At 70.1% G+C, this 56,526-nt stretch carries 52 protein-coding genes, 1 tRNA gene and 2 pseudogenes (2 of these 55 running past the window's edge); 27 read left to right on the top strand and 28 right to left on the bottom strand.

Annotated elements, in window-relative coordinates; all coding sequences use genetic code 11:
• The 3 genes in view from RKD05_RS02650 to RKD05_RS02640 are tightly spaced (at most 3 nt apart) and all read right to left on the bottom strand, a layout consistent with a single transcriptional unit that may run on beyond the window.
• On the bottom strand, positions 1–693 hold the 5' portion of the coding sequence (locus RKD05_RS02650; protein ID WP_022877332.1) for an ABC transporter ATP-binding protein. 315 nt of this gene lie to the left of the window's left edge; 693 of the gene's 1,008 nt are visible here — the first part of the coding sequence; its start codon is at positions 691–693; the stop codon falls past the left edge of the window.
• A complete protein-coding gene (locus RKD05_RS02645) occupies positions 686–1,669 on the bottom strand; it encodes a branched-chain amino acid ABC transporter permease (RefSeq protein WP_022877333.1) in 984 nt (327 codons plus the stop codon). Before RKD05_RS02645 ends, RKD05_RS02650 begins: the two co-directional genes overlap by 8 nt.
• A gap of 3 nt (positions 1,670–1,672) precedes the next feature.
• On the bottom strand, positions 1,673–3,004 hold the full coding sequence (locus RKD05_RS02640; RefSeq protein WP_424707863.1) for a branched-chain amino acid ABC transporter permease: 1,332 nt from the start codon (positions 3,002–3,004) through the stop codon (positions 1,673–1,675).
• A gap of 300 nt (positions 3,005–3,304) precedes the next feature.
• On the opposite strand from RKD05_RS02640, the gene guaB reads away from it, so the two are divergent.
• On the top strand, positions 3,305–4,807 hold the full coding sequence (gene guaB, locus RKD05_RS02635) for an IMP dehydrogenase (RefSeq protein ID WP_424707862.1): 1,503 nt from the start codon (positions 3,305–3,307) through the stop codon (positions 4,805–4,807).
• A 74-nt stretch (positions 4,808–4,881) separates the two neighbouring features.
• Positions 4,882–5,577: a TMEM175 family protein gene (locus RKD05_RS02630; RefSeq protein WP_424707861.1), complete on the top strand. Its 696-nt coding sequence runs from the start codon at positions 4,882–4,884 to the stop codon at positions 5,575–5,577.
• Positions 5,578–5,586: 9 nt separating this feature from the next.
• Here the strand turns inward: RKD05_RS02630 and RKD05_RS02625 are convergent, their stop codons facing one another.
• Positions 5,587–7,017 carry an MFS transporter gene (locus tag RKD05_RS02625; RefSeq protein ID WP_424707860.1) on the bottom strand — a complete coding sequence of 477 codons (1,431 nt, stop codon included), beginning with the start codon at positions 7,015–7,017 and terminating at the stop codon, positions 5,587–5,589.
• 72 nt (positions 7,018–7,089) lie between these two features.
• Between RKD05_RS02625 and RKD05_RS02620 the strand changes: the two genes are divergently transcribed.
• The 7 genes from RKD05_RS02620 (at position 7,090) to RKD05_RS02590 (ending at position 14,768) form a co-directional block, all read left to right on the top strand.
• A complete protein-coding gene (locus tag RKD05_RS02620) occupies positions 7,090–7,704 on the top strand; it encodes a TetR/AcrR family transcriptional regulator (protein WP_424707859.1) in 615 nt (204 codons plus the stop codon).
• Between the two features lie 58 nt (positions 7,705–7,762).
• Positions 7,763–8,878, top strand: a complete 1,116-nt coding sequence (locus tag RKD05_RS02615; RefSeq protein ID WP_063256488.1) for a GuaB3 family IMP dehydrogenase-related protein — start codon at positions 7,763–7,765, stop codon at positions 8,876–8,878.
• Between the two features lie 12 nt (positions 8,879–8,890).
• Positions 8,891–9,760: an SURF1 family protein gene (locus RKD05_RS02610; protein WP_424707858.1), complete on the top strand. Its 870-nt coding sequence runs from the start codon at positions 8,891–8,893 to the stop codon at positions 9,758–9,760.
• A 10-nt stretch (positions 9,761–9,770) separates the two neighbouring features.
• Positions 9,771–10,292, top strand: a complete 522-nt coding sequence (locus RKD05_RS02605; RefSeq protein WP_424707857.1) for a DUF3817 domain-containing protein — start codon at positions 9,771–9,773, stop codon at positions 10,290–10,292.
• A complete protein-coding gene (guaA, locus tag RKD05_RS02600) occupies positions 10,289–11,869 on the top strand; it encodes a glutamine-hydrolyzing GMP synthase (RefSeq protein ID WP_424707856.1) in 1,581 nt (526 codons plus the stop codon). Before RKD05_RS02605 ends, guaA begins: the two co-directional genes overlap by 4 nt.
• 276 nt (positions 11,870–12,145) lie before the next feature.
• A complete protein-coding gene (locus tag RKD05_RS02595) occupies positions 12,146–13,360 on the top strand; it encodes an MFS transporter (RefSeq protein WP_424707855.1) in 1,215 nt (404 codons plus the stop codon).
• A gap of 55 nt (positions 13,361–13,415) precedes the next feature.
• Positions 13,416–14,768, top strand: a complete 1,353-nt coding sequence (locus RKD05_RS02590) for a glycosyltransferase (RefSeq protein WP_424707854.1) — start codon at positions 13,416–13,418, stop codon at positions 14,766–14,768.
• A gap of 118 nt (positions 14,769–14,886) precedes the next feature.
• Here the strand turns inward: RKD05_RS02590 and ligD are convergent, their stop codons facing one another.
• Both ligD and RKD05_RS02580 read right to left on the bottom strand, forming a co-directional pair.
• Positions 14,887–16,110, bottom strand: a complete 1,224-nt coding sequence (gene ligD, locus RKD05_RS02585; RefSeq protein WP_424707853.1) for a non-homologous end-joining DNA ligase — start codon at positions 16,108–16,110, stop codon at positions 14,887–14,889.
• A gap of 369 nt (positions 16,111–16,479) precedes the next feature.
• Complete coding sequence (locus tag RKD05_RS02580) at positions 16,480–17,367, bottom strand: Bax inhibitor-1/YccA family protein (protein ID WP_424707852.1); 888 nt, start codon at positions 17,365–17,367, stop codon at positions 16,480–16,482.
• A 134-nt stretch (positions 17,368–17,501) separates the two neighbouring features.
• Between RKD05_RS02580 and RKD05_RS02575 the strand changes: the two genes are divergently transcribed.
• Genes RKD05_RS02575 through RKD05_RS02560 form a run of 4 tightly spaced genes read left to right on the top strand, consistent with a single transcriptional unit; the run spans position 17,502 to position 21,562 of the window.
• Positions 17,502–18,491, top strand: a complete 990-nt coding sequence (locus RKD05_RS02575) for a glycerophosphodiester phosphodiesterase family protein (RefSeq protein WP_424707851.1) — start codon at positions 17,502–17,504, stop codon at positions 18,489–18,491.
• Positions 18,492–18,537: 46 nt separating this feature from the next.
• Positions 18,538–19,467: an NAD(P)/FAD-dependent oxidoreductase gene (locus RKD05_RS02570; RefSeq protein WP_424707850.1), complete on the top strand. Its 930-nt coding sequence runs from the start codon at positions 18,538–18,540 to the stop codon at positions 19,465–19,467.
• A 53-nt stretch (positions 19,468–19,520) separates the two neighbouring features.
• Positions 19,521–20,486 (top strand): ABC transporter ATP-binding protein, encoded by a 966-nt coding sequence (locus RKD05_RS02565; protein WP_424707849.1) that lies wholly within the window; start codon positions 19,521–19,523, stop codon positions 20,484–20,486.
• Entirely contained in the window at positions 20,483–21,562 is a 1,080-nt protein-coding gene (locus RKD05_RS02560; RefSeq protein ID WP_424707848.1) for an ABC transporter permease, read from the top strand. Before RKD05_RS02565 ends, RKD05_RS02560 begins: the two co-directional genes overlap by 4 nt.
• Positions 21,563–21,692: 130 nt before the next feature.
• Here the strand turns inward: RKD05_RS02560 and RKD05_RS02555 are convergent, their stop codons facing one another.
• Positions 21,693–21,893 carry a hypothetical protein gene (locus RKD05_RS02555; RefSeq protein WP_424707847.1) on the bottom strand — a complete coding sequence of 67 codons (201 nt, stop codon included), beginning with the start codon at positions 21,891–21,893 and terminating at the stop codon, positions 21,693–21,695.
• Between the two features lie 58 nt (positions 21,894–21,951).
• A complete protein-coding gene (locus tag RKD05_RS02550; protein WP_424707845.1) occupies positions 21,952–22,944 on the bottom strand; it encodes a GTP-binding protein in 993 nt (330 codons plus the stop codon).
• Positions 22,945–23,022: 78 nt separating this feature from the next.
• Between RKD05_RS02550 and ykgO the strand changes: the two genes are divergently transcribed.
• From ykgO to RKD05_RS02535, 3 genes are all read left to right on the top strand, one after another.
• Positions 23,023–23,145, top strand: coding sequence for a type B 50S ribosomal protein L36 (gene ykgO / locus RKD05_RS02545; protein ID WP_424707844.1), 123 nt, complete (start codon positions 23,023–23,025; stop codon positions 23,143–23,145).
• Between the two features lie 71 nt (positions 23,146–23,216).
• Entirely contained in the window at positions 23,217–23,525 is a 309-nt protein-coding gene (locus RKD05_RS02540; protein WP_424707843.1) for an ArsR/SmtB family transcription factor, read from the top strand.
• A complete protein-coding gene (locus tag RKD05_RS02535) occupies positions 23,522–23,818 on the top strand; it encodes a hypothetical protein (protein ID WP_424707841.1) in 297 nt (98 codons plus the stop codon). The genes RKD05_RS02540 and RKD05_RS02535 overlap by 4 nt, the downstream gene beginning before the upstream one ends.
• 88 nt (positions 23,819–23,906) lie before the next feature.
• On the opposite strand, the gene RKD05_RS02530 is transcribed toward RKD05_RS02535, so the two are convergent.
• The 8 genes from RKD05_RS02530 to RKD05_RS02495 form a co-directional block, all read right to left on the bottom strand.
• Positions 23,907–30,323, bottom strand: coding sequence for a DUF3320 domain-containing protein (locus RKD05_RS02530; protein ID WP_424707840.1), 6,417 nt, complete (start codon positions 30,321–30,323; stop codon positions 23,907–23,909).
• 163 nt (positions 30,324–30,486) lie between these two features.
• A complete protein-coding gene (locus RKD05_RS02525; protein ID WP_424707839.1) occupies positions 30,487–31,842 on the bottom strand; it encodes a hypothetical protein in 1,356 nt (451 codons plus the stop codon).
• 29 nt (positions 31,843–31,871) lie between these two features.
• Positions 31,872–32,447, bottom strand: a complete 576-nt coding sequence (locus RKD05_RS02520; RefSeq protein ID WP_424707838.1) for a hypothetical protein — start codon at positions 32,445–32,447, stop codon at positions 31,872–31,874.
• A gap of 221 nt (positions 32,448–32,668) precedes the next feature.
• On the bottom strand, positions 32,669–33,184 hold the full coding sequence (locus tag RKD05_RS02515; protein WP_424707837.1) for a DUF1697 domain-containing protein: 516 nt from the start codon (positions 33,182–33,184) through the stop codon (positions 32,669–32,671).
• Positions 33,185–33,218: 34 nt separating this feature from the next.
• Entirely contained in the window at positions 33,219–34,187 is a 969-nt protein-coding gene (locus RKD05_RS02510; protein ID WP_424707836.1) for an SDR family NAD(P)-dependent oxidoreductase, read from the bottom strand.
• Positions 34,188–34,212: 25 nt separating this feature from the next.
• Positions 34,213–35,511 carry an FtsX-like permease family protein gene (locus tag RKD05_RS02505; RefSeq protein ID WP_424707835.1) on the bottom strand — a complete coding sequence of 433 codons (1,299 nt, stop codon included), beginning with the start codon at positions 35,509–35,511 and terminating at the stop codon, positions 34,213–34,215.
• Positions 35,511–36,179 carry an ABC transporter ATP-binding protein gene (locus RKD05_RS02500; protein ID WP_424707834.1) on the bottom strand — a complete coding sequence of 223 codons (669 nt, stop codon included), beginning with the start codon at positions 36,177–36,179 and terminating at the stop codon, positions 35,511–35,513. Before RKD05_RS02500 ends, RKD05_RS02505 begins: the two co-directional genes overlap by 1 nt.
• Positions 36,180–36,253: 74 nt before the next feature.
• The gene (locus RKD05_RS02495) at positions 36,254–36,706 is read right to left on the bottom strand and encodes a nuclear transport factor 2 family protein (protein WP_424707833.1); all 453 of its coding nucleotides are present in this window, start codon (positions 36,704–36,706) and stop codon (positions 36,254–36,256) included.
• Between the two features lie 102 nt (positions 36,707–36,808).
• Here RKD05_RS02495 and RKD05_RS02490 point away from each other — a divergent pair, with 102 nt between their 5' ends.
• Together RKD05_RS02490 and RKD05_RS02485 are read left to right on the top strand one after the other, a co-directional pair.
• A complete protein-coding gene (locus RKD05_RS02490) occupies positions 36,809–37,168 on the top strand; it encodes a nuclear transport factor 2 family protein (RefSeq protein ID WP_424707832.1) in 360 nt (119 codons plus the stop codon).
• Positions 37,169–37,246: 78 nt separating this feature from the next.
• Complete coding sequence (locus RKD05_RS02485; protein ID WP_424707831.1) at positions 37,247–37,762, top strand: MarR family winged helix-turn-helix transcriptional regulator; 516 nt, start codon at positions 37,247–37,249, stop codon at positions 37,760–37,762.
• Positions 37,763–37,776: 14 nt separating this feature from the next.
• Here RKD05_RS02485 and RKD05_RS02480 read toward each other — a convergent pair whose 3' ends face one another.
• Together RKD05_RS02480 and RKD05_RS02475 are read right to left on the bottom strand one after the other, a co-directional pair.
• The gene (locus RKD05_RS02480) at positions 37,777–38,214 is read right to left on the bottom strand and encodes a hypothetical protein (protein WP_424707830.1); all 438 of its coding nucleotides are present in this window, start codon (positions 38,212–38,214) and stop codon (positions 37,777–37,779) included.
• Positions 38,211–38,681 (bottom strand): helix-turn-helix domain-containing protein, encoded by a 471-nt coding sequence (locus RKD05_RS02475; protein ID WP_424707829.1) that lies wholly within the window; start codon positions 38,679–38,681, stop codon positions 38,211–38,213. The genes RKD05_RS02480 and RKD05_RS02475 overlap by 4 nt, the downstream gene beginning before the upstream one ends.
• Before the next feature lie 106 nt (positions 38,682–38,787).
• Between RKD05_RS02475 and RKD05_RS02470 the strand changes: the two are divergent.
• Together RKD05_RS02470 and RKD05_RS02465 are read left to right on the top strand one after the other, a co-directional pair.
• Positions 38,788–39,201, top strand: a pseudogene (locus RKD05_RS02470) (Fic family protein); the annotation flags it as partial.
• A gap of 238 nt (positions 39,202–39,439) precedes the next feature.
• Complete coding sequence (locus RKD05_RS02465; RefSeq protein WP_424707828.1) at positions 39,440–39,850, top strand: winged helix-turn-helix transcriptional regulator; 411 nt, start codon at positions 39,440–39,442, stop codon at positions 39,848–39,850.
• A gap of 43 nt (positions 39,851–39,893) precedes the next feature.
• On the opposite strand, the gene RKD05_RS02460 is transcribed toward RKD05_RS02465, so the two are convergent.
• From RKD05_RS02460 to RKD05_RS02445, 4 genes are all read right to left on the bottom strand, one after another.
• Positions 39,894–40,724: an alpha/beta hydrolase gene (locus tag RKD05_RS02460; protein WP_424707827.1), complete on the bottom strand. Its 831-nt coding sequence runs from the start codon at positions 40,722–40,724 to the stop codon at positions 39,894–39,896.
• A gap of 38 nt (positions 40,725–40,762) precedes the next feature.
• Positions 40,763–41,557 carry an SDR family NAD(P)-dependent oxidoreductase gene (locus RKD05_RS02455; RefSeq protein ID WP_424707826.1) on the bottom strand — a complete coding sequence of 265 codons (795 nt, stop codon included), beginning with the start codon at positions 41,555–41,557 and terminating at the stop codon, positions 40,763–40,765.
• A gap of 18 nt (positions 41,558–41,575) precedes the next feature.
• Positions 41,576–42,439: a helix-turn-helix domain-containing protein gene (locus RKD05_RS02450; protein ID WP_424707825.1), complete on the bottom strand. Its 864-nt coding sequence runs from the start codon at positions 42,437–42,439 to the stop codon at positions 41,576–41,578.
• Between the two features lie 44 nt (positions 42,440–42,483).
• Positions 42,484–42,559, bottom strand: a tRNA-Met gene (locus tag RKD05_RS02445).
• A gap of 163 nt (positions 42,560–42,722) precedes the next feature.
• Between RKD05_RS02445 and RKD05_RS02440 the strand changes: the two genes are divergently transcribed.
• Entirely contained in the window at positions 42,723–42,944 is a 222-nt protein-coding gene (locus RKD05_RS02440) for a hypothetical protein (RefSeq protein ID WP_424707824.1), read from the top strand.
• 15 nt (positions 42,945–42,959) lie between these two features.
• On the opposite strand, the gene RKD05_RS02435 is transcribed toward RKD05_RS02440, so the two are convergent.
• The 4 genes from RKD05_RS02435 to RKD05_RS02420 are packed head-to-tail and all read right to left on the bottom strand — an operon-like array spanning position 42,960 to position 46,250.
• Positions 42,960–44,129, bottom strand: coding sequence for a Mur ligase family protein (locus RKD05_RS02435; RefSeq protein ID WP_424707822.1), 1,170 nt, complete (start codon positions 44,127–44,129; stop codon positions 42,960–42,962).
• Positions 44,130–44,162: 33 nt separating this feature from the next.
• On the bottom strand, positions 44,163–44,891 hold the full coding sequence (locus tag RKD05_RS02430) for a GntR family transcriptional regulator (RefSeq protein WP_424707821.1): 729 nt from the start codon (positions 44,889–44,891) through the stop codon (positions 44,163–44,165).
• Complete coding sequence (locus tag RKD05_RS02425; protein WP_424707820.1) at positions 44,872–45,777, bottom strand: DMT family transporter; 906 nt, start codon at positions 45,775–45,777, stop codon at positions 44,872–44,874. Before RKD05_RS02425 ends, RKD05_RS02430 begins: the two co-directional genes overlap by 20 nt.
• Positions 45,778–45,809: 32 nt before the next feature.
• Entirely contained in the window at positions 45,810–46,250 is a 441-nt protein-coding gene (locus tag RKD05_RS02420; protein WP_424707819.1) for a MarR family winged helix-turn-helix transcriptional regulator, read from the bottom strand.
• Between the two features lie 55 nt (positions 46,251–46,305).
• On the opposite strand from RKD05_RS02420, the gene RKD05_RS02415 reads away from it, so the two are divergent.
• The gene (locus tag RKD05_RS02415) at positions 46,306–46,674 is read left to right on the top strand and encodes a VOC family protein (protein WP_063256520.1); all 369 of its coding nucleotides are present in this window, start codon (positions 46,306–46,308) and stop codon (positions 46,672–46,674) included.
• A gap of 119 nt (positions 46,675–46,793) precedes the next feature.
• A complete protein-coding gene (locus RKD05_RS02410) occupies positions 46,794–47,744 on the top strand; it encodes a hypothetical protein (protein ID WP_424707817.1) in 951 nt (316 codons plus the stop codon).
• 89 nt (positions 47,745–47,833) lie between these two features.
• Here the strand turns inward: RKD05_RS02410 and RKD05_RS02405 are convergent, their stop codons facing one another.
• Complete coding sequence (locus tag RKD05_RS02405; protein WP_424707816.1) at positions 47,834–48,241, bottom strand: YccF domain-containing protein; 408 nt, start codon at positions 48,239–48,241, stop codon at positions 47,834–47,836.
• Between the two features lie 59 nt (positions 48,242–48,300).
• On the opposite strand from RKD05_RS02405, the gene RKD05_RS02400 reads away from it, so the two are divergent.
• Both RKD05_RS02400 and RKD05_RS02395 read left to right on the top strand, forming a co-directional pair.
• Complete coding sequence (locus RKD05_RS02400) at positions 48,301–50,736, top strand: ATP-dependent helicase (RefSeq protein ID WP_424707815.1); 2,436 nt, start codon at positions 48,301–48,303, stop codon at positions 50,734–50,736.
• Between the two features lie 50 nt (positions 50,737–50,786).
• Entirely contained in the window at positions 50,787–51,839 is a 1,053-nt protein-coding gene (locus RKD05_RS02395; protein ID WP_424707814.1) for an SseB family protein, read from the top strand.
• Between the two features lie 289 nt (positions 51,840–52,128).
• Here the strand turns inward: RKD05_RS02395 and RKD05_RS02390 are convergent.
• A pseudogene (locus RKD05_RS02390) lies at positions 52,129–52,755 on the bottom strand (DUF1684 domain-containing protein).
• 358 nt (positions 52,756–53,113) lie between these two features.
• Here RKD05_RS02390 and RKD05_RS02385 point away from each other — a divergent pair.
• Positions 53,114–55,696: a carboxypeptidase regulatory-like domain-containing protein gene (locus RKD05_RS02385; protein WP_424707813.1), complete on the top strand. Its 2,583-nt coding sequence runs from the start codon at positions 53,114–53,116 to the stop codon at positions 55,694–55,696.
• A gap of 119 nt (positions 55,697–55,815) precedes the next feature.
• Positions 55,816–56,526 carry the beginning of an O-antigen ligase family protein gene (locus RKD05_RS02380; RefSeq protein ID WP_424707812.1) on the top strand. 1,041 nt of this gene lie beyond the right edge of the window, so 711 of the gene's 1,752 nt are visible here — the first part of the coding sequence; it begins with the start codon at positions 55,816–55,818; its stop codon lies beyond the right edge, outside the window.

The following is a 56,526-nucleotide window of genomic DNA, read 5'->3' as shown; positions in this document are numbered from 1 at the left end:
TCCGAGGAGCGACTGCGTGAGCGCGGGGTTCACGCCGGCCATCGGCTCGTCGAGCATGATCATCTTCGGGTCGCTCATGAGCGCGCGCGCCATCTCGAGGAGCTTCTTCTGGCCGCCCGAGAGCGAACCGGCGAGATCCTCGCGCTTCTCGTAGAGCTTGAAGCGCTGCAGGAGTTCCTCCGCCTTCGCGGTGATCTCCTGCTCGCGGGCCTTCCACAGCGGGCGGATGAGCGCGACCGCCATGTTCTCGCCCGGCTGGCTGTTCGCTCCGAGCAGCATGTTCTCCATCACCGTCATGCGCGAGAGCGCCTTGGTGAGCTGGAACGTGCGGACCATGCCGAGTCGCGCGACCTTGGATGCCGCGGTGTCGCCGAGCGTCCGACCGTCGAACGACCACCGCGCGACGCGGTCGGCCGGCGGGCCGCCGATGAGGCGACGGGCCGACGTGGGCTTGTCGAACCCGGTGATGAGGTTGAAGAACGTCGTCTTCCCCGCACCGTTCGGGCCGATGAGGGCCGTGATGCCGCCGCGCTGCACCTCGAGGTGCTCGACGTCGACGGCGGTCATGCCACCGAAACGGCGGACGATGTTGTCCACGACGAGGATGGGGTCGGGCTTGGCGGCACCCGGTTCCTGCGGGACCCCGGAGAACGCGGCGCGCGTCCGGATGGTCGCCTCGGTCGGCTCAGACATTGAAGCTCAGCTCCTTCTTGTTACCGAGGATGCCCTGCGGTCGGAAGATCACCAGCAGCATGAGCGCGATACCGATGAGGATCCAGGAGAACTGCTCGGTCTGCTGTCCCGACCAGACGCCCTCGGGGACGATCAGGCGCGTGATGCCCTGGATGAAGATGCGGACGACGAAGAACAGGATGGCTCCGAGAACGGGCCCGAAGATCGTCGCGGCTCCACCGAGGAGCAGTGCCGTCCAGATGAAGAACGTCATCGATCGTCCGAGGGCGTCGGGCTGGACCGAGCTCGGGATGACGTAGATCACGCCGGCGATGCCACCGATGAGGCCACCGAGGATCAGCGCCTGCATCTTGAACGAGAACGCGCTCTTGCCGAGGCTGCGGACGGCATCCTCGTCCTCGCGGATGCCCTTGAGGACGCGGCCCCACGGGCTGCGGATCAGCAGCCACACCAGGAGCAGCAGGACGGCCACGACCGCCCAGGCGACGGCCCGGACCCACCAGCCGCTGACGCCGGTGTTGTCGTAGGTCCACCACAGGATGGTGGTCTGCCCGTCGCCGAAGAACGAGAGTCCGTTGAACGGGTCGCGGTACCGGTCGCCCGGGATGCCGTTGCTGCCGTTCGTGATCGGTCCGAGCACGCTCGAGCGCCCGACCATGCGGATGATCTCGGCGGCCGAGATGGTCACGATGGCGAGGTAGTCGCCGCGGAGCTTCAGCGTCGGAACACCGAGGATGAAGCTGTAGATCAGCACCACCACGAGGGCGATGATCAGCGCGGGGACGAAGCCCAGCCCGGCCTGGACCGACACGGCGAAGCCGTACGCGCCGAGGAGCATGAAGCCCGCCTGGCCCATGTTGAGCAGGCCCGTGTACCCGAAGTGGATGTTGAGGCCGATCGCGGCGATGGCGAGTGCGGCGGTCGTGGGCGCGATGGCCGTCGAGGCCATCTCGCGGAGAAGATCGAGGAAGATCATGGGTCAGCCCACCCGTTCCTTGCGTCCGAAGAGTCCCTGCGGTCTCACCAGCAGCAGCAGGATGAGAAGGACGAGTGCCGTGGCGTACTTGAAGTCGCCCGGCAGCCAGATGTTCGTGAGTTCCACCGTCATGCCGATGATGAGCGCACCGAAGAGCGCGCCGAACGCGGTGCCGAGGCCACCGAGCGTGACGGCCGAGAAGAGGAGCAGCAGCAGCTGCATGCCCGTCATCCAGTTGACGCCGTTCAGGACCAGGCCGAGCAGGATGCCGGAGAGGCCGGCGAGGGCTGCGGCGGTGGTCCAGATGAGCCGGACGACGCCGTCGACGTTGATGCCCGAGGCGGCAGCGAGGGCCGGGTTGTCGCTCACGGCGCGGGTGGCGCGGCCGACGCGGGTCTTCAGCAGGAACAGGCCCACGCCGATGAGGACGACGACCGAGATACCCATCGACACGAGCGAGTCCACGCTCAGGCTCACCGGGCCCAGGCGCACCGGCACGGGGTTGGCCGTGATGATGCGGACCGTGGAGGCGCCGATGAAGAACTGGAAGGTGTACTGCAGGGCGAGCGACATGCCGATCGTGACGATCATCAGCTGCGTGAGGCTGAGCCGTCGCTTGCGCAGGGGTCTCCAGATCCCGACGTCCTGGAAGTAGCCGAACGCCGCGCAGATGGCGACGACGATGATGCCCGCGACGAAGATGTTGAGGCCCAGGACGTTCGCGAACAGGTACGCGAGGAGGCCGCCGAGGGTGACGAGCTCGCCGTGCGCGAAGTTGGAGATCCCGGTCGTGCCGTAGATGAGCGAGAGGCCGACCGCGGCGAGGGCGAGCAGAAGGCCGAGACGGAGGCCGGAAGCGGCCTGCTGGGCGAGACGACCCCAGTCGAAGCCGCCGGCGCTGGCCGTGTCGGTGCCGGCGGCCGCGTCGCCGCTGCCGCCCGCGCTGCCGTTCAGACCGATGAGGACAGCGGTCTGAGAGCCGAGGTTGAGCGTGCGCACCGAGGGGTCGGTGGAGCGCAGGGTGACGCCGTCGGGGAGCGTCTCGGGGTCGACGGAGACCGAGTAGTCGCCCGGCTCGCTGAAGCCGATGGACCACTTGCCGCTGTCGTCGGTCGTGGCCGAGGCGGTTCCGCCCGGACCGGTCGCTGTCACAGTGACGCCGCCGCCGGCGGCCGCCAGGGTGCCGTTGAGGCATCCCGTGGTCGGGCTCGGCGTGCAGACTTCGGTCTGGGTGGTCACCGGCGCAGTGGTCGCGGCGAACGCCGGACCGGCCGACAGAGTGGCGCCCAACAGCATGGCGAGCGCTGCGGCGCAGAACGCCCAGATCAAGGCCATGCGAGGTAGGGTCCGCGATCGTGTCGCGGTGGGAGAGGAATGACCCACGGAGTCTCCAGTTCGGCAGCGCTGACGATGTCGTTCTCGTCAGCTTCGACGGTCGACGCTACGAGCGTAATGTGTCGTTCGTGTTTCGGCTCGTCGCCGTTACCGAACGGCATCGTGGCGATCCTTCTGTCGAAACGCATTCTCGGGAATGATCCGGCCCCTCTCGGCGCTTAGAATTCCAGGCGGAGCGCTTCGCGCGCACCGGCCGACGTCGTCCCCTTTCGAGCAGGCGCCGCGCGCGCAGGAGGATCCATGGAGCAGCACGACCCCTTCGGTTTCGTCGGATTGACGTACGACGACGTCCTCCTTCTGCCCGGGCACACCGACGTCATCCCCAGCGAGGCCGACACGTCGTCGCGACTCACCCGCCGGATCACCGTCGCCACCCCGCTGCTCTCGTCGGCGATGGACACCGTGACCGAGGCCCGCATGGCGATCGCGATCGCCCGCCAGGGCGGGATCGGCATCGTGCACCGCAACCTCTCGATCGAGGACCAGGCCGCGATCGTCGACCAGGTCAAGCGCAGCGAGTCCGGCATGGTGTCGAACCCCATCACCACGACTCCGGATGCCACGGTGGCCGAGGTCGACGCGATGTGCGCGCAGTACCGCATCTCGGGTCTGCCGGTCATCGACGAGGACGGCGTCCTCGTGGGCATCATCACCAACCGCGACATGCGCTTCGTGTCGGGCTTCGAGCGCCAGACGACCAAGGTCAAGGACGTGATGACGAGCGAGGGTCTCATCACCGGGCCGGTCGGCATCCACGCGAACGACGTCATCGCGACCTTCGCCAAGCACCGCGTCGAGAAGCTGCCCCTCGTGGACGAGGACGGCAAGCTCGCGGGGCTCATCACCATCAAGGACTTCGACAAGAGCGAGAAGTACCCGCTCGCCACCAAGGACGAGCAGGGCCGTCTGCGCGTCGGCGCCGCGATCGGCTTCTTCGGCGATGCGTGGCAGCGTGCCGAGGCGCTCCGCGACGCGGGCGTCGACGTCCTCGTCGTCGACACGGCCAACGGTCAGTCCGCGGGCGTCATCGACATCGTGCGCCGCCTCAAGGCCGATCCGACCTTCGATCACGTCGACGTGATCGGCGGCAACGTCGCGACCCGCGAGGGCGCGCAGGCGCTCATCGACGCGGGCGTGGATGCCGTGAAGGTCGGCGTGGGTCCGGGCTCGATCTGCACGACCCGCGTCGTCGCCGGTGTCGGCGTGCCGCAGATCACCGCGATCTACGAGGCGTCGCTGGCCGCCATCCCGGCCGGTGTCCCGGTGATCGCCGACGGCGGTCTCCAGTACTCGGGCGACATCGCCAAGGCGCTGGTCGCCGGTGCCGACACCGTGATGCTCGGTTCGCTCCTCGCCGGCACCGACGAGTCGCCGGGCGAGATCGTCTTCCAGGGCGGTAAGCAGTTCAAGCAGTATCGCGGCATGGGTTCGCTCGGCGCTCTGCAGACCCGCGGCAAGAAGACCTCGTACTCGAAGGACCGCTACTTCCAGGCCGACGTCCCGAGCGACGACAAGCTCATCCCCGAGGGCATCGAGGGCCAGGTCCCCTACCGCGGGCCCGTGTCCGCGGTGGCCTACCAGCTCATCGGCGGCCTGCGTCAGTCGATGTTCTACGTCGGCGCGCGCACGGTCGAGGAGCTGAAGGCCAAGGGCAAGTTCGTCCGCATCACCTCGGCGGGCCTGAAGGAGTCGCACCCGCACGACGTGCAGATCGTCGTCGAGGCGCCGAACTACAAGAAGTAATCCTGATTTCGAAGGGCCGGGCGAGCGATCGCCCGGCCCTTCGGCGTTCCCGGGTGCGCGGCTACGCTGTGCGCATGATCCGACGCGAGCGGCATCCCTCGGTCACGGTCTCGGCTCGACGCACCGAGGCGTACACGGATGGCGTCTTCGCGATCGCGGCGACGCTGCTCGTCCTGGACCTCACGTCGCAGTCGCTCGGCGAGGTGGGATCGGATGCCGATCTCGCCCGCGCCCTGCGCGACATGCTGCATCCGGTCTTCTCGTTCGTGATCAGCTTCCTGGTGCTCTGCATCATGTGGATGACGCACGTGCGACAGTTCGAGTGGATCGTCCGGATCGACAACGCCGGCATGTGGATCAACAACCTGCGCCTCCTGCTGGTCGTCCTCGTTCCCTTCACGACCTCGCTGGACACCGACTACTCCGCCTACCTGCTCGGGCGCGTCCTGCTGCCGGTGAACTTCTTCCTGGCGATCCTCGTGGGCTGGCTCCAGTGGACCTGGGCCCTCCGATCGGGTGCGATCCCTGACCTCTCGCGCGACGACGCGAGACGCCTGGGACGCGCGGCCCTCAGCGCCGTCATCATCAGCGGGCTCGCGGTCGCCGTGAGCCCCCTGGTGGGTTCGGCGGGTTTTCTGCTGTTCTTCCTCGACGGGCCGTTGACGCGGCTGCTCCGAGGGGCGGACGCGCCGACCGATCCCGTCGCTGCGCGCGCGACGCCCCTGGGGGGACCCGGGGCGTCGGACGGGGCGGACCCGCGAGAGGGCTGAGCGACGGGTTCAGTGGGCCAGGGAGGGTTCCGCCGGCACCGCCTCCGCCTCGACGGCGGGGCGCGGTGACCGGCCGGCGGGCAGGAGGAGGGCGAGGCCCGCGGCGACCAGCAGCACGGCCGAGCCGACGAAGATCGCGGGGCGGGCGGCATCCACGTAGAGATCCGGGACCAGCTGGCCGCCGGCGCCGACGAAGATCGCCGTCATCACCGCGGTTCCCAGGGCCAGCCCGATCTCGCGCACCGTCGAGTTCACGCCCGACGCCTTCGCGTGGTCGACGACATCGAGCGTCGCGAGCAGGGCGGTCGCGGACGGGGCGAACACGAGGCCCATGCCGACACCCGCGAACACGAACGGGGGAACCAGCGTCGCGTACTCGACGTCGGCCGACATCGTGAGGGCGATCCAGCCGAGGGCGATGGCCTGCAGCAGGAGCCCCGCGATCATCAGCGGACGCGTGCCGACCCGCGGCGCGAAGATCCCCGCGAGGGGAGCGACGACCATGGGGGCGAGCGTCCACGGAGTGGTCTGCAGCGCCGCTTCGAACGGGCTCGACCCCTGGACCACCTGCAGGAACTGGATGAGGAGGAACACTGCGCCGAAGGTGCCGAAGCTGAAGGCGAATCCGACGACGTTCGTGACCGAGAACGATCGATCGCGGAAGAGCCGCAGCGGGACGAGCGGCGACCGGGTCCGCAACTGCCACCCCAGGAATGCGATCACGAGCAGCGAGCCGAGCACGAGCTCCGTGACGACGGATGCCGAGCCCCATCCGTCGTCGTTCCCCCGGACGATGGCGTGCACGAGCGCCAGCACCCCTCCGCCGGCGAGCAGCGCCCCCACGACGTCGATGCGCGCCCGGTCGCCGAACGTGTTGGGCAGGGCCCAGAGGGCGAGCGGGATCGCGACGACCGCGACGGGGACGTTGAGCCAGAAGATCGCCTGCCAGTTCCAGCCTTCCATCACGGCGCCGCCGACCAGCGGGCCGACGGCGACGCCGAGACCCGAGATCCCTCCCCAGATGCCGATGGCCAGCGGCCGACGCGCGGGCGCGACCGCGCCGCTGATCAGGGCCAGCGAGAGCGGCATGACACCGGCGGCCCCGAGGCCCTGGACCGCCCGGGCGGCGATGAGCTGGGCGGGATCGACGCTGAGCGCCGCCAGCACGGAGCCGATGCCGAACGCGACGATCCCGACGACGAAAGCCGTCCGTCGTCCGAAACGGTCGCCTAGGGCGGATGCCACGAGGATCAGGCTCGCGAAGGTGAGGGTGTAGGCGTTCACGAACCACTGCAGCTCCTCGATGCTCGCGCCCAGCTCGCGGTGCAGAGCGGGGAGGGCGTTCGTCATGACGAGGTTGTCGAGGGTGGCCATGAACATCGGCAGTGAGGCGGCGATCACGACCCAGGCGAAGGGGCGCGAGCGGGGTGACGGGTTCACGAGGGCTCCTTGTTGTAATCGACTGATAACAAATCTGAGAGCACTGTAGTAATCCGCTGATAACCTGTCAACATGCCGTCACCGACAGAGCCCGCGACCGCTCGCCGTATGAGTTCGGAGGAGCGTCGCGAGCAGATCCTCGCCGCCGCGCTCGCCGTCTTCGGGGCGAAGGGGTACGTGGGCACGACGACGGACGACGTGGCGCGCGCGGCGGGGGTCTCGCAGCCCTACGTGGTCCGCCTGTTCGGGACGAAGGAGAACCTGTTCGTCGCGGCGCTCGACGACGCGCTGAGTCGACTGCTCCAGGCGTTCGGCGAGGCCGCGGCCGGCGCGGCCCCCGACGAACTGGCGCCGCGCGTCGGCCATGCCTACATCGAGTTGTTGCAGGTGCGCGGCCTGCACCAGACGCTGTCGCACGCGTTCCTGCTCGGCGCGCACCCGGTCATCGGGCCGCGCGCACGCGACGGCTTCGCGCGGGTGTGGGAGTTCCTGCGCGAGGCCGGGTTCGACGTCGCGAGCGCCCAGGCGTTCCTCGCGCAGGGCATGATGATCAACTCGTTGTTCGGGCTGCGCCTAGCCGACGACTACGACTCGGATCCGCGCGTCCACGAGCTGTTCGACGCGTGCTTCCCGACCGACAAGGTGCGGGTTCTGTCGATGGCCCCGCGCGCGGATGAACCGTGGTGAGGAACCCGGTGAGGACGCGGACCGGGAAAATCCGGGCGGGTAGGCTGGGGGAGTGACCATGGAGATCGACCTCGGACGCGCGAAGCGTGCCCGCCGCGCCTACACCTTCGACGACATCGCCGTCGTTCCGTCGCGCCGCACGCGTAACCCGGAAGACGTGTCGACGGCGTGGACCATCGACGCGTTCCCGTTCGAGATTCCGGTGCTGGGTGCGCCGATGGACTCGGTCGTGAGCCCCCGCACGGCGATCGAACTGGGCCGCCTCGGCGGTCTCGGCGTCCTCGACCTCGAGGGTCTGTGGACGCGTTACGACGACCCCGAGCCGCTGCTCGCCGAGATCGCGGGTCTGCCCGACTCCGAGGCCACGCGGCGCATGCAGCAGCTGTACTCCGAGCCGATCAAGCCCGAGCTCGTGCGCGACCGCCTCGCGGAGGTGCGCGCCGCCGGTGTCACCGTCGCCGGAGCCCTCACCCCCCAGCGCACGCACGACCTGTACGAGACCGTGGTCGCCGCGGGCGTCGACCTGTTCGTCATCCGCGGGACGACCGTCTCGGCCGAGCACGTCTCCAGCGTCGCCCAGCCGCTGAACCTCAAGAAGTTCATCTACGACCTCGACGTCCCCGTGATCGTCGGCGGTGCCGCAACGTACACCGCGGCGCTCCACCTCATGCGCACGGGCGCGGCCGGTGTCCTCGTCGGCTTCGGCGGTGGCGCTGCGTCGACGACCCGCGTCACCCTCGGGCTGCACGCGCCGATGGCCACCGCGGTGGCCGACGTCGCCGGCGCGCGCCGCGACTACCTCGACGAGTCCGGCGGACGCTACGTGCACGTCATCGCCGACGGCGGCGTGGGCACGTCGGGCGACATCGTGAAGGCTCTCGCCATGGGCGCGGACGCCGTCATGCTCGGCGTCGCGCTCGCCCGTGCCACCGACGCCCCGGGCCGCGGCTTCCACTGGGGCCCCGAGGCGCACCACGCCAAGCTGCCCCGCGGCCACCGCGTGGCCGTGGACCGCGTCGGCCCGCTCGAGCAGATCCTCTACGGCCCGGCCCCCGTGGCCGACGGCACCGCCAACCTCATCGGTGCGCTGAAGAAGTCGATGGCCACGACCGGGTACTCCGACCTCAAGGAGTTCCAGCGCGTCGAGGTCGTCGTGGCGCCGTACGGACACTGACCCGGTGACCGCGTGACCTCTCCCACCGCGATCGAGCAGGAGCCCCGGCAGGTCTTCCCGCCGACCCTGCGCGAGGTCATGCTGCGCCCGCGGTGGCTCGCGCTGCTGGCGTTCTCGCTCGTGGTGGCGGGAGCGCTCGCGTGGCTCGGGCAGTGGCAGCTGGGGCGCGCCATCGACACGGCGCCCGTCGAGCCCGGGCAGACCGAGATCGTCCAGCCGCTCGCCGAAGTCGTGCAGCCGGGCCAGTACCTGACGGACCCTCTCGTGGGTCAGCGCGTCGAGGCGACCGGTCACTGGATCGCGTCCGATTTCCTGGTCGTCGCGTCGCGCTACAACGACGACGTGGAGGGGTACTGGGTCACGGGTCAGCTGCGTCTCGACGGCACGGCGACGCCGACGTCCATCGCCGTCGCCCTCGGCTGGACGAAGGATGCGGCTGCGGCGCGGAACGCCGTGCAGGAACTCGACGCGCAGGTCGCCGCGAACCCCGGGGCGAGCGTCGACGTGACGGGGCGCGTGATCGCCGACGAGGGGCCGTCCCGCCCGCCGGCCGGCGTCGACCCGGAGACGATGACCCGCATGTCGCCCGCCGCCCTCCTCGGCCGCTGGCACGACATCGACGGGGTGGCGGTGTACCGGCCGTACCTCGCCTCGCAGACCGCCATCGGGCCGCTCGACGCGATCGACTCGCCGGCGCCCGACGAGCGGTCCGGGGTCAACTGGCTCAACATCTTCTACGCCGTCGAATGGGCGATCTTCGCGGGCTTCGCGCTGTACCTCTGGTACCGCCTCGCGCGCGACGCCTGGGAGAAGGAAGTGGAAGATCTCGAGGACGAACAGTCCGAGGCGCTCGCGGCGGGTTCCGCGGAATCCCGCGACTAGACTGGCATCCATGCCCCGCGCCCCGAAACTCGCCACCTTCCCGGCGATCCGCGGAGCCCTGAAGTTCTACCAGATCTGCTCGATCATCACCGGTATCGGCCTGCTGCTGCTGGTCTCCGAGATGATCGTGAAGTACACGCCCATCCACAAGGAGCTGTTCCTGGGCGGATCCGGGGGATTCCTGTGGTTCGCGGATGCCATCCCCGGTCCCGGATGCCAGTGGTTCTCGCTGTTCGTGCCCGGCGGCAGCGGATGCGAGATCGTGTCCACCGGTGACGGCCTCAACCTGTCGCTCGCGATCCTGGTGATCCACGGCTGGTTCTACGTCGTGTACCTGTTCTCGTGCTTCCGCGTGTGGAGCCTCATGCGCTGGCCGTTCCGCCGCTTCATCTTCCTCGCGCTCGGCGGCGTCGTGCCCTTCCTCTCCTTCATTCTCGAGGTGCGCACCGCCCGCAGCGTGCGCACCTACCTCGCCGAGCGCGAAGCCGCCGAGGCATCCGCTCCCGTCCCCGCCCCGGAAGGACCCCGGTGACCGAACAGACCGAAACGTCGCAGCGTCCCGTCCTCGTCGTCGACTTCGGCGCCCAGTACGCCCAGCTGATCGCGCGCCGCGTGCGCGAGGCCGGCGTGTACAGCGAGATCGTCCCGCACACCGCGACTGCTGACGAGATCGCTGCCAAGAACCCGGTGGGCATCATCCTCTCCGGCGGCCCGTCGTCGGTGTACGAAGAGGGCGCGCCGCGCCTCGACGAGGGTGTCTTCGACCTCGGCGTCCCGACGCTCGGCATCTGCTACGGCTTCCAGGTGATGGCCCAGGCCCTCGGCGGCGAGGTCGCGAACACGGGCCTGCGCGAATACGGCGCGACGGATGCCACGGTCGTCACCGAAGGCACCCTGCTCGAGGGCCAGCCCGTCGAACAGAACGTGTGGATGAGCCACGGCGACCAGGTGTCGCGCGCGCCCGAGGGCTTCGAGGTGCTCGCACGCACCGCGCATACGCCCGTCGCCGCGTTCGCGAACGACGCCCGTCGCATGTACGGGGTGCAGTGGCATCCCGAGGTCAAGCACACCGACCACGGCCAGCGCGTGATCGAGAACTTCCTGCACGGCGCCGCCGGCCTCCCCGCCGACTGGAACAGCGGCAACGTCATCGCCGAGCAGGTCGCCCGCATCCGCGAGCAGGTCGGCACCGGCCGCGTCCTGTCCGCGCTGTCGGGTGGCGTCGACTCCGCCGTCTCCACGGCGCTCGTGCACGAGGCCGTCGGCGACCAGCTCGTCGCGGTGTTCGTCGACCACGGGCTCCTCCGCAAGGGCGAGCGCGAGCAGGTCGAGAACGACTACGTCGCCTCCACGGGTGTGCGGCTCATCACGGTCGACGCGCGCGAGACGTTCCTGAACGCCCTCGCCGGTGTCAGCGACCCGGAAGAGAAGCGCAAGATCATCGGCCGCGAGTTCATCCGCGCGTTCGAGAAGGTGCAGGCCGACCTCGTCGCCGAGGCCAAGGCCGACGGCGAGCCCATTCGCTTCCTCGTCCAGGGCACGCTGTACCCCGACGTCGTCGAATCCGGCGGCGGCGCGGGAACCGCGAACATCAAGTCGCACCACAACGTCGGCGGACTGCCCGAAGACCTCCAGTTCGAACTCGTCGAGCCCCTGCGCACACTCTTCAAGGACGAGGTCCGCGCGATCGGCCGCGAACTCGGCCTCCCCGAAGCGATCGTCGGCCGCCAGCCCTTTCCGGGGCCCGGTCTTGGCATCCGCATCGTGGGCGAGGTCACCGCTGACCGCCTCGAGATCCTGCGTGAGGCCGACGCCATCGCCCGCGCGGAACTGACGAAGGCCGGCCTGGATGCCGAGATCTGGCAGTGCCCCGTCGTGCTGCTCGCCGACGTGCGCTCGGTGGGCGTGCAGGGCGACGGCCGCACCTACGGTCACCCGATCGTGCTGCGTCCCGTCTCCAGCGAAGACGCGATGACCGCCGACTGGACGCGCCTGCCGTACGACGTGCTGTCGAGAATCTCCAACCGCATCACCAACGAAGTGCGCGAAGTGAACCGCGTGGTGCTCGACGTGACGTCGAAGCCGCCGGGGACGATCGAATGGGAGTAGGCGTTCCGCCTGCTCCCGCGCCGACATCGTCGGCCGACTACGGGGCATCGTCCTCGGATCGAGAACAGGGCCCCTACCCCGATCGACCCGAGGACGATGCCCCTTCGTCGTCCGTCGGTGTCGGCGCTCTGTCGGTCCGCTGAAGGTATGGGGGCGCACCTGCGGTGCGCCCGGCGGCAGCGTGAGCGGCGAGGGGTGGGCGGGTAGGCTGGCGGCGTCGACGATCAGCCCTCGGGAATGTCCCGGGTTCGTCGGCCAGAACGGCACAGGTCTCGAGTGACCCGTATCGACTTCTCCGGCTACCGCGACGTGATGCGCGCCCCCGGAGCCCCGTGGTTCACACTCGCCGGATGGGTCGCGCGCTTCCCGCGCGGAACGCTCAATCTCGGCATCGTCCTCCTCGTCCAGACCGCCACCGGGAGCTTCGCGCTCGCCGGCGGCGTCGGCGCCGCGTTCGTCGTGGGCATGGCCTTCGCGGGACCGCTGTGGTCGCGGCTCATGGACCGCCGCGGACAGCGGCCCGTGCTGCTGGTCGCCGCGCTCACGCTGACGCTCGCGATCGCCGTGCTCGTGGCCGCGGTGCTCGCCGGAATGCCCGTGGCGACGTGGTTCGTGCTGGCCGTGGTCGCGGGCGCCGTGTCGGTCGACGTCGGCCCGGCCGTCCGCGCGCGGTGGAGCGCCCTCGTCCCGCCCGAGCGGCGGCACAGCGCCTACGCCGTCGAATCGATCGCCGACGAGAGCGTCTTCGTCATCGCCCCGCCCGTCCTCACGCTGATCGCCGCGGCGGCCGCCCCGCAGGTCGGGATCGCCGTCATCGTGGTCGTGGGCGCGGTCGGGCTCCTCTGGCTCGGCCTGCTGCGCGGGTCGCAACCGCCCCGCGTCGAAATCACCGGCCCGCGTCCGCGCCTCCTGCCCCCGCTCGGCATCCTGCCGGTGACGGTCGCGTGGATCGGGGTGGGCGGAATGTTCGGGTCGTTCGACGTCACGAGCATCGCCTGGGCCGACCGGTTCGGGTCGCCATGGCTGGCCGGCCTGATGATGGCATCCCTCGCCCTCGGGAACACCGCGGGTGCGCTCGTCTACGGAGCGCTGCGGCACCGCGCCTCGCTGCGCGCCCGCTGGCTCGGCAGCAGCGTGCTGCTCGCCGTCGCGGGGCTCGCGCTGCCGTTCGTCGCCGACAGCCTCGTCGCCCTGGTGGTCGCCGCAGTGGTCGGCGCGCTCATCGGACCTGTGCTCGTCGCGGGCTTCGCCCTCGTCGAGTCGCGGGCGGATCGCGACCGTGTCACGGAACTCCTGGCGTACCCGTCGCTGGGCGTGGGAGCCGGCATCCCGCTCGGGTCGACTCTCGCGGGAGTGGGCCTGGATGCCGCGGGCCCGGTGCTCGGGTTCGCGGTGATGGCGGTGAGCTGCGTGGCGATCCTCGTGCTCGGCGTGATCGGCGAGGCTCTGCTGTCGGCCCGGCCGCGGGTGGCATCCCTCCGCTCGTCCTGAACGACGGCGTGGGGGAGGATGGGGGCATGAGTTTCGCTGCCGCCGAGGTCCGTTCATGACGGGCTTCCCCGACGCGTGGTACCTGATCCTCTCGAGTCGGCTCATCCCCGACCTCGACGGCGGGTACACGATCTCGACTCTCGCGCGGGCGCGTCAGATGGCGGATGCCGGTGCCCCGGCGTTGCTCCTCACCGTCGACCCGGGCGCGGCGGAGGCGCACGCCGAGCATCGCGCGGAGTTCGTTCGGCGCGGGGCGGCACGGGCATCCGAGGTGTTCCGGAACCTCTTCGACGAGGCGGTCGGACCCGACGGCGGGGCCGCGGAGTGGCTGCGGGCGGCCGCGCGGGCGGGCGAGGCGGACCCGACGCTGGAGTACCGGAGCGTCGCGGCGGGAACCGTGGACCTGCCGAACGTCATCGACCCGCACTGGCACCTCGCGACGGCACCGATCGTCGTGCGGGACGCGGCGGGCGACGCCCTCGGCGTGATCGACGGCTTCGGGGCGCTGTACCGCGCGTGGCTCGCGCACGTCGTCGCGGGGCTCCGCGCCGAGGTCGACCGTCCGGTCGTGCTGATCTGCGAGTCGCGGCAGCTCGGTGAACTCCTCGTCGACTGGGACGACCGCGACGTGCGGATCCTGCACACCGTCCACACCATCCACCTCGAGCCTCCGTTCACGGCCGACGCGCCCATCAACGCGCTGTGGGAGCGGTGGCTCGCGGTGGCGCCGCGCTTCGACGCCGTGCTCTGGCCGACGCCCTGGCAGCACGACGACGTCCGGGCGCGCTTCGGTGACGACCGGGTCGACGTCGTCGCGCCGCACGGCATCCCGATGCCCGACGCGGTCACGTACGCAGCGGACGGACCCGTCGTGGTGCTCGGGCGGCTGGCGCCGGGGAAGCGGCTGGACCACGCGATCCGGGCCTTCGCACGGGTGGTCGAGGAGGTGCCCGATGCCCGGCTGGAGCTGTGGGGAGCGGGCCCCGGACGCGAGGCGCTCGAGACGCTCGTCGCCGAGCTCGGGATCGGCGACGCGGTGTCGCTGCCGGGGCTGACCCTGGATCCGGGCGCGGTGCTCGATGCGGCGTCGGTGTACCTCACGACCTCGGCCTTCGAAGGGCAGGGACTCGCGCTCGCCGAGGCTCTCGCGCACGGCGTTCCCGTCGTGGCCTACGACATCCGGTACGGCCCGCGCGACATGCTCGCCGAGGGGGGTGGCATCCTGGTGCCCGACGGCGACGAGTCCGCGCTCGCCGAAGCCCTGGTGCGGGTGCTGCGTGACGCGGCCTTGCGGCAGCGGCTCGCCGCCGAGGCGCACGCGGCCGCGGTAGCGCTGGCCCCCGCGCGGGCGATGGAGACGCTCGCCGCCGCGGCCGCCGAGGCGCTGGCGCGCCCGACGCGGCGGTAGCGCGGCAGGTAGGGGCCGCGACCCCGTGCTCTTCCCGTTCAGTGTCCAAGACACGCGGACAGTCGCGAGCGCGCTCCGCGTGTCTTGGACACTGAACCGGGGGTCGGGACGAGGCACGTCAGCCGCGGCCGGCCCAGGGGTCGTAGTCGGCGATCAACGGCTCCTGCGGCGGGCGGGTGGCATCCGGAACGTGCTGCAGGTTCACCCGCACGCGGTACCAGAGCGAGCTCGATCCGCGCATGCCGTCGACGAGCACGTCGGCGGGATGCAGAGCCGCCGTCGCCTCGGGATACCGACGCTTCCACTCCTCCAGGGCGTCGAGGGCCTCGGGCTTCGTCTTCGTGCGCGCGACCTCGATGAGGGGCATCGTCGAGGCGCGGCGGCCCGAGCCGTCGGATCCGCGCGGCGGCTTCTCCGCCGGTCCCATCTGCTCGGCGAGCGTGAGCAGGCCCTCGAGCGAACCGGCGGCGGTGTCGATGCCCGCGTGCGGGTCGCCGATCGCGGCGAAGCGTTCCGGCACCGTGAGTACGGTGAACTCCTCGGGACGGCGCTCGCGCACCTCGTCCCAGGTCAGCGGCGTCGAGACCCGTGCGTCCGGCAGTGGACGGATGGAGTACGCGGATGCCACGGTCCGGTCCTTCGCGTTCTGGTTGAAGTCGACGAACACGCTTTCGCCGCGCTCCTCCTTCCACCAGCGCGCGGTCGCGAGGCCGGGCGCACGGTTCTCGACCTCGCGGGCGAGGGTTTCCGCGGCCCGGCGCACGTCGGGGTACTCCCACTCCGGCCGGATCCGCACGAGGATGTGCAGTCCTCGCGACCCCGAGGTCTTGGGCCAGCCGACCAGCCCGTGGTCGGCGAGCACGTCCCGCGCCGTGAACGCGACGTCGACGATCTGCGTCCAGTCCACGCCGGGCATGGGGTCGAGGTCGATGCGCAACTCGTCGGGATGGTCGAGGTCTTCGGCGCGCACCGGATGCGGGTTGAGGTCGAGGCATCCGAGATTCACGATCCACGCGAGTCCCGCCGCATCGCGCAGGACCGTCTCCTCGGCCGACGTGCCCGAGGCGTAGTGCAGGGTGGCGGTGTCGATGAAGTCGGGGTGGTTCTCGGGCACGCGCTTCTGGAAGAACGGCTCCTGGCCCAGACCCTTCGCGAAGCGCTTGAGCACCATGGGGCGCCCGCCCGCGCCGCGCAGCGCGCCGTCGGCGACGGAGAGGTAGTAGCGCACGAGGTCGAGCTTCGTGAGGCCGGGCTCGGGGAACACGACGCGGTCGGGGCTCGTGACGCGGACCTCGTGACCGTCGACGTCGAGGACCGTCGGGGGCGTCTTCGCGGGGCTCATGCCGCGAGGGTAGTCCCGTGGCATCCAAGGGGGGGCTCCCTTGCGCGCGCGCGGGCGTGGCGATCGTCCCGGCGTTGAGTGTCCAAGACACGCGGATGCCATGGCCATGTGTCCGCGTGTCTTGGACACCGAAACGTGGGCTGGGATCTCGCGCCGTGCGGTTCCCACTTCTTGGACACCGAACGGCGGCGCGGGGCGGGACAGGGTGGGGCCGGGGAGCGCTTCAGTGTCCAAGACACGCGGATGCCGCGGCGGTGCGTCCGCGTGTCTTGGACACCGAACCGGCTGGCAGGAGCCTCGGGCTGCCCTACCCACGGAACGACGGAGGGCCGCCCCGAAATGGGACGGCCCTCCGTGTGAGGCGGTGCGTCAGTTGTTGCCGCGCAAGATCGCGAGGAGGCGCAGGATCTCGACGTACAGCCACACGACGGTGACCATGATGCCGAAGGCGCCGACCCAGCCGTAGACGCGCGGGGCGCCGTTGCGGACGCCGCGCTGGATCTGGTCGAAGTCGAGCACCAGCGAGTACGCGGCCATGATGACCACGAAGACGCCGACGATGACACCGAGCGGGATGCCGAAGAGCTTCACGTCGCTGAGCAGGCCGAAGGCTCCACCGGCGAGCGGCACGTTGAAGAGCATCAGGCCGACGTTGATGAGGCTGAACACCAGGTAGCCGACCATCGCGATCAGGAAGATCTTGGTGGCGCGGGCCGAGGCGCGGATCTTGCCGCTGGCGAACAGCGCGAGCGTCACGCCCACGACCGACAGCGTCGCGAGGGTGGCCTGGACGACGATGCCCGGGTAGATGAACTCGAAGAACGCCGAGATGCCACCGATGAACAGACCCTCGAACGCCGCGTAGGCGATGAAGACGGGAACCGAGGGCTTCTTCTTGAACGTCGCGACCATCGCGAGCACGAAGCCGACGAGGCCACCGATGAGCATCGGGGCGACGTTGGGGCTGGGGTTGGCGACGGTGACCGAGCTCATCGTCCAGATCCAGCCGACGACGGCGGTCACGACGAGGACGGCGAAGAGGCCGAGGGTCTTGAAGACGGTGTCTTCGACCGTCATGCGGTCGGTCTGCACCGCGCCCGCGGACGGGGCCGCGTACATGCCCTCGATGTTCGCCGTCTCGGCGGCCGCAGCGGCTGCGGTCATCGACTCGGCGGGCGGGGGGCTGTAACGGGTCTGGGCTCCGCCACGAGGGTCCTGGAACGCCGGGTTGTTGAATGCCGGGTTGTTGAGGGCCACAGGGACTCACACTCCAAATTGCTGGTGATCACAGCACCGTGCTGTAGACCAACACTAGCCGAGCAGGCCGGGAGAATCCTTGTGCCGACTGGGATTCTGCTTTGAGCGGAGCGCTTGCCGGATACCCTGGGCGCGTGCCTGTCGAGCGCCCCCTGATCATCGGTCACCGCGGTGCGCCGGGGTATCTTCCCGAGCATTCCCGCTCCTCACACGAGCGCGCGATCGCCGCGGGCGTGGATGCCATCGAGCCCGATGTCGTGCCCTCGAGGGACGGTGTTCTGGTCGTGCGGCACGAGAACGAGATCGGCTCCACGACCGACGTGTCGATTCGACCGGAGTTCGCCGATCGTCGCCGGGAAGCCCTCGTCGACGGCGAGCTCCTGGACGGATGGTTCACCGAGGACTTCACCTGGTCGGAGCTGCGCACCCTCCGCTGCCGCGAGCGGATCCCGGCGCTGCGACCGGGCAGTGCGGCGCACGACGACGAGCATCCGGTGCTCAGCCTCCGCGACGTGCTCGACCTCGCCCGCGCCGGCGGCGTCGGTGTGGTGCTCGAGATCAAGCACGCGGCGTTCTTCGCCCGTTCCGGGTTCGACATGGCCGCGCTCGTCGAGCGAGAGCTGCGGGATGCCGCCTGGTGGGACGACCCGGGGCTGGTCATCGAGTCGTTCGAACCTCTCGTGCTGCAGAGGCTGCGGGAGCGTGGCATCCCGGTTCCCCTCGTGCAGTTGATCGAGGCCGAGGGGGCTCCGTGGGATCTGCGCGAACGGGACGGTGCGGATGCCGCGTCGTACGCGTCGATGCTCACACCCGCGGGGCTCGACGCGCTGGCGCGGGAGGTCCACGGGATCAGCCCGGACAAGCGGCTGATCCTCGCTCCCGACGCGGGCGGGGCGGCACGGGGTCCGGCGCCGTTCGTCGCGGACGCGCACGGGCGCGGACTGCGGGTGTTCACGTGGACCTGTCGGCCGGAGAACGCGTTCCTGCTCCCGGCGTTCCAGGGCGCGGGCGGGCCGGCCGAGTTCGGCGCGTACGAGCGGGAGTGGGCGGTGATTCGGGATGCCGCCCTCGACGGCGTGTTCGTGGATTACCCCGACCTGGGCGTGGCGTTCTTCGGCGCGTAGGCGCAAGCCCCGGCCCGGTGTCGGAGGCTGCGGCGAGGATGGCGGAATGACGGTGGACGTGACGGTGGTCGGCGGAGGCATCTCGGGCTTCGCGTGTGCGCGGGCGGTGCGGGATGCCGGGGGGACGGCGCGCGTGATCGACCGCGGGCGCCGACCGGGCGGGCGCCTGGCGAGCCGCACGATCGACGGGCGCGCGGTCGACATCGGGGCGTCGTACTTCGTCGTCGGCGACGACGAGCGGTTCGCGCGGGTCGTCGCGGACTGGGAGGCGCGGGGCATCGCGCGGCCCTGGACCGACACGTTCTCCGCGTTCGACGCCGACGGAACCGAGACGCGTAAGAGCGGACCGATGCGGTGGGCGGCGCCGGCCGGGTCGCGCTCGCTCGTCCTCGATCTGGCCGACGGCATCGACCTCGAGTCCGGCCGGGAGGTCGAGCACGTCGGTCCTCACCGGGTCGACGGGAAGGATGCCGGTGAGGTCGTGCTCGCGATGCCGGAGCCGCAGGCGCGGCGTCTGGGGCATGGCATCCCGCTCGCTCCGCAGGACTGGGAGCCGGTCATCGCGGTGGTGCTGCGCTGGGAGGAGCGGCGGTGGCCTGCCGATCTGCACGGCGCGTTCGTGAACGGTGACCCGCACGTGTCGTTCATCGCGGACGACGGGGATCGCCGCGGCGATGGTGCGCCGGTGCTCGTCGTGCACACCGCCGGTGATGCCGCGCGGGGGTTCCTCGACGACGCGGCCGCCGTGATCGCGCCGGTCGCGGCGGCCACGCGGCGACTGCTGGGGATCGACGCCGAACCTGTCTCGACGCACGCGCACCGCTGGACGTTCGCGCGCCCGGTTCACGTGACCGGTGAGCCGTTCTTCCGCTCGCCAGGGCTGTCGCTGTGCGGGGACGCGTGGGGCGAGTCGCCCGCCGTCCGCACCGCGTGGGCGTCGGGCGATGCCCTCGGCCGCGCGCTCGCGGCATCCTGAACGGTCGCCCCCAAACCCCGGGCCGTGTCGGAGGCCGCACATAGGGTGGGGGAATGGACGCAGGGGGCGCGGGCATCGAAGCAGTGCAGGTCAAGAGGGCGTTCGGCGCCGTGACGGCGGTGGCGGACGTGACGTTCACGGCCGAACCGGGCCGGGTCACTGGCCTCGTCGGGCCGAACGGATCGGGCAAGACGACGCTGCTGCTGATGCTGGCGTCGCTGCTGCGACCCGACGCGGGCGAGATCCGGATCGGCGGGGTCGACCCCGTCGCCGATCCGGCGGGTGCACGGCGACTTCTCGGATGGATGCCGGATTCCCTGGGCGCGTGGCCGACGCTGACCGCGCGCGAGGTGCTGGTCGCGACGGCGCAGCTCTACGACCTCTCCCGCGCCGAGGCGCGGGCGCGCGCCGACCTGTTGCTCGAACTCGTCGATCTCGTGCCGCTCGCCGGCTCGGCCGCGCGGGTGCTGTCGCGCGGGCAGAAGCAGCGGTTGGCGCTCGCGCGCGCTCTCGTGCACGAGCCGCGCGTGCTGCTGCTCGACGAACCCGCGTCGGGCCTCGACCCCCAGGCGCGCATCGACCTGCGCGTGCTGCTGCGGCGCCTCGCCGACGAGGGCCGCACGATCCTCATCTCCAGCCACGTCCTTTCGGAACTCGAGGAGGTCGTCGACGACGCCGTCTTCCTGCTCGACGGTCGCACGGTCGGCCGTGACCGCGTGGCCGCCGCGACGACCCGCGTCCGGGTCTGGCGGGTGCGGGTGGCGGTCGATGCCTCCCGGGGAACGGCCATCGACCGCCATGCCGTCGCCGCCGCGCTCGGACGCGCACCGGACGACGTGGGCGTCGATCGACGCGACCTCCTCGTGCCGTTCGCCGACGAAGGAGCCGCCGTCGCGGGCCTCCGGGCCCTCGTGGGAGCCGGCCTCCCGATCGTCGAGTACGCCCCCGCGGTGGGAGACCTCGAACACGCGTTCCTCGACCTGCGAGGGAACGCCGCGACCGAGGGGAGCCCCGAATGAACGCCCGCCGCCTCGGCACGGTGATCGGCATCGACCTGCGTCAGCGCGTGCGGTCGGTGGGCTGGTACGTGCTGCTCGGGATCTTCGCGGTGATCCTTCTCGCGCTCCTCACGCTGTCGTTCTCGTCTTTCTCGCTGAACCAGGGTGGCAACGGCTGGTTCTACTCGCTCGTCATCATGTTCGTGCTGCTGCTCGTGCTGTTGGTGTCGCCGACGCTGAGCGGCAGCGCCGTCAACGGCGATCGGGATGCCGCGACCCTCGCGCCCGTGCAGGTGACACTGGTGACGACGGCCGAGATCGTGCTCGGGAAGTTCCTGGCGGCATGGATCTCGGGGCTCGCGTTCCTCGTGGTCGCGCTGCCCTTCCTCGTGGTCGCGACGTTCGCGGGTGAGCTCAATCCCGCGGTCATCGCCTCGTCGCTCGGCATCCTGGTCCTCGAAGTCGGCGTCGTGGCGGCGATCGGGGTCGGGGTGAGTGCGATCGTGGCGCGTCCCGTCTTCTCGGTCGCGACGACGTACCTGATCGTGGCGGCGCTGACGCTCGGGACGGTGATCGCCTTCGGTCTCGGCGGGTCGGCGTTGCGGTCGGAGCAGACGGTGACGACGCGGGACGTGGACTGGAACGCGGTCCCGGTCGGGTGCGACCCGTATCTCGAGAACGACGCGACCGAGTGCCCGCGGCTCGACGAGATCGGGTGCACGACCTCGTCGTACACGAGCGAGGTGCCGCGGTTCGACCGCGTCTGGGGTGTGCTGGCCGCGAACCCGTTCGTCATCCTCGCCGACGCGACGCCGCCGACGTATGACAAGTACGGGAATCCGTCGGACCTGTTCTCGCAGATCGCTTCGGGCGTGCGGCTCGCGCAGATTCCCCCCGACCCGGCACCGTCCTATGACTCCTGCGCCGGCGTGACGCTTCAGGATCGCTCGATGGAGGACAGGATCGCGGGAACGGTGCCGAGCTGGTTCGTCGGGCTGTTCCTGCAACTGCTGCTGAGCGCCGGTCTGCTCGCGTGGGGCATCGCCCGCACGCGGACGCCGGCGCGGCGGCTGCCGCCCGGGACGCGGATCGCCTGAGCTCGCGGGGCCTCGGAAGAGACGCGGATCGTCTGAGGCTCAGCGCAGCCGGGCGTCGAGCGCCACGGCGACGTGCGGGGCGCGACCGCGCGCGTCGCCGGCCCAACCTGCCGACGAACGCTCGGGCCGCTCAGGCGTGGCCCTCCGCGGCGGGGGCATCGTCGTCGGCCTCGTCGTCGGTGAGGGCGTCGCCGATGTGGTCGTCGAGGTCGACGTTCTCCTCGGCTTCGGCGGCATCCTCGCGGACGTCGTCGGTGACGGCATCCGTGGGCGCGCCGCTGTCGGCACGGGCGTCGTCGGCGTGGCGGGAGGGGAGATCCGGTGTGCTCATGGGGCCACGGTGCCGGAAGGGCACCGTCCCGGCGAGTGGCTTGACAGGACGGATGCCGTCAGTCGGTGGCGTCCGGGATCGTCAGGTCGACCGTCGGCCACGCCGGGAGCGGGTCGTCGAACGCGGCCCACGCGTCGGGGCCGGCGGCGAGCTCGTCGTCGGTCAGCGCCGCGAGGTCGAGCACGTGCCGCAGCCGCGGCGCCGAGAGATCGAGTCCGGTGAAGGCGATCTCCTGCCCGACGCCGAGGCTTCCGTCGTCGGCGCGGAGCGGCTCGATCCACATCGCCGAACCGACGTGCTCCCACCGCGCCAGGATGCCGGGGCGCGAGGCGAGTCGGCAGAACCCGGCGGACCGGACCAGGCGCCCCGCCGCGCCGTGGTCGAGACGGTCGAGGGCGGTCTGCAGGCGGGCGGGGTGGAACGGCCGCACCTGGTCGTAGCGGAGCGTGCTGACCCGGTTGTCGCGCATGTACGGGTCGTGCTCGTCGTTGAGTGCGCGGATCCACCCGGCGCGTTCGAGCACCTCGGTCTCGTGTTCGCGCGGAGCGGCGGCGGAGAGGTCGGCGCGCGCGTCGCGGGTGAGTCGGAGCGTCGCGCCGGGATTGAGATGCGACGCGAGAGCCATCTGCAGGGCCAGGGCGGCCGTCGGCACCAGCTCCCAATTCACCCAGACGATGCGCGTGGCGATCTCGAGCGCCACGGCTGCCTGACGCGCACGGGCGCCGACGTCGCCGCGGGGGTCGCCCGGAGGGGTGGATGCCACGAGCGGAGCGTCGTCGAGGAGGTCACCCATCATGTGCCGGGCGTCGACGACGCAGACCGCCTCGACCTCGACGCCTCCGCGCGCGGCGATCGCGTGGATCAGATCGACGTCGGTGCCGAGGTCGACGACGAGGTGCTCGCCGTCGATCCGGGAGCGCGGGTGGGGGAGCGGGTGCGCGGCGCTTCGGACGACCGCGTGGAGCGGCCGGCCCAGGGCGACGGCCGCGCGCTCGGCGTAGGCGCGGCGTTCGGGTGCGCACACGCCCATCGTCACGATCGTCGTCTTCATGGCATCCGCCCTTCGTTTGTCGGGAATCGGGGGACAGCCTATCTTGTTATTGAGAAAGGTTATCAACAGGAGGATGCCATGAAGGTCCGCAACTCGATCAAGTCGCTGAACAACCAGCCCGGTGCGCAGGTGGTCCGCCGCCGCGGACGCGTGTTCGTAATCAACAAGCTGAACCCGCGGTGGAAGGGCCGCCAGGGCTGAGCGCGAACGAGAACCATTCCCGAATACGTAGACACATTGCAATTCTCTTATGTGTCTGGTCTTCTTGATGAGTGGACAAGATCGCCGGGCTCGCCGCCGCCGCGGAGCTGTTCAAGGTTCTCGGTAACGAGTCGCGCCTTGCGCTCGTCTGGTTGCTGAGCACGGGACCGCTCACCGTCGGCGCCCTCGCCGACAAGGCCGGGCTGTCGCAACCGTTGGTGTCTCAGCACCTCCGGACGCTGCGGCACGCCGGGCTGGTGACCTCGGAGCGTGAGGGCAAGGAGATCCGATACGCCCTCGCCGATCAGCACGTCGCTCACGTCGTGCTCGATGCGATCGCCCACGTCCAGGAACCGAACGAGCAGGGGAACCAGCAATGAGCACCACCGAGACGCACGCGGAACACACCGTCGACGAGCACGCGCACGGCGACGAGTGCGGCCACCAGAAGATCGAGCACGGCGACCACGTGGATTACGTGCACGGGACGCACCACCACGCCCTCCACGGCGATCACTACGACGAGCACGAGTCGAAGGCTGAGCACGGCGTCGATGACCACGCCCACGGCGACGACTGCGGACACGAGGCCGTCACGCACGACGACCACGTGGACTACGTCCACGACGGTCACCGTCACGCGGCGCACGCCGACCACTACGACGAGCACTGAGGCCCGTAGCGTCTCGCAGGCGCAGACGAAAGGCCCGCTCCTCCCTGTCGGGAAGGGCGGGCCTTTCGCGTGAAGGGGCGGTGACCCATCACACCTCGACCGCGCGGACCCGTCCTTGTCCGTCGCGTTCGATCCGCCCCGTCTCGAGGCCGAGCGTCATTGCGGCAGCGAGCCGTGCGGCGATTCCCTCGGTGAGTCGTTTGCCGCCGAAAAGCGCCAGGGCCTGACGGCGCAGTTCGTCTTCGTTCATCCCTCCGCCGAGTTGGGCGACCACCGACATGGCATTGGCGATCTCCTCGAGCGGAACGTGATCGAGGTTTCGGCCTTCGCCGGGCTGGCTTCGACGAACATCGCGCCACTCCTGCGGTTCGATCCCCGTCGGCCAAGCGCACGTCTTGTCTGAGCGCCTGAGGTACTCGGCCGGAAGACACCCGAGGATCGCTTCTGCGCGCGCACCGGACACGCGGCTCAGTCCGAATGCGTCCGCCGCGAGGCGTACTAGACGCATCTTGTGGACCGGACCCTCCTTCTGGACGATCTCCTGCAGCACCGCTCGCACCGCACTGGCCGCAGCAGCGCTGGGAAGCCGATCGAGCGTGTCGATCGTGCCGAATCGGCTCGGTTCCCAGGCGACGAACTGTCGAAGGTGTGGGTGCCGAACCTCCGTTTGGCGGGGCTCGTCCGACACGGCGGCTCGCAGCCGGACTCCGGCATCCGGCTCGACCTGTGGATTCGGCTCCGCTACCGGTACCGCGGGCGCGGCGGTTTCCCGGGGTTCGGCGGCGCGGCGCCGGAGGGCTGCGCCAGCCTCCACGACCGCGGCCGTCAGGCGGGCGAGCGTGTCCTCCCGCTGCTGCAGCCACTCCGGCAGCCAGATGCGCTCGACGGCCGGCCACTTCATCAAGCCTTGGAGAACCTCCACCGGAAGACCGTCTCGGTCGGCGACGGTGCGCCGTGCACGCCAGCTCTCGCCATCCAGGAGTACCGCAACGAGCGGCTGCCCCGGTGCGTTCGCATCGGCGATCGAGATGTCCACCCTGAAATCCGAGAGGCCGACGTCCGTCGCGACGGCGAAGCCGCGGTAGCGCAGCTCATCCGCGATCTCGTCGCGATGGCGGTCCACGACCCGTATCCGCCGGTCGTCGTCGCTCGCGGATTCGACTCCCGACGCCGCCAACTCCAGGTACCCCTTCAGATGTTTGATTCCGATGGATGCCGTTTCCTCCGCGCGGAGCTCCGACGGGTCGAAACTCGTGAAGAGAATGACCTGGCGTCGAGCTCTCGTGATCGCGACGTTCAGTCGACGCTCTCCTCCCGCCCGCGAGAGCGGACCGAAGTTGAGGGGAACCACTCCACGGTCATTCGCACTGAAGGCCACGGAGAACAGGATCGTGTCGCGCTCGTCGCCCTGCACGTTCTCGAGGTTCTTGACGAACAGCCCGTCTCTTTCCTCGAGGGCGTGCGCGAGGCGCTCGTCCGGGGATTCGCGCAGCAGCGTTTCGATCAGAGTGCGTTGCTGGGCGTTGAAGGTGATGATCCCGAGGGAAGGCGTCCCGGCGGAGGATGCCGCGAACCGCCGCTCCACTTCCCGAACGATGGCCTCGGCTTCCGCTCCGTTCGTCCGCAGATCGCGCCCCTTGCCCGATCTGTCGAAGTGGCCCGCGATCCTGACGAGGGAAATGCCGTGGTCGAGATCGCCTGTCGACTCATCATCAGGCCAAGGCGCGGGGAACGACGACAGGCGGCTGTCGTAGTAGGCGTGATTGCTGTAGCTGATGAGTGCTTCGTCCTGACTGCGGTAGTGCCACGAGAGCCACTTCCGGGGAACGCGCGCCTGAACGCACTCAGTGAGGATCGACTCCTCGTCTGCCACCACGTCGGCGGCAGCAGTGCCGTCAGCCTCGATGTCGCTGCTCACCTCGGCGAAACTCGTCGGAGGCATCTGCTTGCTGTCTCCGACCACGACCACTGCGTCCCCGCGGCCCATCGCGCCGACCGCATCGGCGACACGGATCTGGGATGCCTCGTCGAAGACGACGACGTCGAACATGCCCGCCTTCGCCGGGAAGAATCGAGCCACGGATTCCGGGCTCATGAGCACGCACGGTGCGATCTGCGTGATGAGGCTTCCGTAACTCTCGAACAGCGCTCGGACCGACATCCCGCCTCTCTGGCGTGCGAGTTGGCGCTTCAGTTCGCCCATCATTCCGCCGTCGTAGCCCGGGTCGATTCGCCGCTTCGCGACGATCTCGGCAGGGATCCACCGCGGAAGCTCGGAGCGAATGGCCGCCGCGCTCGACGTGAATCGTGCGATCGTGCGGTTGTGTGCCGGGACGTCGAACGCCGCCATGGCCTGCGAGTCCGCCCTCTCCGCGACCGAGGCCTTCGCGATTCCCTTGTCGAAGGCCATGGAGGCGAGGTCCGCAGGGATGGTGCCGTTCAGCAGGGCGTCGTGGGCGTAGGTCATCCCGAACCGCCGGAGGGGCTCGAGCTGGTTTCGGAACGCGATCCACCGGTCGAGGGTCACGGGAGACGAGGTCGTGATGTTCCGGGGTCCGGCGGTGGTGGTCCACGCCGAGAACACATCGCTCTGTCCGGCCCAGATCGAGAACGCATCCGTCCTGTCCCCGGTGGGTTCCGGAACCCCGGCTGCGGAGGCCAGCCCGCGCCACGCGGCCGCGAGCCGGGCGAGTGCCTCGCCGAGTTCGCGATCCGGCTGGCCGGTGCCGTAGTACCGCCGGAGGGCATCCCGCAGATCGGGGTCACCGTCGTTGGCCCCGAGCGCGCGACCGAGCCATGCGCCCCACGCGAGCGTCGACTTCGCCGGCTCGGTGCCTTCGCGAAGATACGGGTTCCACTGTGCCGGCACGACGGGGATGGGGAGGCTGAGCAGTGCTGACCTGAGCGCGGTGATCTCGTCGGCCGTGCGCACGACGTCTCCCGTGAGCGCGGTGACTTCGCGCGGAGGGAAGGTGCGTGCATCCGCGCGGAGCGCCGAGCCGTAACCGGCGAGAGCCGCACGCTGACGCTTGCGTCGACCGAAGAAACCGGAGGCGTCCGCCTGAGAGGCCGCGTTGTGTACGGCACGCACATCGCCGTCGAGTGCCTCCGGTCCGACAGCGCCGAACCACGGTCGCGCCGCGTCGCTCGCGTTCAGTCGTTCCTGCAGTGCCGGGATCTCGCCCGAGAGGGTGCGCGCGTAGATCGCGTCGACGACGTCGAGGGAGTGCCGTGGCGCCGTCGCGAGGGTAGACCACCGATCCAGCTGATCGGGAGCGGAGATGAGGGACATGATGCCGGCATCCGCGGCCCGCGTTCGAACCCCTGCGAGAGCTGCATCGAATTCTTGAGCGGCCGCGTGGAGGCCGGCAGAGTCGCGAGGCGCACCGACGGAGACATCGACGAATCCCCATGGGTGCATCGGCGACGGATGCGCCAGGTCCGCGGTTTCCGGTAGGCGGCGCAGCAGATCGCGGATGAACGCGAACGCGTCCTCCGTTCCCGAAACCACCAGGGAGTGCGGGACCTCGAGAGCCTCGACGTCCGCGGCGGAGGCGAGCAGTTGGGCACGAGCCGTGTACAGCGAAAGTCCCGCCGAGTTCGCCTCGTGCAGCCGCTGGGCGTACCGCCTCAGGGAACCGCGGCTCGTCGCGGCAGCCTCGGTCTCGGCCTTGAGAGCGACCGCGTCGGGACGCGCGACGGCGTCGATGGCGGCCCGGATCTGACCGCGCACTGCCGCCGGGCGGGCACCCTTGTCATGCAGATCGAGGGAGAAGGGCCCGAGGCCGACGGCATCCAGACGACTCTTGACGACGTCGAGCGCCGCACGTTTCTCGGCGACGAAGAGCACGCGCTTGCCATTCGCGAGCGAGTGGGCGAGCAGGTTGGTGATCGTCTGAGACTTGCCGGTCCCGGGAGGGCCTTCGAGGACGAAGGTACGTCCCGCTTCCGCTTCGGCCACGGCCTCCAGTTGCGACGAGTCCGCGGGTACGGGGACGGCGTTGTTGAGGGCGTCCAGGTCGACGTCCGAAGGGGCAGCGACGGGATCCACGAACTCCGCGGTCGGCGTTTCGATGAGATGACGGACGAGCGCGTTGCTGGAGAGCTCCGCCCAGTTCTCGTCGAGGTCCTTCCAGAGTCGGAACTTCGCGAACTGGAGGATCGAGAGGTCGACGCTGTCCTCGACGGTGAACGGCAACCGCGATGCCGCGAGTGCTTGACGGGTCGCCGCGAGCGCAGCCGGCAGATCGATGCCCGCCTCGTCCTTCGCCGGGTTGGCCAGCCCGGGGATCTCCAGACCGAAGCTCAGCCGCAGCTTCTCCAGGAGGCAATAGTTGGGCGTCGATTCCCCGGCCTCGTCGATGGTGAGCCGGAACGACTTTCCGCCGCCCGAGCCGTCGAGTGTGACCGGCACCAGGATGAGCGGCGATCGCAGCTCGCGATCGTTGAAGGTCCAGCGCAGCATCCCGAAGGCCAGGTAGAGGTTGTTGGCGCCGGTCTCTTCGATGACGGTCCGTGCTTTGTAGGCCAGCGCGCGGAGTCGCGCCGTGTAGGTGGCCTCTGACACGCCGACGAAGACCTGCTTGCGCTCACTCAGCATCCCTGCGCGCAGAGACTCCGGCAGGTCTTGCGCGAACCGGATACCGCGACTCCCGTCGATCACGGGAATGCGATCGTTGGGGACGAGAGTGATGGCCGTGCCCTTGTTGATCATGTCCTCGAACGTGGCGAGGGACGGCTGAGGGACGGCGAGCGGGTAGCCCGCCTTGTCTCCGTAGTTGATCAGTCGATTACGCAGGCTCAGGTCGAGCAGTGCGTTCTTCCATTGCTCGACTCGCGGCGGGATGGTCCGGCCCGACCCGCCGGCGATCGCTTCGGCCGACGGTGCATAGTGCAGCGCGGCGGGCGTCTGCGCGACGACGTATTCGGCGATGGTGACTTCACCGGACTCGGTGACCGTCCGGCTCGGGAGCGGGTAGATCCTCGCGAGCCGCGACTGCATGATGTCGGTGACTCCCTGAACGGACGAGAGATCGCCCGCCAGTGTCGTGAGGTGCGGCTGACGTCTTGCCTCGGCGAACGGTTTCGACGACACGCCACCGGTCAGGAACGTCGTCTCGACGAGTTCCATCTGCCCGATGCCGACGTAGTTCGCCACTTCTGCCGCGTCGAGCTGAGCCGGGCCGTCCAGACTCGCTTCATCGCGCCAGTAGCCGAGGAAGATGTGACCGCGCAGCAGCCACAGGGTCGAGTTGATGCCCGCTTCCTCCAGGGCCGCCGCGAGGGTGAGCGTTGTGTCGAGACATGTGCCCAGCCTGCCCTCGAGGACCTCGGCGGGGGTACGGACCTTCTGCCCCTCGAGCCCCCAGCTCGCGGGCGGCTCGGCGTACCGGATGTCGCGGGCACGCATGCTTTCGTAGACGGCTTCGACGATTGCATCGACACGATCGCGGGAGCCCTGCTGATATGCATCGAGAGCGGGATTGCCGGTTTTCTTTTGGAGGTAGTCGGATGCCTCGACGAGAAGCGGCGCGATCGCGCGCGAGTTCGGCTGAACGAACGCGGCGAGCATTTCGAGACTGAGCTGCGGGGGATTCGCACGCCACTGATTCGCCGCCAGTACCGTCACGTCTGCGTCCTGCGATGCGATGACCGAGCCGGAGGGATCGCGCAGGGTCACCCGCACGACTCCCCGCGTCGGCTGCTCTACGGCGAGCATCCGAGCGGGGTCGAGCACGAGGTCCGCATTGCGGAGCGTGGTCGCGGTCGTCCCGTCCAGATCGACGATGACGACCTTGGGATCTCCGAGCGAGCCGAGTGTGCAGATCGCCTCGACCTCGATCGAGGCGCCGCGCATTTCTGGTCCGCGGTAGTCGACGGTGACCTCGTCAACGATCGCGATCGCGTTGAGGGCGTGGGCGTAACTCAGGTCGGGCAGGGTCGATGCGCGGAGGTCGACAGTTACGTCGGGCGTCGTCGTATCGGCGATCAGCGGCGCCGAGTTGAACGTGGGGGTCGACGCCACCGCCTGCGGCGCCGTCCCGGCGGGTGTGGAAGCCCCCGTCATGGCGGCGAGTGTGGAGGCCTTCAGATCGCCCACGCGGTTGGCTTGGGCCTCTGCGCTGAGCGCCCGGAGCAGCATCTCTGCGGAATCCAGAGCTCGATAGGTCTCGGCGACGGAGAACTGCTCGTTGTGCGCCCACTTGTTGCGTACGTTCCGCAGCTCGCTGGCCCAGTTCTGGGCCTGCCTGTCGAGCACCGACGAGAAGGGATAGCCTAGCGATCCGAACGGCTCTGTGAACGCGCGAAGGATGAGGGAAAGATCGCGCGGGTTGTACCGCCCGAAAGCTCGTCCGGCGTGCCGGTCCTTCCGTTCGAGGAGATCGGTCCAGTCGGCGACGTCCGGGGCCAACTCATGGAACCGGGTCGCGACCGCCGGGCCGAGACCGTCGACCAGCGCGTCCAGCGCCCCCTCGATGTGGCGTCGCTCATCGAACTCGGACATCGCACTCCTCGGTCACACTCATCCGGCAATCAGACACGTGTCGCCCGCTGCCCCCGCTGCATCATTCATACCCGAGAGGTCCGACGTCAGCCGAGGCTCGCGTCGGCGTAGCGCGGCACCATCGGCGGCATCCCTTGTTCGCGCGTGGATTCGTGCAACCTGCTCACTCTTCGGGACGATCCTCTGCAGGCGGCTCCGGCCTTGGTGCGGAGTCGTCGGAACGCTGCAGGCGGTGCGCGATCCTCTCGGCGAGACGGCCGGTGGATTGCCGAGCATTCTCGATCGTGTCGCCGCTGAAGCGCCCGAGCGTCTCAAGGCCTCCCTTGCCGGCATCCAGGACATCGTCGCGGACGTCGGCGACAGCCGCAGACCACCGCCGCGCCTCCAGAGCTGTCTGCTCGTTGCTGAGGCCCAGGGTGGCGTGGAGGTCGGTCACGTTCGAGGCGACGGTGTTGCGCGCGCCCACGACGACTTTGGTCGACTTCGGGTTGAGGAGCACTTTCGCATTGGCGCGAATCGCGGCCGCATCCATGCGGGCTACGAGATGAGTGGTGGTCGATCCGATGAGGTCCCGTCTGCGCTGACGGGCTGTCTGCAGTGCAGCCCGGTGACGGTCGAGCTCCTCTGCGGGCGAGTCCAATACCCTGTCGAGCTCCAAGACGCTCATCCCCTCCTGAAGCTGGAAACACCGCGCGAGGACGGCGAGCCACTCGCCGACATCGGTCTGCGCCGCTTTAGAGAGGTCGGCCAGCTCGCCGATCTTTGCTTCGCGTTCGAGCTTGTCTGCCAGACTCTGGAGCTGACGGAGGGCATACGCCTGGGTGCGAGCGACCGTCGCGGCCGAACCCTGGATCTTCGACCACGTGACCTCGGATACTCGCCCGACCTCAGCACGGACAGTCAGCGCCTCATCCAGCATCATCTCGACGCCGATCATGTCGGCGAGGACCGCGTCCTTCTGAGAGCGAAGAACATCGTCGACCTTGGCGTCGATCCTCGCCAGGTAGTCGGTGATCTCCTCCATCTGCTTCTGCATCGCGTATTGCGCCATCAGTCCGCCGACGCCAGCGAGCACAGCTGGGTTGGTGAGCAAGGCCCCCGGCTTCGCGAGATGTGCGCCGGGTTTGGTGACGAACTGCAGATTCTTCGTGAACTGCCCGTTCGCGCGTCGGGTAGTGGCTTGAACGAACTCGCCACCCGAGCGCCGCACGAATGTGGCATTGCGGGCGGCGCGAGCGGATTCTTCCGTGAGCTTCATCCAGCGACCCGCGTTCGCCGAGATTTCCGACGCGGCCTGGAGCGCGCTACCTGTCCTTGCCGACAGCCGGTCAAGATCCAGTGGAAGCGAGGGGACACCAGCGGACAAGGTGAACTCCGCGACGGCGGCGGGATCCCCGAGGACAACGAGTCCCTCACCGTCAGTGATCAGCTCGATGTCGTCACCGGCGTCGACTTCGGCAGGCTCGCCGCTCGTCCGGCCCAAGGTGTCGTCAAGGTTGGATTCGGCGTCCGAGGTCATGGTGTGTCGCTTCCGTGGAGATGGGTGGGTCAGCCGGCGAACTCGAACGTGAGTTCCGCGTCGGGGTCGATGCTGCGCGCGAGTTTGGTGAAGTGGAACTCGGCCTGGTTCCGGAGCGCCTCGGCGTTGTTCTCGAGGTACTTCGTCTTCAGGTCGTCATCGACGATTCCGTTGAGCTGCTCCGACTCCGTCTTCTGCTCGGTGAATGCGCTGAGGACCCCGTCATCGCTGATGACCCGCTCGATCTTCCGGTCGACCTCGCCGATCCAGATGAACGGCGGGACCTTGACGACGAACTGATGGTCGCCCGTGGCGTCGATGGTCACGGCGTCGACGCCGAGCTTGGCCTTCAGGCTGTACTGCACGAGTCGGACCTTCTGTACGAGCGGGAAGTCCCGGAGTACGGCCGGTGGGACTCCCGTGGCATCGGATACGCCTTCGACGCCCAGAGTGAGAAGAACGGTCTGCTCCTCCTTCGTGATGAAGGTCACAACCTGCTCGTTCCGGACGAGGCTCTGTGATCCGAGCGCGGACGCCAGCCACGGCGGGGTAAGCAAGCCCGCAGCGACGCCGACCGCCAGGCCGGCGAGCACGAGTACCACCACGCCGAAAGTGGCGAGGTGAGACCACAACGGAACCGGGCGACGAAGGAATCTCACGACTCGCCCTCGACAGTGAGCTGCAGGAGCGTGGGTGTGTCAGTCATGCGGCGAATCCCCCCAGACTCGTGCGGCGGTGCGATGGTGCGAACCTATCCGCTTTTTCGTTCCTCATGCGTCGGCATCCGCGGTGATTGCCTCGGCGTCGCGCATGCGGGCTGCCGCGGTCAGCCCGGGGGAACCCGGTCGATCAACCGCGCCAGGGTGGGTATTCCGCGCGAGGTGGCCGGGGCGCCCGTGAGTCGCTCCAGCACGGGGGTGGCGTTGGATTCGCGGTGGCGCTCGTTGAGCGCGACGGTCCACCCGACGCCGGTATCGAGGAGGACGCATCGGCGTCGCCCCACCTCCGCCTGAGCCGTTGCATCCAGGGCGATCCGCTTGCCCGCGTGGAGGGTCAACTCGCGGCGGGCGGCATCGGGCGCGGGAGCATGGTCGCTGACGATGGCTCCCACCTCATCGAGCGTCAGGGTGAAGATCTCGCGCCCGACGCCCGCGCGGGCCGCCAAGACGAGGGCGGCGTCCTGAGCGCACTCGGCGTCGCCTTCGAAAACCACGGTGCCGTTGCTTTGGAAGGGCGCGGGGTCGTGGCATCCCGCCTCCTCGAAAGCCTCGACGAGCTCGGCCGTGGTGACGTGCCCGCGCTGACCGTGATTCAGATTCCGGACGAAGGCGACGTGGCGCATGCGGGGAGAGTACCGCGGCGGTCCGAGACCAGCCTCACCGCCCCCGCAGCACCGCCTCCGCCTCGTCCCACAGCCTCGACGCCGCGTCCGTGTCGAGGGCGTGGGCGGCGACGCCGCTCGTGCGCCCGACCGTCTCGACGACGACCTCGGCCTCCTGGTTGTCTTCGAAGTAGCGTCCGGTCACTCCGTCGAGCAGCGGGGATGCCGCGACCAGCACCGACGTCGAGGCGCCCTGTTCGACGGTCTTGAAGTGGTCCTGGTCGATGCGGTTGCCGTCGGCATCCATCGCTCCCATCGAGCGGAGCGTGTCGTCGTCGAGGTGGCGCTGGAGGTTGGTCGTGATCCAGCCGGGCATGAGGGCGTTCGCGGTGATGCCGTCGCCCGCCCAGCGCTCGGCGATGCCCACGGCGAGCAGCACGTCGGCCGTCTTGGACTGCGCATACGCGGCCCAGCGGTCGTAGGGGCGCTGCTCGAACTGCGGGTCGTCGAAGACGAATGGTGAGCGGAGGTGGGCGGTCGAGCTCACGATCGCGACTCGGGCGGTTCCGGCCGCAGCGAGCGCGTCGTGCAGTCCCAGAAGCAGGGCGAAGTGGCCGAGGTAGTTGACGGCGAGCTGGCGCTCCCAGCCTTCGGTTGTGCGCTCGAGATCGGCGAGGGCCATGATCCCGGCGTTGGCGACGAGGCCGTCCAGCGGACCGCGCCAGTCGTCGGCGAAGTGTCGCACCGATGCGAGGTCGGCGAGGTCGAGGGCGGCGACCTCGACGTGTCCCGGACCCGTGGACGGCTGGAGGTCGCGCACGACGTCGGCGACCCGCGCGGGATCGCGGACGCCGATCGTCACCTCGGCACCTGCGCCGGCGAGCGCACGCGCCGTCTCGGCGCCGATCCCCGATGCGCCGCCGGTGACGATGAAGCGCTGGCCGTCGAGCTCGACGCCCTCGAGGATCTCGCGGGCGGTCGTGCGGGGGCCAAAGGGAGTGGTGAGCAGGGTACGGGGGGTCATTTCTTCTCCGGTTCCGGGGTGGTCATCAGTTCGCGCCTCGGCGGCGGGATGCCAGGGCGGCGGTGATGCCGAACGCGAGCATCAGCAGCACGAGCGCGGCGAGGGTGCCGAGGGCGAATCGGGGGTGTGTGCCCGGGGCGACTCCGCCGAGCAGTACGGATTCGGCGACGCCGACGATTACGGCCGCCGCGACGGCGATGAGCGCGGCGGTGACGACACCGATGGTCGCCTCCCAGGTCACCACCAGGCGGCGGGTTTCGGGCGCCGCCCCGACGATGCGGAGCGTTTCGTCGTCACGCGCGCGCGGTGCGCTGGCCATGAAGACCGTCGCCGCGGCCCCCACGGCGGCCAGGAGCGTCGGCCCGCCGAGCAGCAGCGCGAGAGGACGGGCGTCGAGGGCCACGGCATCCGTCATCGCGGTTGCCGCCGTCTGCTGACCCACGAGGAAGGTCCAGGGGAGCCCGATCGCCACGAGGAATGCGGTCGTCGACGCGCTGCTCCGACGCGAGGTCTCGGTCGACACGGCCCGCGCGACATGCCAGCTGGCGGAGCGGGATGCCGGCACGATCGCGGTCCACGCGCGGATCAGGGGTGGCGAGAACACCGGCACCGACACGGCCGCCGCCGCGATCAGCACCGGTCCGATGAGCACGGACTGAGCGGCGCCCGTGGGTAGCGAGCCGGGAAGACCCGCGATCATCGACGCGGCGATCGCCAGGAGAGCGGCCGAGCCGAGGACACGGGTTGTCACGCGGCTCCGCGCGGTCTGCTCGCCGCGCAGGAGGGTGAGGACGGGCGTCCGGCCCGCGGCCCGCGCGAGGGGGATCGCGCTCAGAATCGTGAGGAGAAGAGTCAGGGCGGCGACCGCCGCAGCGGGGCCCGCGTGCAGTTCGATCCGGACCGTGTCGAGCCCGGGGGAGGCGGAGAGCAGCGCCGTCAGGACCGGCGGCGCGACGGCAACAGCGACCGCGGAGCCCGCCGCGACCGAGACCGCCGACACGACGGCGAGTTCGATGATCAGCACCGCGCTCACCTGCCGCGGAATGAGTCCGACGACCAGCCAGAGCGCGAAAGTGGGACGGCGGAGTTCGACCAGGATGCGGACGACCGACGTCAGTACCGCCACGAGGCTGACGGCGGTCAGCGCGATGACCACGCCGGCGATGGCGAGGAGCCCCAGCATCACCGTGGTCTCCGAGGCGAGTGCGGTGTCGATGAGAGCCGCGGGGATCCCCGCGATCGCCCCCGCGGTGACGAGCACCGCGATCACCCCGACCCACACCACGGCGTTCGTGCGCAGATCGGTGACGATGAGACGGAGCATCAGGCCGCCGCCGTGACGAGGTCGAACAGGTCGCCGGCAGTCGGACGGACGAGTTCGTGATGAATGACGCCGTCGCGCAGTACGACGGCCCGATCGGCGAGCGCTGCCGCGTCGAGATCGTGCGTGACGACCACGACCGCGCTGCCAGTGACGCTCGCAGCACGGAGCAGGTCGAGGACGGTCTTGCCCGACTTCCCGTCGAGGGCGCCGGTGGGTTCGTCGGCGAAGACGACGTCCGGGCCGGCGAAGAGCGCCCGCGCGACCGCGACGCGCTGCTGCTGCCCGCCCGACAGCGCGTCCGGGAGCGCCGTTTCCTTCCCCTCGAGGCCGACGGCGGCCAGGGCGCGGCGCGCATCTTCGGCGGTGACCTTCTGGCCGCGCAAGCGGGCGGGGAGCAGCACGTTCTCACCCGCGGTCAGCGCGGGGATGAGGTTGTACGACTGGAAGACGAATCCCACCCGGTCGCGGCGGAGTCGGGCGAGCCGCGACGGCGACAGGCGTCGTAGGTCGTGTCCCGCCAGGGTGACGGTGCCCTCGCTGACGGGTTCGAGGCCGGCGAGGCACGCGAGCAGCGTCGACTTCCCCGAACCGCTCGGACCCACGATGCTCACCATCTCGCCCCGGGCGACCGTGAGGTCGATGCCGTGCAGGACCTCGGTCTCCGGCATCCGCGAATTCGAGAATCCCTTGCGAACGCCGACCCCCGAGACAACAGGGACGGATGCCGTGGCGTCGGAGCCCATCACGCGTGCGAGGGTCGGCGATCGACCCAGTCGAAGACGAGACGCCGGTCGGCGATCAGCCACCCCTCGGGGGTGCGGACGAACGCGTCGAGGTATCGGATCGACATCGTGAGCAGTTCGCGGCCGGCGCCCTCGTCGAGCACGTGCATCGCGAGGCAGTACGTCTCGCCGGTGGCGGTGTCTCCGTCGACGTCGATCAGCGATTGGCCGTTCAGATACGTCGTGACCTCGTAGCGCGCGATGAGCTCGTCGAACGTGCGCTCGAGCGCCGCGCGCCCGGTCACCACATCGATCGGCTCGGTCGTGTCGGGATCGCCGTCGTAGAGGCGGACCCGTCCGTCGACCGTGAACACCGCGGCCTGCTCCGCCGGGTGTTTCCGATCGGCGTGATGGGCGTATCGGGCGACCAGGTCCCGCAGGGCGAGCTGATCGGCCAGGTCGTCGACGTTCATGGCGTCCTCCCGGTGGAGCGCGGTCGGTCGTCGTTCGACCTTGACCGCGGCATCCCCTCACCCTATTTTAGGTGAAAGTTCACGTAAAAGGGTGGGAGTGACATGTTGCACGGCGATCTGAAGGCACTGATGGAAGCCAACCTGCGGGAGGTGTTCGGTGAGCGCGATCGCGAGGCGCGCCGCGAAGCCATCCGCCGCACGTACACGGAGGACGTCGTCTTCGCGGATCCGGATGCCGAGGTGCAGGGCCACGACGCGCTCGACGCCAAGGCTCAGGAGATCCTCGACGGCGCGGGTCCCGACTTCGTCTTCGTGCCCGACGGGCCGTTCTACCAGGTGCAGGACCTCGGCTACCTCGCGTGGGCCTTCGGTCCGGAGGGGGCGCCGGTGCTGCACGGCGCCGACATGGGTATCCTGCGTGACGGCCTCCTCGCGAAGGTGTACACCGTGCTCTTCACGTGAGCGACGGCGGGGGCGCGATTAGCCTGGGGAGCGGCCCGCTCGGATGCCGGGACGGGAGCGCCGACGGACGGAGAGCCCATGAGTCGATACGACGTCCCCGCGGAATCTCCGTACGCATTCCTCGACGACGACGCGGACGTTCGGGCCTGGTTCGCGTTCATGAAGGTGCAGCTGCGTCTGCGCTATGAGATGAACCGGCAACTGCGCGATGACAGCGGGATCTCGCTGGTCGACTACGACGTGCTCGTGGCACTGACGAGCGAGCCGACCGGCACGATGACGGTGTCCGACCTGGCGATCCGGATCGGCGCTGAGCGCAGCCGGGTGTCGCACCAGGCGCGCCGTCTCGCCGAGGAGGGCCTCGTCGAGCTGGCATCCAATGAGAACGACCGGCGCGCCACCGACGTGACCCTGACTCCGGCCGGGCGTGAGCTCCTCCGGCGCGCGTCGCCGGGGCACATCGCGTTCGTCCGCAAGGTGTTCTTCGACGCGCTCGACGGCGAGAGCAGCGTCGCCCTGTCCGAGGCGTTCGAGAGGGTGTACGAGCTGCTCATCGCGCACGGGACTCTGCCGCGGCCGGCGGATCATCCGTAGGACGGGTCGGGTGCTCAGGTGCCTGTGGGGGGCTCGGCATCCGGTTGAACCGCTGCGCGCCATTGCTCGAGATAGGGCGGCAGGTGAACGGTCAGCGTCGTCCAGAAGACGTCGTCGTTCATGGCTCGATATCCGCCGTGGGCCGCAATGTTTCTGATCGTACGGATGGCGTCGACGACCTCGGCGGGAACGTCGCCGAGCAGCGCGTTGAACTCACGCAACTCGAACAGTGCCGCGGCCCGGATGACGACCATGGAGCCGGAGGCGTACGCGGGGGAGTTCCGCGTGAACGCGGCGCGGCCGCCCGCGACGGCGTGGCCGAGAAACGCCTCGATGCCTTCGAGGCTGTCGGCGAGCTTGGCTCGCGCGATCGTCGTCGACGAGTCGTCGCGCTCCGTTCGTGGAACGCGCTCGAACCGGCGCGGCGTTCCGGGTGCGGCTCCGTCGCTCACAGGGCGACCATCGGGGTGTCGACGAGGAACGACGGCCGGTTCGCATCATCCACGATGACATCAACGGGGAAACCGGTGAGGGCCTCGACCTCGTTCTGGAACATCGCGAGGTCGAAGTAGCTCCTCCTGGAGCTCAGCCGAGCCAGCAGGTCGATGTCGGACGTGAAGTGGTCGCTGCCCGTCGCGATCGAACCGAAGACGCGGAGATCGTGCAGCCCGTGCCGAGTCGCCCGTTCGACGATGGCATCCGCGTGCTCCTCGAGGGCGAGGCTCGGGCGGTAATCCGCCTCGCTGAGGAGTCGCTCGAGGACCTCGGCACTGATGACCCTACGCCCGGATTCGATCGCAGCGACGTGGGGCTGGCTCATACCCGCCGCGCGCGCGAGTTCTGCTTGCGACATGCGGCGGTCGGTGCGCGCGGCCTTCACCAGCTGGGCGGCTCGGGCGGGGTCGAAGCGATCGGGCATGCGATATACCTCCGTGGTATAGGCTACTCGCGCTGCTCTTCGGTGTCGATTTCCCCTCGGGCACCGGCGCTCAGGCCGCGGAACTCGAGCGGCCTACCTCTCGCACTTGCTCGTCCGCTCCGAGAGCATCTCGTCGTCATGGATCGAGGGGAACCGCGTCACTCCGAAGCGCCTCGCGATCGCGGAGTCCCTCCACCATGGTTCGCGCGTCGCGTTGGATGTCATCGCCAACGTCCGCGCCACCGAGGATGCCGTCGCCGCGCTCGCCGGTCGGGAGCGCCCCATCTCAGTCGACGACATCGAGAACCTGCAGCACCTCATCGAACCCGCGCTTCCGCGAGGGCTGCGCACGGAACAGAACTGGGTCGGAGGGTCGGGCTGGAGTCCGATCCGCGCCGAGTTCGTCCCTCCCCCCGAGACGGAGGTGGGTCGGCTCGTCGCTGACCTCGCGGCTTTCGTGACTCGGACCGACGGCAACCCGGTTATCCGGGCGGCGATCGCGCACGCGCAATTCGAGACGATTCATCCGTTCATCGACGGCAACGGCCGCACGGGGCGAGCGCTGATCCACACCGTGCTCCGCCGGTCGGATGCGCTGCGTTCGATCCTCATTCCGATCAGTACGGTCTTCGCCGGTGACACGGACGCCTACATCACGGGGCTGACCGCCTACCGCGCCGGGCGACTCGACGAATGGGTCCTCTCGTTTGCGCAGGCCAGTGAACTCGCCGCGGAAAACGCTGTGCGCCTCGCGGAGGATGTGGCTGAACTCGACGAACGGACGTTCCAGAAATTGCTCGACCACCGCCGGGAACGAGGAACCACCCCCGGTGATACCCCGGAGCGACGCGGTGGTGCGAAAGGTTCTGGATCGGCTCGCGGCGGAGCCGGTCGTCACTCTTCGCAGCGTCGCCGAGAGGTACGGGGTCTCGACGACGGCGGCGCACCGAGCGCTCTCCGAGCTTCAGGATGCCGGCATCCTGGCACGTACGAAGGATCAGCGCGGCCGCACCGTGTGCTGGAGCGCCGACCGGCACCTTGGCCTCGTTGCGCTGACGGAGCGCAGTAATCGGGTTGGCGCGGGGGACACCGCAGGGCGGAGGCCGCGCAACGCGCCGGCGGCGCCCGATATCGAACAGGTCGGGAGGTTGCGCGGGGGCGAGCGGTAGGACCCCGGTGGCGAAGTGGCGCCACGGCGAGGCGTGAACCTCGCTAGCCCGCCGCGGCGGCTCCCTGTGCGCCCGCGGGAGCGAAGCCCTGGGCGGCGAGCCACGCGAGCACGTCGTCCGCGACGTCGGTCCATCCGGCATCCAGGGTCAACGAGTGCCCCTTGCCCTCGTACTCGTGGTACTCGGTCACCGACGCGGTGTTGTCGGCGTAGAGCTTCGCCACGGCGAGCGTCACCGACCGCGGGACGGTGTGGTCCTCGGTTCCCGAGGTGAGCAGGAGCGGTCCGCGCACGGCGGTGTGGGTGTTCACGGCCGCGGGGGAGTTGCGCACGAAGTTCGCCGTCGCGTCCTCGAAGAGCGGGCGGCCCGGGCCCGGAATCGTCCACGCCGCGTGGAGCGCGTCCGATTCTTCGTCGCTGATGGCGTTGCCGAAGGCGTACTTGAACTGCTTCGAGGTGAGCGCCACGGTGCGCGACTTGTTCGCGGGGTTGCCGAGCACCGGGAGCCCGGACTTCAGCTGCGAGAACGGGAGGACCTTCACGCCCTTCACCGGCGCCGGGTCGATCGCGACCGCCGCCGAAACGAGGTCGTTGGCGAGCAGCTCCTGGGCGATGAGACCACCGAACGAGTGGCCGACGACGACGGGCTTCTCGTCCCAGCCCTCGATGATGTCGGCGTAATGGTGGCAGATCTGCGAGATTCCGACGTCGTTCAGACCGTCCGGATTCGCGCGCGTCGCGGCGACGGTCTCGAGGTCGCCGGGCCAGCCCGGTGCCGACGTCGAGTACCCCCGCTCCTCGAACAGGTCCTGCCAGGGCCGCCAGGCGCTCGAGTGGATCCAGAGGCCGTGGATGAAGAGGACGTGAGTGGACATGAGGACTCCTTTTCGGATGATGAGGTGGATGCCAGAACTCACAGCGTTTTGACGAGGCCGCCGTCGATGAGGAAGTCGGCGCCGGTCACATTTCCCGCACGATCGCTGGCGAGGAGGAGGGCGAGGTCGGCGACCTCGGACGGTTGAGTGAAACGGCCGGTGGAGAACCCGCCCTGGCTCGCGACGACCCGGTCGCGGGCCGTGTCGAAGTCGACGCCCATGTTCCGCGCGGCTGTCGCGGCGACGCCGTTGTCGCCGAGCCACAGCTGTGTGGCCACCGGCCCCGGGCTGATCGTGTTGAAGCGGATGTGCTCGGCGCCGTACTCCTTCGACAGCGACTTGGACAGATTCCAGACCGCCGCTTTCGCGGCCGAGTAGTCGATGACGCCGGGGTCGGGGAGGAACGCGTTGACCGATCCGATCGTGACGACGTTTCCCCCGCCGCGCTCGAGCAGGAGGGGGATGGCCGCGCGGGTCGTGCGCACCGCCGCCAGGAAACTGAGCGTGATCGTGGCGAGCCACTCCTCATCGCTGATCGCCAGGAAGCCGTCGGTGCGCAGAGTGACGGCCCCCACGTTGTTGACGAGGACGTCGAGCCCGCCGAACTCCCGCGCCCGGCCGACGAGACGCACGGGCGCATCCGCGTCGGACAGGTCGACGCTCTCGAAGAGCACGCGCCCGGTGGAGGCCAGGTCGTCGAGTTCGGGGGTGGACGATCGGGCGCCGGCGACGACGCGCACCCCTTCCCCCACGAGCGCCGTCGCGATCGCGAGGCCGATGCCTTTGCTCGCCCCTGTGACGACCGCCACTTTTCCCGCCAGACCCAGGTCCATGCCGCCGACGGTAGGACCTCACTCCGGGTCGCGCGTGCCCGCGTCCTGACTAGTAGCGGGGCTACCTCCCTCATCCAGGGCGGCGATGCGTGCGAGGGTGGCTTCGCTCGGCGACCCGGGTTCGGCGTAGTAGACGAAGATTGTGTGGTCGTCCGAGCCGATCAGCGGAAGATGTTGGTAGTGCAGGGTCAGCACACCCTCGACGGGGTGGCGCATGGCGTGCGCACCCTCGCTCATCCCCGCGATGTCGTGCCGGTTCCACAGATCGCGGAAGCGGGCGCTGTCGCGGGTCATCTCATCGATCAGCTCCTGCGTGCGCGGATCGTCGGGGTACAGGCCCACCCGAGCGCGGAAGAGCCCGATCGTGCGGGCGCTCAGGGCCTCCCACTCCGTGTAGAGCTGCTGCATGGCCGGCCGCGTGAGCAGGACGACCGTCACATTCAGCCCCACCCGGTACGACTCGATCAATCTCGACATGACGTGGTTGATGGCCACGATGTCGAAATGGCGATCGAGGATGAGGGCCGGTGTCATCGGCCACGAATCGATCAACCATCGCGTGCGCTCGACGGCCGTGGTCGGCAGGGCCGCCGCGGGGCTCGGCCCCATCCGCGCCAGCGCGTGGAGGTAGATGGTCGCGTTCACGTCCAGACGCAACGCGCGCGACAGTGCATCGACGACCTGGTCGGTCGGCCGGGTCTCTTGCCCCTGCTCGAGCTTGACGTAGTACTCGGTGCTGATACCCGCGATCTGAGCGACTTCGGACCGGCGCAGCCCGTCGACCCGTCGATGGCCCGGGCCGGCATCCAGCCCCACGTCGGCAGGCTGGAGTATTGCGCGACGGGCGCGCAGGTAATCTCCGAGGGGGTGGCCGGCGGGCATGCCGAATTGTACCGATTTGCGTACGGCCCGTCTCGAACGGGAGGTGGACGCGACGGCGGGAGTCGAACCCGCCACGCCTTCGGTTATGAACCGAGGCCCGGGACCGCCCGGATCGCCGCGATGTGCCCCCACGCTAACCCGGACCGCGGATGCCGCCAACGGGCGTTTCACGACATGACGGGATGTGTCGCCGCGAGGCGCAGGTGCCGATTTCGATGCTTGCGCTCGTCGCCCGGTGAGGCGTTCAATCGGTGGCACACGCAGTCGAAACCTTGGGGGCATCATGAGCGACGCAGCGACCTACGACCCGGATGGCGGGTACGACCCCGACGGGGGTTACGACCCGGACGGGGGCTATGACCCCGATGGTGGGTACGACCCCGATGGTGGGTACGACCCCGACGGGGGCTATGACCCGGACGGCGGGTATGACCCGGATGGGGGTTACGACCCGGATGGTGGGTACGACCCGGACGGGGGATACGACCCCGACGGCGGCGCCTGACCGCACGCCGTCCGTTCAGGCGAGCGCCCGCCGGAGGATCTCCCGATCGTCGTGCGGCACCTTCGTGGTGCCCACGATCTGAGTGTCCTCGTCGCCCTTGCCGGCGACGAGGACGAGATCGCCCGGCCGTGCCATGTGGAGCGCGGCGTGGATGGCATCCACTCGCGAGGGGATCTCGATGCAGTTCGGGATGCCGGCCCGCACCTCGGCCCGGATGCGCTCGGGCGGCTCGCGCCGCGGATTGTCGTCGGTGAGGATCGCGACGTCGGCCAGCTCGGCGGCGATCGCGCCCATCGGGGCCCGCTTGCCGCGGTCGCGCTCGCCGCCGGCGCCGAAGACGAGGATGATCCGGCCGGTGGTTCGCGCTCGGACCGCGGTCAGCGCCACCCTCAGGGCGCCCGGGTTGTGCGCGGTGTCGACCATCGCGGTCACGCCGTCCTTCTCCCCGATCAGCTGCAGTCGACCGGGCGGGGGCTCGACGCGCGACAGCGCATCGGCTACGGCCGCGGGATCGCCTCCGGCCGCGATGACGACGGCCGCGGCGAGCAGCAGATTGGTCACTGCCACGGAGTGCACCGTGGGCAGCGAGACGCGGTGGTTCTGCCCCTCCACACGGAGGGTTCCGTCCAGACGGCCCGCGCGCTCGTCGAGGCCCGTCGCCGAGAGTTCGCCGCCCTCGCCCAGGCTGACCAGACGGATGCCACGATTCGTCACGGCCTCACGCACGAGGTCGCCCTGCGCGGATCCGGTCGCGATGATGGCGACGCCGCCCGGGACGAGATGCTCGCGGAAGAGCCGGAGCTTCGCGTTCCAGTACCCCTCGACGCTGCGGTGCACGTCGATGTGGTCGCGCTCGAGCCCGGTGGAGACGGCGACGTCCACCGGCACCCGCTCGAACAGCCCGTCCGCGAGGATTCCCACGAACGCCTCGAGGGACACCGCCTCCGCGCCCGCTCGCGCCTGCGCCTCGATCAACTCCGGCAGGTAGTCCGGGGACCGTCGCACCCGGCTCTCCCGGAGCGTCCCGTCGACCTCGGTCACTCCGGTGGAGTCGTAACCGGCGGCCCGCCACCCGATCAGGGTCATCAGCTGCCGTGTCGCCGTCGCGACGGTCGTCTTGCCGTTCGTCCCGGTGACCGCCGTGATGATCGGCCGCCCCACCGGCGGCTGGATGTGAAAAGTCATGGTGCCCCCACCGTTCCCTTTCCGGTCATCATGTCACCCGGGCTGGGCCGTCGTCCGCCTCCCTTCCAGGATCATGCGCGTCGAGTGCTCCAGGTGCTCCCGGACCGCGTGCTCCGGGTCGGCCAGCGCCGCCTCGACGTACGCGCGGTGCTCGGTGGTCAGGGCGCCCGGGCCGTACGCGGGCCGGACGTGCGTGAGCAGCAGGTGCATTTCGGAATCGAGCCGGCGGTACTCCTCGGCGATACGCGGCGAGTCCGCGGCATCCACGAGGGCGCGGTGAACACGGGCGTGCGCGTCGAGCGTGGCGGGCCAATCCCCGGATGCCTCGGCGTCCGCCAGCGCGTCGAGGGCGGCGTCGACGTCGGCCGGATGGATGCCACGCTCCCGGACGATCCGCAGTGCTTCGGTCTCGAGGGCGCAGCGCAGCTGCTGGAGGGCGACGAGGGCCGCGTCGTCGAGAACCGACACCCGGACGCCGCGGTACGGCTCGGCGGTGACGAGCCGCTCGGCGGTGAGGGTCGCGAGCGCGGTGCGGGCGGTGTGGCGCGAGACGCCGTGGGTGGAGCTGAGCTCCTCTTCGCGGAGCGGGCTGCCGGGGGCGAGCTCGCCGGACAGGATGGCGCCGCGCACCGCCTCCGCGACGACGTCTGCGGTGCGAGGGCCGGGGGTGCCGCCGCGCGCGGGCGCTTCCCGACGAGGTGCGGTGTCGGTGCCGCGCGGGACGGGCGGCAGCATCGGGGGATCACGCCGGGGCCGTGGCATCCGGAACCTCCTGACGTCGACGGGATGGAGCGGAGACGACGGCGAGGCCCACCGCGATGAGCGCGAGGCCGATCGCGCTCACGGCCGTGAGCTGCTCGTGCAGCACGAGGAGCCCGAGGATCGTGGCGCCGAGCGGCTCGGCGAGGGTCAGCGTCGAGACGGTCACGGCGGTGAGGCGCGCCAGGCCCCACCCGAACAGCAGGTAGGCCACGGCGGTCGTCACGATCCCGAGCCACAGCGTGAGCGCGAGTCCGTTCGGGGTGAGCAGCCACGACGTTCCCGCGACGAGCAGCACGGGGACGCTCGCGACGGCGGCGGTGCCGAACACCGTTCCCATGACGCGCGTGGAATCCCACCCCCTCTCGATGAGCGCCTTGCCGCACACCGTATAGAGGGCGTACGACATTCCCGCGCCCGCCGAGGCCAGGAGACCAGCGGGGGCGAGGGCGACCGCGCCGCCCGTGACGCCGGACACCAGCACGACGCCGGCGAGGGCGACGGCGGTGGCGAGCATCCACCGGCTCGAGGGCGCGCGCCGGGAGCGGATGGCATCCACGATTCCGGTCGCGATGGGGGCGGAGCCGAGCGCGACCACCGTGCCGATCGCGACGCCGTTCTCGCGCGTACCCAGGAAGAACAGCGGCTGGTAGGCGAGGACGCCGACCGCTCCGAGCGCGATCAGCAGCGCCGTCGGTCCCTTCGCCGCGGGGATCCTCGCACGGGGGCGGGCCCGCACCAGGGCGATGAGGCCCAGGATGCCGCCCCCCACCACGATCCGCGCGGCGCCGACCGCGAGAGGGGAGGCATCGACGCCGGCGAGCGCCTGCGCGGTGCCGGTCGTGGCGAAGCAGAGCGCGGCGGCGAGAACGGCGAGGGCGGGAAGCATGAGCAGATTGTTACACAATCGGCCATCCGGTGTCACGGTTCGCGAAGCGCCTGCACCATCGATCGCAGTGCGGTCCGCGCCGCCGCCTGCTCGGCATCCGTCATCCCGCCCAGCATGCGCCGCTCGACCGATCGCACCGCCGCGCTCGCCGCGTCGAGGTCGCGGCGCCCCTTGTCGGTGAGACGGGTGGGGAGGGCCTTGCCGGAGGGGGCCGTCGCCGGTCGCTCGACGACGCCGTCCCGCTCGAGCGACTGCAGGAGCACGTTCATGGACTGCCGGGTGACGAACGCACCCCGGGCGAGGTCGGAGTTCGACGAGCCGGGGCGCTGCGCGAGCAGTTCGAGGCACGAGTAGTGCGTGATGGTCATGCCCAGGGGGCGGAGGACGTCTTCCATCGCCGTCCGCAGGGCGGTCGCCGCCTCCTTGAGGAGGTAGCCGAGCGAGGTGTCCAGGTCGATCGCCTCTTGTGTCATGTCAGTAGTCTGACATAGAGTACGTGTCAGATAACTGACACGAAAGAAGGAACCCATGCCCGTCACCGGCCCCGACTTCATCTCCCTGCAGGTGCGCGACCTCGACGCCTCCCGCGCGTTCTACGAGCAGTACCTCGGCCTCGTGCGCTCGCCCGCCGGGCCCCCGCACGCGGTCGTCTTCGACACCGCCCCCATCGCGTTCGCGCTCCGCGACCTCGTCCCCGGCACCGACCTCGACGCGATCGCCCAGCCGGGCATCGGCGTCGCGCTGTGGCTCCACGCGACGGACTCTCAGGCGATCCACGACGCGCTCGCCGCCGACGGACACCGGATCGTCTCGGCCCCCATCGACGGGCCGTTCGGACGGACCTTCACGTTCACCGACCCCGACGGCTACCACGTGACCCTTCACGACCGCGCCTGACGACGATGGCCGGGGCCGCCGGGCGGCGGACGCGCGTCGCCCGGCTGCCCGGGCGGGCGGGGCTCCGCCCGGTACCCGACCGGGCGAAGGAGCCCCTCCCGGCCGGGTAACGTGGGCACATGGCGACGACGGCGGGGCGAGGCATCCTGGCCCTGGGGACCGTCGCCGCGCTCCTCGTCATCGGCGTGCTGCTGGCCCTGCTGGTCGACCCGTTCGCGCGGATGCCGATCGAGGTCGACGCCGCGACCGAGTGGATCGCCCGTGTGCTCCTCGTCCTCGGGGTCGCCTGGGTCGTGATCGGCATGCTGGCGGCGCGGACGCGCCTCGTCGGACGCCCCGGCGCCGCCGCCGCGCGGGCGACGTGGATAGCTTCGACCCGCCCGTGGCGTGCGCGGGAGTCGACGCTCGGCGTGCTGCCGCTCGACCGCTGGTGCATGATCCTCGTGCCCGGGGTGCTGCTGCTGGCGACGCGTCTCGTGCAGGCGCACGGCGACGGGCTCGGCGGCGTCGTGCTCGCGATCGCCGGGTGGCTGGTGTTCGCCCTCGTCGTGCGACTGCTGCTCGGTGCGCGCTCGCCGTGGCCGATCATCGCCGCGGTCGGCGGAGCCATTGTGCTGCGCTGCATCGTGACGCTCGGTGCGATCTCGCTCTCCGGCCCCGACGGGGTCTGGCTCACGCTGTGGGGTCTGCCGGTCGTCCGGATCGTCTACGTGACCGTCGCGCTCGCTCTCGTCGCGTGGGTCTTCGTCGTCGCGGGATGGTCGCTCGAAGCGCAACTCGGCGTGCGCCGCGCGGTGGGCGTCGCGCTCGCCGGGGTCGGCGCGGTGTTCGCGCTGCCGACGGCCACGGCCGCCGCGATCGGCGCGAGCGAGGCGCTGCGCGGGTGGAACAGTCAGATCGGCGTGCTGCCGTGGCATCTCGCCCGGGTGACGGGTCTCTCCGACGAGCGGTTCCCGACCGGGGTGCTCGTCACCGTCGCCGTGATCGCGACGCTGTCGGCGATCACGGGTCTCGTGCTCGCGCTGCCGCTGCGCCCGGGGGAGCACCGGAGGCGGCGGCCACCCGCCTGAGTGGTGGCTCGCCTGGGCGGTGGCCCGCCCGAGCGGCCGCCCGCCCGAGCGGCCGCCCGCCTGAGAGGCCGCCCGCCCGAGCGGTGTCGTCAGCCCGCGAGCGTGCGGTCGAACGGACCGCCGCGTCGGATATCGCGCACCTCTTTCCCGAGGGGCATGAGCGACACCGGAACGAGCTTGAAGTTCGCGATCCCGAGAGGGATGCCGATGATCGTGATGCACAGCGCGAGGCCGGTGAAGATGTGGCCCAGGGCGAGCCACCACCCGGCGAGGACGACCCACACGACGTTCCCGAGGAACGATCCCACGCCCGCCGTCGGCTTCGCGACGATCTCGCGACCGAACGGCCACAGCGCGTACAGGCCGATGCGGAAGGACGCAATGCCCCACGGGATCGTGAGGATCAGGATGCACAGCACGATGCCGGCCGCGAGATACCCGAGGAACAGCCAGAATCCCGAGAGGACGAGCCACAGGACGTTGAGGATCAGGCGCATGCGTCCATGATCCCCGACCGGGCGGCGTGTCGGAGGCCCCGCCTAGACTTGATATCGCCATGACCGACGCCTCCACCCCCCTCATCGTCGGCGGCTCCGCCCCGTCGGATGCCCGCCCTGACGCCGACCTGCTCGAAGGGCTGAACGGGCCGCAGCGAGAGGCCGTCACCTACCGCGGGCAGGCGCTGCTCATCGTCGCCGGGGCCGGGTCGGGCAAGACGAGCGTGCTGACGCGGCGCATCGCGTCGCTCCTCCGCACGCGCGAGGCGTACCCCAGCCAGATCCTCGCCATCACCTTCACCAACAAGGCCGCGGGCGAGATGCGCGAGCGTGTGCACAACCTCATCGGGCAGCGCGCCGACGGCATGTGGATCTCGACGTTCCACTCGGCCTGCGTCCGGATCCTCCGGCGCGAGGCGCAGCAGTTCGGGTTCACGAAGGCGTTCACGATCTACGACTCGGGCGACTCGCGCGCTCTCATCAAGCGTCTCGTGAAAGACCACGAGGGCGACGCGTTCGGCCTGACCCCCGCCGGCACGCAGAGTCGCATCTCGAAGCTCAAGAACGAGTTGGCGGATGCCGAGTCCTACGCGCGCCAGGCCAACACCAGCGATCCCGCGGAACGCGTGTTCATCGAGATCTTCGCGGCGTACCAGCGTGAGCTGCAGCGCGCGAACGCGTTCGACTTCGACGACCTGATCGCGCAGACCGTCTACCTGTTCCGGGCGTTCCCGCAGGTGGCCGACGTGTACCGGAAGCGGTTCCGCCACATCCTCGTCGACGAGTACCAGGACACCAACCACGCGCAGTACGCGCTCATCCACGAGCTGACCCGCCCGCCGGGCAGCGACGCCGAACCGCTCTCGGGCGGCGGCGGAATGATGATCTTCGAGCCCGAGCCCTCCGGCGAGACCGGCGCGTCGCTCACCGTCGTCGGTGACTCCGACCAGTCGATCTACGCCTTCCGTGGCGCCGACATCCGCAACATCAGCGAGTTCGAGCGCGACTACCCCGGCGCCAAGGTCGTGCTGCTCGAGCAGAACTACCGCTCGACGCAGAACATCCTCTCGGCGGCGAACGCGGTCATCTCGAACAACTTCGACCGCAAAGACAAGAAGTTGTGGACCGACGTGGGCGCCGGCGACCCGATCATCGGGTTCACCGGGTACTCGCAGCACGACGAGGCGCAGTTCGTCGCCGACGAGATCGAGGCGCTGCATCGCAAGGGCATCGACTACGCGCAGATGGCGGTGTTCTACCGAACCAACTCGCAGTCCCGTGCGCTGGAGGAGATCTTCATCCGCTCCGCCGTGCCGTACAAGATCATGGGCGGCACGAAGTTCTACGAGCGGGCCGAGATCAAGGACGCGCTGGCCTACCTCGTCGCCGTGGCGAACCCCGCCGACTCCATGGCCCTGCGGCGCATCCTCAACCGCCCGCGGCGCGGCATCGGCGACGTCACCGAGACGGCGATCGCGCGATACGCCGCCGAGCACGACATCACGTTCCGCGACGCCCTCGCCAACTCCGCACAGCTCGGCGTCGGCCCGAAGCTGCAGAAGGCGATCGACCAGCTCGACGCGGTGCTGAGCGAGGCCACGGCCGTGATGCTCCCGGCATCCGGTGAGCTCGCCCCGTCGACCTCCGTGACCGAGGGGCTCACGCTGCTGCTCAACAAGAGCGGCTACTTCGACGCGCTCCGCGCCAGCCGCGACCCGCAGGACGAGGCGCGACTCGAGAACCTCGACGAACTCGTCGCCGTCACGCGAGAATTCGCGCGCAACAACCCCGACGGCACGATCATCGACTTCCTCACCGAGGTCGCTCTGGTGGCGGATGCCGACGACCTCGACGACGCGTCCGGTTCGGTGTCGCTCATGACCCTGCACACCGCGAAGGGCCTCGAGTACGACGCGGTGTTCCTCACCGGCGTCGAGGAAGACCTGCTCCCGCATCGGATTTCGGCCGGAGAGCCGGGCGGCCCGCAGGAGGAGCGGCGTCTGTTCTACGTGGGTATCACCCGCGCGCGGAAGCGTCTGCACGTCTCGCTCGCGATGACCCGGGCGCAGTTCGGTGAGGTCACCGTCGCGATGCCGAGCCGGTTCCTGCAGGAGATCCCGGCCGAGCTCATCGACTGGCGCCAGTCGCCCGGTGACGTGAACGGTCGCGGCGGCACGCAGTCCCGAGCGCTCAACGCCCGTGGGCGCCGCCCCGGGCAGACCGGCGGCGGGAGCCGCTACGGCGACGACCTCGTGCCGCTGCCGAAGCGCGCGCCGGCCGACCCGAGCAAGTTCCCCAACCGCATCCCCGCCAAGGTACGCGACAACGGCGACATGGAACTGGCCGCGGGCGATCGCATCCGCCATGACGACTTCGGCGAAGGACGCGTGGATGCCATCACCGGCGAGGGCGCGAAGCGCGTGGCGCACGTGCGGTTCGAGACCGTCGGTGCGAAGAAGCTGCTGGTCAAGATCGCGCCGATCTCCAAGCTGTGAGGCGTCCCGCGACACGCCGGGCGGACGCGCCGCACGGATAGGGTCGAACAATGGCACTTTTCTCGCGCCGCAAGAACTCCGATTCCGATGACGTGTCGACCGACCGCCCCGAGGGCCTGATCGAACCGGGCGAGCAGCCCGTCGGCCCCGCCCCGGCGGAGTCCGAGGCCCCGGTGCCCCAGGTCACCATTTCGACCTCGTCGTTCCGCGGCGTCGGCGCCCCCGCCGACGCGGCCCCCGTCACCGACTCCACCCCGCCGGTCGCCGCCCGCCCGTCGGCGCGGCAGCCCGGACCGATGGAGGCGCCCGCACCCCGCGAATCCATCCCCGGGGTCCAGGACAACGTTCTGCTCGCGATGGCCCTCGCCGAGATCAGCGGCTCGGCGGAACCGGCGCAGCTCCTCAACGTCGCACGTCAGCTGCTGCAGGGCCACGTCTTCCTGCGCGTGAAGGGCGATGCCCGCGCGCTCGTGGCCGAGGGCAAGGACCTGCCGCTCGCCATCGCGACCCGCGGCGAGGAGCAGCTCGTCCTCGCGTACAGCAGCGGCCAGGCCCTCAGCCAGGCCGTCGAAGCCGACGGCGACCGCGACACGTCGGCGATGGGGCAGCCGGTCATGGCGATGATCAACCACGCACTCAGCGGACCCTTCGCCGGTGTCGTTCTCGACCACTCGTCCGGCGACGCTCGGGCCGTTCTCCCGACGGCACTGCTGGAGCGGATGGTGTCGGAGGCCGATCCCGAGCTGCGCATCAAGACGGCGCTGAGCGAGCCGCGGACCGACGCCACGGCATCCACGGTCGTCGAGGCGATCCTCGCCGGTGCGCCGCTGTGGATCGCCGTCGCGCAGCCCGAAGAGGGCGGGCCCGTCGGCGTCGCCGAGTCGCGGACGGCGACCGGCGAGCGGTTCCTCGAGGTGTTCTCGCACCCGCTCGAACTGCTCGCGCTGGGCCGCGGCGACCAGGCCGTGCCACTGCAGAAAGAGCAGCTGGCGAAGGCGATCGTCGGTGACGACGGCCTCACCGGGCTGCTCGTCGACCCGGCCGGGCCCTGGATCCGGCTGACGCGCGACGACCTCGGCGGGCTGCTGGCCCTGGCGGAGTAGTCCCCCGGGCGGCTCCGCGCTGCGGCCGAGGTTCCGGTGCCGCGCTGCGGCTGGGCGCCTCTGCCGCCGCGCGGCGGGCGAAACTCCTGAGTTTCTGCCCCGCGGGGCCGCGGGGACTGGTTCCGCGCGCTTCGCGCCGTATTTCTCAGGAGTTCGGCCCGGTCGCGCGTGCCGCGCTCCGGACTTTTCGGCTGAGCCGCGCGCCGGGGGCACTCCTTGCAGGCCCGACGGCGGGTTTCTCCGGAGCCCGGCACACGGAGGCGGGCTCGCTGGCGGGAGCGCCCGCGGACTACACCCCGTACAGCTCGCCGACGGGCACCGTCACGGGTAGCACATTGCCGACCGGGGCCAGCGGGCACGCCCAGGCCGGGTCGTACGCGCACGATGGGTTGTACGCGAAGTTGAAGTCGATCACGAGGGTGTCGGGCGCGGTGCCGGTGCCGAGATCGGCGCCCTTGATCGTGTCGAGCAGGTAGCGACCGCCGCCTTAGGTGCCGCCCGGCCGTCCGGCCGACGCGTCGCGCACGGGGACGAACAGCCCACCGCCGTACGAGGTGAGCCGCCACACGTCGAGCGAGCCGGTATCGGGCAGCTCGACGCGGCCGATGCGCTCGAAACCGACGTCACCGTCGGTGCCGGTCGTCGCGACGAAGGAGGCTTCCTCGGCGTCGAGCAGCGTCACTTCGAATCGCCACGCGGCGTCGTACGGCGCGAGCGGCAGGCCCGTGAATCCGTCGTGCTGCTCGGGCAGCAGGGGAGTGGCGGGGTGGTCGGCGAAGAGCGCGTCCCGCTCGATGCGCCACAGCTCGTGGGCGTCTTCGGGATCGTCCGCCTCGCGGACGGCGGCGTAGAGGGCGAAGACGCGGCGCCGCCAATCGGCGACGTCGAGGGCGGTGCGGGCGGCGCGGGAGGTCATACATCGAGCGTAAAGCGCTACCGGGAGCCCCGGGCGGTCGCGCGCAGGCACCGGACGACCCCGTGACCCTGGTGCGTCGAGGTCGTCCGGGTCGGGGGCGAATTGGGTCTGTCTCCCCATCGCTCCGAACGGTAGCCTTCGACGCAAGCGGATTCTGTTGGTGCACCACCGGCCTGCCTCGCGGGCCGCCAGTTCCGATTCGCCATACATCTCTGGGGGGACGATGTTCGACGTCAGACCGCGCTCGACCGCACGGCGCACACGCGCCGCCATCGTGGCCGTGCTCATAGGAACGCTTTGTCTGGGTGCCGCTCCGGCCGTCGCGGCGACGGAGACCCCGTCGCCGGAGGCGACATCGGTGGACACCGGGTCGATCTCGGGAACGGTCACCGACCTCGAGGGAGCGGCGGTCGCCGGCGTAGACGTGTCGGTCGTCGATGCCGACGGTGCCACGAAGGCCGCGGCGACCACCGGCTCACAGGGCGGGTACACGGTGCCCGGTCTTCCCGCCGGCACCTACTCCGTCTCGGTCGCTCCGGAGGGGGCGGACCCGGTCTTCTGGCCGGATGCCACGACCCTGGGCGACGCGCAGACCATCGAGGTCGCGGATGCCGCCGCGGTGACGGGGATCGACATCGTGACCGGGGCGAAAGAAGTTCCCGCGCCGAACCCGACGGAACCGGAGCCGGAGGTCTCGCCCTCGGGCGCGGCGTTCGAAGCGAAGGCCGAAGCGTCGGTCGGGACCTACACCGTGACCGTGCACGTCACGGACGAAGGCGGGCTACCGATGGAGATGGCCTACGTCTCGCTGGCGGGTGACTCGGCCTCGTTCTGGGGGAGGGCGGACTCGTTTGGTCGCGTGACCCTGAGCGGGGTTCCGGCAGACGGGTACGGTCTGATCGTCTACCCCTTCAACGCGGAGTACGCCAGCCAGTGGCGGGACCTGAACGTCACGGGCGACACAGCGGTGGACGTCATTCTGCAGAGGCCCGCGACCATCAGCGGACACGTTTTGTCGACGGGTTCCGGTGACATCGACGTCCGTCTGCTGCGTGTGGAGGACCTGCAGCTGAGCACGCAGAGGTCGGTCGTCGACGGCGCGTTCACGTTGGATCACGTCGCTCCGGGGCAGTACTTCCTCGAGGCGAGCCCACGGAGCGGTTCCGACGCGCCGACCCTCTACCCCGGTGTCTTCGATCCGCGTGACGCGACGGTGGTCACGGTCGGGTCGGGAGGGTCCGTCCAGGGAATCGACTTCTCCCTGGCGGCGGGTCACAGCATTTCCGGGAAGGTGACGGGCGGCGCGGCCTCCTACGCACAGGTGAAGGCCGTTTCCGCGCCCATCGAGTGGAACGGCAAGCGGGTCTTCCTGTGGTCGCAACGCGGATACGCCAGCGCCGACAGGGACGGGAATTACACGCTCCGCGGACTCGCTGACGGACAATACACCGTCTCTGCCTCGGGGTTCGGCGTCATCGAAGGGCATCCTCAGTGGGTGGGCCCGTACTACGAGGGTTACTACCTCGATTCGCCCACGCCGTCGGGCGCGACGCCCATTCCCGTGCGGGGGCAGAACCAGAGCGCCATCGACATCTCTCTCTTCGGCCAGGGCACCGCCTCCGGCAACATCAGCGCCGAGGGCGGGACGGCTCCGCTGGAGAACACCCTCATCACCGCCTACCGTTGGACTGGTGCCAACTGGGATGAGACGCTCTCGGATTCGGGATGGGGACGCTACAGCCTGGGAATGCACCTGAGTGGCGACAGCTACGGTCTTCCGCAAGGCACGTACACCATTCGATTCTCGGATCCGGATGCCGTCTACGGCGACGACGGCATCGACTACCCCTACTGCACGGAGTACTGGAGCGGCAAGAACACGCTCGGCCTCGCGGACCGGTTCGAGGTCACGGCCGGCGAGGACACGCCGGGGATCGACGCCACCCTGCGTTTGAAGTCGGGCGGGTGTGCGGCGGACGTCGTAAACCCCGGCGCACCGACGATCGTGGGCACGCCCCAAGTGGGCGCTCCTGTCGGCGCCGACCCTGGTTCGTGGGCGCCCCAGCCGATTCAGCTCGCGTATCAATGGCGCGCGAACGGCGTCGACATCGACGGCGCCATCTCGCGGATCTTCACGCCCACGGCCGAACAGGCAGGAAAGAAGCTCACGGTCGCGGTCACGGGATCGCGGCCGGGGTTCGAGAGCGCCACGGTCGTGAGCCCGGAGTCGGCCGTCGTCGGCGCGGGTGCGGCCGGAACGATCCAGGCCGGCCGGCCCACGCTGTCGGGTCCGGCGCTGAGTGGCGTGCCGCTCGTGGTGAGTCCGGGCGACTGGGCGCCGCAGCCGGTCGACCTCACGTATCGATGGTGGCTCGACGACAGGCCGATCGACGGGGCGACGGGGGCCGCCTACACCCCCACGGCGGCGGAGGTCGGCGGCCATCTCACGGTGGCTGTCACCGGCACCAAGACGGGTTACACGCCCGCCACGGTGATCGTGGATGCCGGGACGGTTTCGGCATCCATCGCGCTGGATTCGTCGTCGGCTCTGCCGGGCGGTGCGATCGTGGTCACGGGTAGGGGCTATGACCCCGGGGAGACGGTTCGTGTCGAATTGCACTCGACGGTGCTTCAACTCGGCACGACCGTGGCGGACGCGGACGGGAGCTTCCGTCTCCCGACCACGCTGCCTCTCACCGCCATTCCCGGAGACCACCGCGTCTTCGGTATCGGCGAACGCAGCGGACGCGAGGCATCCGCCCCGATGACGATCGGCTCGCCCTCCTCGGTCGGCGACAAGGCCGTGTCGACTCCGACGCGCACGGCCCCGGCGCTCGCGGCGACGGGGACCACGGTGCCGGTCGCGCTGACGGTGCTCGGCATCCTGCTGGCCGTCGGGGGTGCCCTTCTGCTGTGGCGCACCACGCGACGACGAGTGTGACGAGAAGTCGGGCGGGGCATACGACCCCGCCCGATCGAGCGCCGCGTCCGGTCGCTCCTGCCCGAGGGCCGGTCGCGGCGCTCGATCGAGCGGGTGCGGCGGCGCTCACTCTGCTGTGGGTGGCGCCGGTCCTCGTCCTTCCCGGTGTCTACCATCGCTGGGGCTGGCCGACGCTGATCGCGGCTGTCGTCGCGGTGGGGCTCGCGGTGTGGGCCCGGCCCACCGGACGGGTGCCCGTGTGGTGGGCCGCGCTCGCTGCGGCTGTGGCCCTCGCGCTCACGCTCCGGGCGCTGCTGGGGGAAGCGCCCCTCGCTCAGTTCTTCGGTCGCGCACCTCGGTACGAGGGCTTCGTCGAGCTGGCGGTTCTGCTCGCGGCCGTCTCGTGCGGTGCGCGACTCGCGGGCCCTCGCGCGGCGACGTCCGCTCATCGCGCAATCGTCCGGGCGATGACCGTGGCATCCTGCGCCCTCGCCCTCGTCGCCATACTCGAGGCGGTCGGGCTCAGGCCGATCGAGACCGACCTCGAACGGCCCGGATCCCTCGCCGGCAATGCCACCGACCAAGGCCTCCTGGGTGTCGTCTTCGCCGCGTGGTTGTTCCATGTCGCTCTCGGCGTGTGGATGCGCACTCGACGCGTGGCGTGGTGGGCGGTCGTCGGCGGGGGTGCCGGTGTCATCGCGGTCGTGACGTCGGCGTCGCGCGCCGCGCTCCTCGGGCTCGCGGTCGTGGCGCTCGTGCTGGCGGTGCGCGCCGTGTGGGGCGCGCGGCGCCGCGCGGTGTCGATCGGGTGGACCGCCGTGGGCCTGACCGCGCTCGTCGGGTTCACCCTG

This window comes from Microbacterium sp. SLBN-111 (assembly GCF_049739645.1).
Classification (GTDB): domain Bacteria; phylum Actinomycetota; class Actinomycetes; order Actinomycetales; family Microbacteriaceae; genus Microbacterium.
This window is presented reverse-complemented; position numbering and strand designations above follow the sequence as displayed.

Coding starts and splice junctions, on each gene's coding strand:
- RKD05_RS02565 (WP_424707849.1), top strand. CDS start 19,521: ATGGACGCAGGGGGCGCGGGCATCGAAGCAGTGCAGGTCAAGAGGGCG.
- RKD05_RS02515 (WP_424707837.1), bottom strand. CDS start 33,184: ATGCGCCACGTCGCCTTCGTCCGGAATCTGAATCACGGTCAGCGCGGG.
- guaB (WP_424707862.1), top strand. CDS start 3,305: ATGGAGCAGCACGACCCCTTCGGTTTCGTCGGATTGACGTACGACGAC.
- RKD05_RS02430 (WP_424707821.1), bottom strand. CDS start 44,891: ATGCCACGGCCCCGGCGTGATCCCCCGATGCTGCCGCCCGTCCCGCGC.
- RKD05_RS02620 (WP_424707859.1), top strand. CDS start 7,090: ATGCCGTCACCGACAGAGCCCGCGACCGCTCGCCGTATGAGTTCGGAG.
- RKD05_RS02395 (WP_424707814.1), top strand. CDS start 50,787: ATGGCACTTTTCTCGCGCCGCAAGAACTCCGATTCCGATGACGTGTCG.
- RKD05_RS02490 (WP_424707832.1), top strand. CDS start 36,809: ATGTTGCACGGCGATCTGAAGGCACTGATGGAAGCCAACCTGCGGGAG.
- RKD05_RS02475 (WP_424707829.1), bottom strand. CDS start 38,681: ATGCCCGATCGCTTCGACCCCGCCCGAGCCGCCCAGCTGGTGAAGGCC.
- RKD05_RS02510 (WP_424707836.1), bottom strand. CDS start 34,187: ATGACCCCCCGTACCCTGCTCACCACTCCCTTTGGCCCCCGCACGACC.
- RKD05_RS02615 (WP_063256488.1), top strand. CDS start 7,763: ATGGAGATCGACCTCGGACGCGCGAAGCGTGCCCGCCGCGCCTACACC.
- RKD05_RS02570 (WP_424707850.1), top strand. CDS start 18,538: ATGACGGTGGACGTGACGGTGGTCGGCGGAGGCATCTCGGGCTTCGCG.
- RKD05_RS02410 (WP_424707817.1), top strand. CDS start 46,794: ATGGCGACGACGGCGGGGCGAGGCATCCTGGCCCTGGGGACCGTCGCC.
- RKD05_RS02640 (WP_424707863.1), bottom strand. CDS start 3,004: ATGGCCTTGATCTGGGCGTTCTGCGCCGCAGCGCTCGCCATGCTGTTG.
- RKD05_RS02500 (WP_424707834.1), bottom strand. CDS start 36,179: ATGCCGGAGACCGAGGTCCTGCACGGCATCGACCTCACGGTCGCCCGG.
- RKD05_RS02485 (WP_424707831.1), top strand. CDS start 37,247: ATGAGTCGATACGACGTCCCCGCGGAATCTCCGTACGCATTCCTCGAC.
- RKD05_RS02555 (WP_424707847.1), bottom strand. CDS start 21,893: ATGAGCACACCGGATCTCCCCTCCCGCCACGCCGACGACGCCCGTGCC.
- RKD05_RS02465 (WP_424707828.1), top strand. CDS start 39,440: ATGTGGCTGAACTCGACGAACGGACGTTCCAGAAATTGCTCGACCACC.
- RKD05_RS02450 (WP_424707825.1), bottom strand. CDS start 42,439: ATGCCCGCCGGCCACCCCCTCGGAGATTACCTGCGCGCCCGTCGCGCA.
- RKD05_RS02605 (WP_424707857.1), top strand. CDS start 9,771: ATGCCCCGCGCCCCGAAACTCGCCACCTTCCCGGCGATCCGCGGAGCC.
- RKD05_RS02495 (WP_424707833.1), bottom strand. CDS start 36,706: ATGAACGTCGACGACCTGGCCGATCAGCTCGCCCTGCGGGACCTGGTC.
- ykgO (WP_424707844.1), top strand. CDS start 23,023: ATGAAGGTCCGCAACTCGATCAAGTCGCTGAACAACCAGCCCGGTGCG.
- RKD05_RS02440 (WP_424707824.1), top strand. CDS start 42,723: ATGAGCGACGCAGCGACCTACGACCCGGATGGCGGGTACGACCCCGAC.
- RKD05_RS02590 (WP_424707854.1), top strand. CDS start 13,416: ATGACGGGCTTCCCCGACGCGTGGTACCTGATCCTCTCGAGTCGGCTC.
- RKD05_RS02455 (WP_424707826.1), bottom strand. CDS start 41,557: ATGGACCTGGGTCTGGCGGGAAAAGTGGCGGTCGTCACAGGGGCGAGC.
- RKD05_RS02525 (WP_424707839.1), bottom strand. CDS start 31,842: ATGACCTCGGACGCCGAATCCAACCTTGACGACACCTTGGGCCGGACG.
- RKD05_RS02420 (WP_424707819.1), bottom strand. CDS start 46,250: ATGACACAAGAGGCGATCGACCTGGACACCTCGCTCGGCTACCTCCTC.
- RKD05_RS02505 (WP_424707835.1), bottom strand. CDS start 35,511: ATGCTCCGTCTCATCGTCACCGATCTGCGCACGAACGCCGTGGTGTGG.
- RKD05_RS02405 (WP_424707816.1), bottom strand. CDS start 48,241: ATGCGCCTGATCCTCAACGTCCTGTGGCTCGTCCTCTCGGGATTCTGG.
- RKD05_RS02560 (WP_424707848.1), top strand. CDS start 20,483: ATGAACGCCCGCCGCCTCGGCACGGTGATCGGCATCGACCTGCGTCAG.
- RKD05_RS02645 (WP_022877333.1), bottom strand. CDS start 1,669: ATGATCTTCCTCGATCTTCTCCGCGAGATGGCCTCGACGGCCATCGCG.
- RKD05_RS02630 (WP_424707861.1), top strand. CDS start 4,882: ATGATCCGACGCGAGCGGCATCCCTCGGTCACGGTCTCGGCTCGACGC.
- RKD05_RS02425 (WP_424707820.1), bottom strand. CDS start 45,777: ATGCTTCCCGCCCTCGCCGTTCTCGCCGCCGCGCTCTGCTTCGCCACG.
- RKD05_RS02435 (WP_424707822.1), bottom strand. CDS start 44,129: ATGACTTTTCACATCCAGCCGCCGGTGGGGCGGCCGATCATCACGGCG.
- ligD (WP_424707853.1), bottom strand. CDS start 16,110: ATGAGCCCCGCGAAGACGCCCCCGACGGTCCTCGACGTCGACGGTCAC.
- RKD05_RS02530 (WP_424707840.1), bottom strand. CDS start 30,323: ATGTCCGAGTTCGATGAGCGACGCCACATCGAGGGGGCGCTGGACGCG.
- RKD05_RS02415 (WP_063256520.1), top strand. CDS start 46,306: ATGCCCGTCACCGGCCCCGACTTCATCTCCCTGCAGGTGCGCGACCTC.
- RKD05_RS02460 (WP_424707827.1), bottom strand. CDS start 40,724: ATGTCCACTCACGTCCTCTTCATCCACGGCCTCTGGATCCACTCGAGC.
- RKD05_RS02400 (WP_424707815.1), top strand. CDS start 48,301: ATGACCGACGCCTCCACCCCCCTCATCGTCGGCGGCTCCGCCCCGTCG.
- RKD05_RS02550 (WP_424707845.1), bottom strand. CDS start 22,944: ATGAAGACGACGATCGTGACGATGGGCGTGTGCGCACCCGAACGCCGC.
- RKD05_RS02535 (WP_424707841.1), top strand. CDS start 23,522: ATGAGCACCACCGAGACGCACGCGGAACACACCGTCGACGAGCACGCG.